Source organism: Kiloniella laminariae DSM 19542, assembly GCF_000374005.1.
Classification (GTDB): Bacteria; Pseudomonadota; Alphaproteobacteria; order Kiloniellales; family Kiloniellaceae; genus Kiloniella; species Kiloniella laminariae.
In genome coordinates this window covers 172,259-229,929 of record NZ_KB893166.1, presented here as the reverse complement: position 1 = coordinate 229,929, position 57,671 = coordinate 172,259, and the positions used below count along the sequence as shown (strand labels likewise).

Here is a 57,671-nt window from a genome sequence, read left to right as displayed (position 1 = left end):
TGACCCCGCGTCTTTCGACTATTCGCCAATCGATCTCTCAGATGGCCAGTTCTGCTCTGGATCTTCTGGTACAGTCCAAGGGGATTGGTGAAGATATCAAATACCCGGGACGCCTGATCGTTCGGGGATCTTCGGGACCTGCCCCTGTTGCTTGAGCTAGGTAAAACGAAATGATGAAAGCTTCAGTGCACGATCTGGATAAAATCCCGGGAACTTGCATGTGTAGCGATAATTCGCTCTATTGATTGTTTATGATCTATTTGACTCTCTATGTTGTTCTTTCCCTCTTTATGGGCATAGCCACGCTTGTGCCTCTGTTGCCACAGGCTCATGGGTTGGTGCGAACGTTTGATTTCCCCAGAGTGCAACTCGCAATTATGCTTTTGGGACTTTTGTTTCTGGGCCCATTTTGTTTTGGCTGGACAGTAATCCTGCTGGTCTTATATGGCCTCTTGGGATTTTGCCTGGCAATTCAGCTGGTGAAAATTGTTCGTTATACCCCGCTGGTGAAGGTTCAGGCACGAACCGCAAAACCACATACAATCGAGCGAGGTCGTGTAATCAAGTTCCTTGTTGCTAATGTACTGCAATACAACCGCCGCTATGAAGACCTCTGTGATCGTATCTCTCGGGAGAATGCAGATATCTGCGTTTTTATGGAGACAGATCAGCCATGGGTAGATGCGCTGCAAAAGAGGGCAGAGGGATATGAAAACCGTTTGGAGCGTGCACAGGATAATACCTACGGCATTATTTTATGGTCCAAATTCAAGCTTGAAGAAGCAGATATCCGTTTTTTGGTGAGAGAAGATATCCCGTCAATACATGCTACGGTATCTGTTCCGGACAGCAGCTTTAGATTTCGGCTTTATGTCGTCCATCCCGAACCTCCTGATCCTGTATCCCAAACGGTTGAGCGGGATGCCGAACTTGTTATGATCGGGATGGAGGTTGCTGATGATTCTCTTCCCTGTATTGTCACCGGAGATTTGAATGATGTTGCCTGGTCACGCACGACAGAAAGATTCCAGAAACTAAGCGGTTTGCTCGATCCTAGAATTGGACGCGGGTTATTCTCTTCCTTTCATGCAAAGTACTGGTTTGCCCGTTGGCCACTGGATCACCTGTTTCACAGTGATGATTTCAGTCTGGTGAATATCAAACGGCTTGCCTATACGGGATCAGATCATTTTCCTATGGTTTTTGAATTGATTTTCGAGCCAGAGACCAACAGCGAGAATAAACCTGTGACGGCCAATGATACTGATAAACAGGAAGTAAAAGACCTGTTACAGACTGTGAAATAGTTCGGGGACAATGTACGCAGAGTTGATGATTTTATCGAGCTGATACTTGATTCCCGGGCAGTAGGGAATTTCCTGTAAAACAGCTGGAAAATAACTTATTATAGTTGAATAAATATTCCGGAAATATCAGTCCAACAAAAAGATCCCCTGGTACTCAGGAGTGTGATTATTTGAGAGTTATTCTGCTCACTGCATTTTTATCGTTGATGCCGTTTTCTCTCCGGGCGGATCCCCTTACCTTTGCTTTTCCAGACAGTTATGCTCCTTTGGTCTGGAATGATGCCGGGCAGATAAAAGGCATCGGGGTGGATGTTTTGAACATTGCCCTGAAAGATAAACTCGATCTTGAGGTCGTTTATAAAAGCTACCCCTGGGCCCGCGCACAGGAAGAAGTTCGCAAGGGAGAGGCTGATGCCTTTGTAACTGTGCCGACTGCTGTCAGGAGCAGCTATACAACCTGTAGCAAAGAGCCTCTCCTGGTACTTGAGGTTGGTGTCTACACCTATAAAGGTCATCCTCGGCGAGATGAACTTCTCCAAATCCGGTCTTATGATGATCTTGGCGATTTTATTCTGGTGGAATACCGGGGTAATGACTGGACCAGAAGCCAAGAAAAGGATTTGAAAGTGATCTGGGCAGATTCTCTGGAACTGACCTATCGTATGCTGGCTGGGAAGCGGGGAGATCTCGTTGTGAGGAACAATTTTAACTTTGACTATTTTATGCGAAATAGCGAACTGAAAAATGAGATTGAAAAAATGCCGGGTATTCTCGCATCTTTACCTTTGCATCTTTGTATCGGTAAGGAATCGGAATATATAGGGATACTGCCAGCTTTTGATGAGACAATAAAAGGAATGAAGGCAGACGGAAGTATTGACAAAATCTTTGCTAAATATGGTAAAGAGATCCTCCCTGCAGGCTCTTAATCGAATAGCTGGGGCTTATTCTTCGAGACATTTAGAGCAAAGATTAAGGGATATAAGGTAGATCCTGACCAATCGAACTGTGTCGGCCCATGACCCCGGTTTGGCACTTTTCGCAGACAAATCCTGCTTCTGAGCCCTCGTGGGTTCCCAGGAGTTCATGCCAGATCACGAAATCGGGTAACGAGAAAAGCCGCTGGGCCATCCGGAAGGCGAAATGACAGTCGTAGTAGGCCCATTCGCCTGCCATTTTGCTCCAGGTTAATCCCTGTGAAATTTTTTTGATACCTGCGCGTTCGGTGAAGGCCATAATCGGAAGCAGGTGTTCACAGGGCATACTCTATGCTCCGACAGACAATTCCAGTTGATGATTACTTATTGTACACAGATTTTCCAGCAACATAAGTCGCTCTGACTGCGCGGTCATCGCCCAAGATCATCAGAGAGAAAAGAATGTCTTCCAGAGTTTCCGAGACTTCCTGACGGCTTTCCAGAACGGGTGTAGCTTTTGGGTCGAGAACAACGATATCGCCCCACTTCCCGACGTCAAGACTGCCGATTTCCTTGTCCATTTTCAGACGCTGGGCATTGCCCAGTGTTGCCATGTAAAAAGCATCATGAGCGGTGATCTTGCGGCCCTTGAGCATCGCTACTTTATAGGTTTCACCCAGGGTTTGGAGCATGGAATAGCTGGTTCCGCCACCAACGTCTGTGGCGACACCCACACCGACAGGTCGGCGCTTATCTCTGACATGATCGATATCGAACAGGCCGGAACCAAGGAAATTGTTGGAGGTCGGGCAGTGTACAACAGTCGAGCCAGCTTCGGCCAGGCGGGCACATTCACGCTCGGAAAGATGGATGCCGTGCGCAAAGAAAGAGTTTGGCCCAAGCAGACCAAAATGATCGTAGACATCGGTGTAGTCTTTGGACCAGGGAAACTGGGACTGCACGGTTGCAATTTCGCCGGGACTTTCAGACAGATGTGTCTGCATGATGCAGTCGGGATGGTCTCGGTAAAGTTCGCCGCTCAACTGGAGCTGGGCATCGGTAGAGGTTACAGCAAAACGGGGCGTGATGGCATATTTCAGCCGCCCCTTGTTATGCCAGCTGTCGAGCAGCTCTTTTGATTCGCGTGCGCCGGTCTCGGGGTCGTCGAGAACAGCATCCGGTGCCAGCCTGTCCATCATGGTCTTGCCTGTGAGCAGGGCCATCCCCCGTTTTTCAGCGGCAGAAAAGAGAGCCTCGGCACAGACTTTATGCACGGAACAAAAAGCAAGAGCCGAAGTGGTCCCATTGCTGAAAAGGCGGTTCAGAAAAATGTCTGCGGCATGGCTGGCATGATCCGGGGAGGAATAGCGTGACTCTTCGGGGAAGGTAAAGCGGTTGAGCCAGTCAAGCAGATCTTTGCCGGGTGCTGCGAGAATACGGTATTGAGGAAAATGAATATGGGCATCGATAAAGCCGGGCAGAATCAACTGTTCACCAAAATCGTCACAGGGAAGGGCCTTGTAGGCACTTGGCATGTCAGCAAAGTCACCTTGCCAGAGAATACGTCCGTTCTGAGCCAGGACAAGTGCACCTTTTTTGATATAAACGGTACTTTTTACATTCCCTTCTGTGCGGGGATTGGCAAGAAAGTTGACCATTGATCCCCGAAGGAGTCTGGATGGCTTCTGGTCGGTTATTGTCATGACATGACCCTATCTGTAGACGTGCTTCTTGTTTCTGGCGCGCAGGATATTCCTGCGATTGTCACCAATCACACTCTGAACCCGTTATGTTTACCTGCTTGTTCTTTTCAGTCCGGGGATTTCATGCATCACACGTCAGACTGTCTTTTCCCGATATCAGCCCCTGCACGGGCAGGGGCTGACTTCATCCGGTTATTCCGGGACTGTATCGAGCCCCGTTTTGTATTCTATTCCGGTAAGAACCGGTATTTTATTGTGGCAGCTGGTCATCAATACCCTTGACGTACCAGTTCATGCCCAGGAGTTCACCATCAGAAATGGTTTCGCCTTCTTTAGCGGCTTCTGTGCCATCCTGCTTGAAGATCGGGCCCTGGAAGGGGTGCAGTTTGCCGGTCACGATTTGTGCCGTGGTTTTTCCTGCCGCAGCTTTGATATCATCCGGCATGTTGGTGAAGGGCGCCATGCCAACCATCTTGTCGTTGATACCACCCCAGGTGTCGGTTGATTCCCAGGTGCCATCCAGTACTGCTTTGGTGCGGTTGACATAGTAGCTCGACCAGTCGTCAACGATTGCTGTCAACTGAGTGTTTGGTGCAAAAGCAACCATGTCTGAGGCCTGACCAAAACCGTAAACACCCTGTTCACCTGCAATCTGAAGCGGTGCGGTGGAATCTGTATGCTGGGTAATGATATCAGCGCCCTGACCAATCAGAACTTTGGCCGCATCAGCTTCCTTGCCTGGATCAAACCAGGAGTTTACCCAAACAATTTTCAGTTTGAAATCAGGGTTAACTGACTGAGCCCCAAGCATGAAGGAGTTGATGCCACGCACCACTTCCGGAATAGGGAAGGAGCCAATATAGCCTGCTACGCCGTTTTTGGACATTTTGGCCGCGATCTGGCCAATGATGTAACGGCCTTCATAAAAACGCGAAGAATAGGTGGAGACATTGTCTGCACGTTTGTAACCAGTGGCGTGTTCAAACTTCACGTCGGGAAAACGCTTGGCGACTTTCAAGGTAGGTTCCATGAAGCCAAAGGAAGTCGTGAAAATAAGATTGGCACCCTGACGGGCCAGACGTTCAATGGCACGCTCTGCGTCGGGGCCTTCGTCAACTTTTTCGATATAGGAGGTTTCCACCTGATCGCCAAGAGCGGCGTCAATTGCAAGACGTCCCTGTTCATGCTGGTAGGACCAGCCATGATCCCCGATAGGCCCGACGTAAATAAAACCGACTTTTAGTTTGTCTGCAGCAGACGCTGACGTTACCGCAAAAGACATTGCGACAGCAGCGGCAAATCCCAACCATTTTTTCATTGGGGCATTCCTCCCTGTTAAGCTAACACTGGGTTAGGCGAACACTCAACGGCCTGTTCATAGGTGGTTCGTCTACGCTGGCCGTTTTGCGCGAAGACGCCGAAAGAGTTTGTATTATAATCCGGTTTATCGATCAGGAACAAAGGATTGACCAATACACGCAGGGGTATTTACACGAGTGAGAGTCTTGTTTCCAGAAATAATAACCAGAGCAATGATTGTCACCAGATAGGGTAGTGACGACAGGAACTGTGATGGTATACCCAAGCCCTGCGCCTGTACATAGAGACCCATAATCCAGACGGTACCAAAAAGGTAGGCACCAATTGCCAGGCGTTTGGGAAGCCAGGTGGCGAAGACGACTAGAGCGAGCGCAATCCAGCCACGTCCTGCAGTCATATTCTCGATCCATTGTGGTGTGTAGGCCAGGGAAAGGTAAGCTCCGGACAGGCCGGCACAGGCTCCACCGAAAAGAATACAGGCGTATCTTACCATAATGACGTTATAGCCGAGGGAATGGGCAGAGTGGTGGTTGTCGCCAACCGCGCGGATGATCAAGCCGATCCGGGTTCTGAAAAGAACGTAAGTTGTTGCAACGACCAGAGCGAGAGAGGCGTAGACCAGAATATCCTGACCAAAAAGAATACGGCCAATAAAGGGGATATCGCCCAGAAGCGGAATGGAAATCGGGGTGAGTTTGACACCGGGGAGACCAACAAAGGATTCGCCAATCAACCCCGAAAGCCCTAGTCCGAGAAGGGTTAGTGCAAGGCCAGTGGCAACCTGGTTGGAAACCAGGGTCTGGGTCATAAAGGCAAAGATAAATGCCATACCCACGCCAGCCATGATTCCAGCGAAGATACCAAGGGTCGGCGATCCGGTTGTGTAGGCTGTAGCAAAGCCACAAACGGCCCCCATAACCATCATGCCTTCCACCCCAAGATTGAGGACCCCGGACCTTTCAACCACAAGCTCACCAATTGCCGCGAGAAGCAGGGGGGTCGAGGCAGTAATGATCGTCAGAATAATTGCCTGTGTACCATCCATTTGATTTACTCCGCCGCTGCTTGTTGTGGGGTAACCGAGCCAAGAAGTTTGATCCGGTAGAGAATAAGGGTGTCACAGGCGAGAATGAAAAAGAGCAGAATGCCCTGGAACACCTGGGCGGTTTTATCTGAAACCCCGAGGACTACCTGTGCGCCTTCTCCCCCGATGTAGGTGATGGCCAGCATGATGCCGGCAAAAAACACACCAATTGGGTTCAGGCGGCCAAGGAAAGCAACAATAATGGCAGTAAAACCATAACCTGGAGAAATGGAAGGTTGAAGCTGCCCGCTTGGACCGGCAACTTCACCTATGCCTGCAAGGCCTGCGAGCCCCCCAGAAAGCAGCAGGCAAAACCAGACCGTTTTCTTGCGGGAAAATCCTGAAAATCTACCTGCGCGGGGCGAATTACCAACGACCATGATTTCAAAACCCTTGAGAGTTCTGGACATCAGAATGCTCAAGATAATCACTGCAACAATGGCGAGAATAATTCCGATATGAACCCGGCCATCTCCGAGAGTCGGCAGAAGTTGCCAGTCCTCGAAAGGAATAGACTGAGGGAAATTGTAACCTTTTGGATCACGCCAGGGACCCCGGACCAGCCAATCGAGGATCAGCTGGGCAATGTAGACGAGCATCAGGCTGGTCAGAATTTCATTGGCATTAAAGCGGTTTTTAAGAAAAGCAGGGATGGCTGCAAAAGCGGCACCCCCGATCGCTCCACAAATCAGCATGGCCACAAGTGTCAGAGGAGACTGCCAGCTGGTAAAGAATATGGGTACGATCGAGCCAAAAGTTGCGCCCATGGTCAACTGGCCTTCTGCGCCAATATTCCAGACGTTAGCCATATAACAGATGGACAGTCCGACCCCGATCAGAATCAGGGGGGCGGCCTTGACTAGAACTTCCTCGATCGACCACATGCTTGTTACTGGTTCGACGAAGTAGACGTACAGCGCTTCAAGCGGATTAAGCCCCTGAAGCGCAAAAATGATAGCCCCGGTAATCACCGTCAAAAAGATAGCCAGTAAAGGCGACATCAGGGTCATGAATTCCGAATGTTCGGAACGCTTTTCCAGAATCAGTCTCATGCGCTTGCCTTTTCAGTGATGTGGCTGTCTTTTTTCTCGTGTGCGCCGGCCATCATCAGGCCAATGCTTTCAAGCGAAAGCTCGCTGGCGGGAAAGGCCTCTGACAGCTGTCCGCGAGAGATAACGGCAATGCGGTCGGCAATTTCAAAGATCTCGTCAAGATCTTGTGAAATAACCAGAACTGCAGAACCGGATAGTGCAAGATCAATCAGGGCCTGCCGGATAAGCGCAGCAGCACCCGCATCAACACCCCAAGTCGGTTGGTTGATCACCAACACCTTTGGTTTGCGATCAAGTTCACGGCCAACAACAAATTTTTGCAAGTTTCCACCGGAAAGTGCCCGGGCTTCCGGGTCCGGTTTTCCTTTGCGGACATCATAGTCCTTGGTGATCCGTTCATTGATCGCAATGGCCTTGGCCCGGTCGAGAAATCCCGACCTGGAAAGGCCGTCATCGTCAGAATGGCGGGTCAGGATGATGTTTTCGGAAAGAGTGAAACCGGGAACAGCCCCATGGCCCAGGCGTTCTTCCGGCACAAATCCGGATGAATGGCGACGGCGTAAGGTGATGTTGTCCAGACCACAGTTCCGATCGTTGATGCAGATACTTTCAGCTGTGCTTGAAAGACGTTCGCCGGAAATGGCATCAAAAAGTTCAGACTGTCCGTTCCCGGCAACGCCTGCAATGGCGACGACTTCGCCAGCTCTTACATCCAGTTCAATATTCCGCAAGGCAACACCAAAGGGGCCATCGGCTTTTTGGTTGAGGTCGTTCAGTTTCAGCAGACTTGCTCCAGGAGAGGATACCCGGTTGCTGTTAATGGCATGGACATCAGCACCAACCATCAGACGCGCAAGGCTGGCGGCGGTTTCCTTTTGCGGGTTGACCGTGCCGACGACCTTGCCGTGACGCAGGATGGTCGAATCATGGCAGAGCCTTTTGACTTCATCCAGACGGTGGGAGATGTAAAGAACAGCACAGCCTTCGCTGGCGAGCCGTTCAAGCGTGAGAAACAGCTGGTCGGCTTCTTGAGGCGTGAGAACCGCTGTAGGCTCATCCATGATCAGCAGACGGGGTTCCTGGAGCAGGCAGCGTACAATTTCGATACGCTGGCGTTCGCCGACGGAAAGATCTGCAACCAGCGCAGTTGGTTCCAGAGGCAGGCCATACTCGCTTGAAACCTGGCTGATTTTTTTGGAAAGTTCGTCAAGATCAATGTCGCCGGGCAACGCAAGAGCAATATTTTCCGCGACGCTCAGGGCTTCAAACAGCGAGAAATGCTGAAAAACCATGCCAATCCCGAGTTTCCTTGCGGCAGCAGGGTTGGCAATGTTGACTGTTTCCCCCAACCAGCTGAGTTCGCCGACTGTGGGTTGCAGCGCACCATAAATAATTTTGACCAGCGTTGATTTCCCGGCGCCGTTTTCGCCAAGCAGTGCGTGGATTTCTCCGGGGGCTATTTTCAGGGTTACATTACTGTTGGCTGCAAGGTCACCGAACATTTTGGTGATGTTGCGTGCTTCCAGTAGATACTCTGCTCTAGCCGCAGTTCCACCTTTTACGGACATTTTCTCCGTCACATGCCGGCCCTCCCGTTGCCGTGATTATTTCCTGGTCTTAGGCTTTTTAGCCTTCTTCGGCGATTCTGAACACCGATTGTTGTTTACCAAGAATTTCTTCATCCCGCACGAGCAGTTCCGCCGTTACGGATGCCGCGATTGCAGCGGGATGTTTTGAATTGATGCCCGCAATACCGATGGGGCAGATTAGTTTGTCTAGCGTTTCTGTTTCAAGTCCTGCTGTACGTAACCTGTTGCGGAAGCGTGCTTTTTTTGTTTCTGAACCGATAACACCAACATAAGCAAATCGCTTTGCCGCAAGGGCAGCATGAACAAGATCAAGATCCAGTGCGTGGCTGTGGGTCATGATGACCACAAAGCTCTCGTCCGGTGCCGTATCCAGAGCCGCAACGGGATTGTGTGTGAAACACTTTTCAACATTGGCAGGCACCAGAGCAGGAAAAGATTCTGCTCTTGAATCAATCCACTGCAAGTCGAATTGCAAAGCCGCCATATTGAGCATCAGGGCGCGGCCGATATGACCTGCGCCAAAAAGGTAGACCTTGCGCCGGTCTTCGCCGAAACGCTCCTGCAGGTTGCCTTTCCTGTCGAAAGAAATGGCGATTGGCTGATGTGCAGGACTGGTCGTAATTTCTCTGCGGATTGAAGATTGTTGTGCCGTCCCTGTTGTAAAAAAGGGTCCGTTGTTTTCCTGTTCAGCCAGAGAACGCACTTCGGGGAGCTGCTCTCTGGAGAATACCTCGATCAGCAGGCGGACCACGCCGCCACAGCACTGGCCCAGTTGCGGTCCGAGCGCATGCTTGCTCCAGTGAACCTGGGCGTGGGCAGACTTCATATGTTTCTGGGCGTCAGCCAGAACCCGCCATTCCAGTGTTCCACCGCCAATGGTGCCGTGAAAGCCTCCATCCGGGCGGATAACCATTCTGGTTCCGGCTTCACGCGGGGCTGACCCCTGAACCTCGACCATGGTCACAAGGGCACAACAGCTGTTCTGTTCCAGTTGTTTTGCAAGAAGTGACCAGACCTTCATTTCAGTCTCCGCTTTTCATCAGCTTGACTGCTGCCAGAATATTTTCCGGTGTGGCAGGAGCGCTGATTTGGGGCAGAACGCCGGGCTTCAGAGACGCGATGGCATTGGTTATGGCCGAGAAAACGGCTGTTGCCAGCATGACTGGAGGCTCACCCACTGCTTTGGAGCGATAAATTGTATCTTCCCGGTTGCCCGGTGAATCCCAGAGTTTGACCCGGAAATCATCCGGTAAATCCGATGCTGTCGGGATTTTATAGGTTGAGGGGGCGTGAGTACGCAGACGACCCTGGTCGTCGTAAACCAGTTCTTCTGTCGTCAGCCAGCCCATACCCTGGACAAAGCCACCTTCAATCTGACCGATGTCCAGCGCAGGGTTCAGGGATTTGCCCACGTCGTGCAGAATATCAACCCGGTCGATCACCATTTCCCCGGTCAGGGTGTCGATTGTAACCTCGGCACAGGCAGCACCATAGGCAAAATAGAGAAACGGTCGTCCGCTTTTGCTGTCGCGATCCCAGGTAATGTTGGGTGTGGCATAGTATCCGGTCGAGGAAAGCGACACTCTTTGCAGAAAGGCCTGTTGGGTCAATTCGGCAAAGGGGATTTTTTGTTGCCCGATCTGTACATGATTATTGGCAAAGGAAATTGCTGATTTTTCTATCTGGTAAAGCTTGGCCGCGAGATCAATCAGGCGGGATTTAATGGTTTCCGCGGCCAGCTTGGCAGCCATTCCATTCAGATCCGTACCGGAAGAAGCTGCCGTCGGGGCCGTATTGGGAACCTTGTCCGTTGTGGTCGCGGTGATTTGCACATTCTCGAGGTCGATGCCAAATTCCTCGGCGACAACCTGGGCGACTTTGGTATAGAGGCCCTGACCCATTTCCGTTCCGCCGTGGTTCACCTGAACTGAACCGTCGGTGTAGACGTGCACCAATGCTCCGGCCTGATTGAGATGTTTCAGGGTAAAGGAGATACCAAATTTCAGCGGGTTCAGCGCCAGCCCTTTTTTAAGGAAGGGACTTCGGGTGTTAAAGGCCTGAATTTCCTGACGACGCTTGCGATAGTCACTGGTCTGTTCCAGTTCACCCACCAGCTCTTCCAGAATGTTGTCTTCGACCTTCATGCCGAAAGGCGTGATATCCCGGCCTGAATCGCCGTAAAAATTGGTTTTGCGCACATCCAGCGGGTCGAGGCCCAACTTGATTGCGATGGCATCCATCATCCGTTCAGAGAAAACCATGCCCTGGGGGCCGCCAAAACCGCGAAAGGCAGTGTTGGAAACGGTGTTGGTTTTGATCCGGTGTGACGTGATCCGGTTTTCGGGGTAGTAATAGGAGTTGTCCGCATGAAACATGGTGCGGTCATTGACGCCGAGAGACAGATCTGCAGAACAGCCACAGCGAGCCAGAAAATCAACTTCAACCGCAGAAATTTTTCCCGTCTCGTCAAAGCCTGCCTGCCAGTCACAGCGGAAATCATGACGTTTCCCGGTCATGATCATGTCATCGTCACGGTCGAGGCGCATCTTGGCCGGGCGCCCGGTTACATGGGAAGCCAGCGCGGCGAGACAGGCCCACTGGGCCGCCTGTGATTCCTTGCCACCAAAAGCGCCACCCATTCGACGGCATTCACAGACAACGGCAGCGTCTCTGATCTTGAGCATCTTGGCGATGAGGTGCTGGATTTCTGTTGGGTGCTGGGTCGAGGTGTGAACCAGAATTTCTCCCTGATCCTGCGGGATCGCCAGGGAGACCTGGCCTTCGAGATAAAAGTGTTCCTGTCCGCCAATACGAAAAGAGTCCGAAAGCGCAAGTGGAGAAGCTTTGATCGTTGCTTCAGGGCTACCCCGACTGAATTCGTAGGTCGGGAGAACCGAGGCTTCCCGGGCCAGGCCATCTTCGGCAGTGACCATGGGCGTTTCTGCTATGACTTCTATATGAGCCAGCTTTGCAGCTTTTCTTGCTTCAAGATGACTGCGGGCAACGACCGCAAAGACCACCTGTCCATGGAACTCGATCCGCCCGTCAGCGAGAATCGGGTCACCGCCAAAGGAAGGGCTGCAGTCATTCAGGCCGGGTATATCCGAGGCGGTGAGCACAGCCACGACGCCGGGGGCAGAACGAACCGCATCGAGATCAAGCGATTTGATTTTCCCGCAGGATTCCCTGGCATAACCGGGGGCGAGATGGAGGGTGCCGCGGGGTTCGCGAATATCGTCGATATAAAGCGCATTGCCGCGAACATGACGGTCAGCACTGTCGTGTTTGGTTGCTTTGCCAACGTTAAGAGCAGGAGCGGGAGAGGGGATTTTTTTCAACATAGCTTAAACCGCCTCTCTCAAACTGTTATTTCTCTGTCCGATTACCCGGGTTTCTGGGCTGGCTGTGTCTGAAACGGCGTGAGATATTTCATGAAGAGCCTTGAGCAAGAGCCCTTTGGCGACATCATTCCGGTACTCCTTGCTCGCCCGCATGTCTGAAATGGGCTGGTAATCCTGTTCCAGAGTTTCGGCTGCTTTGGTCCAGCCGCTTTGATCGGCAAGATCCAGTCCAACCAGAATTTTTTCGGTTTTAGCCGCCCGCTTGGGTGTGGCAGCCATACCCCCGAACGCGATGCGAGCTTCGGTTATTCTGTTGTGCTCAACTGTCAGGCGAAAGGCGGCCAGCAGCGCCGAGATATCCTGATCAAACCGTTTGGAAATTTTGTAACTGCGCAGAAACTGGTTCTTGGCAAGTTTGGGGACTTTAACATAGCTGACAAACTCACCCGGTTGGCGATCCTGTTTGCCGTAGTCGATGAAGAAGTCTTCCAGTCTGATTTCCCGTTTGCTGTCCGCTTTTTCAAGGCCAAGTCTGGCATCAAGTGCGATCAGGAGGGGCGGACTGTCGCCAATGGGAGAGCCGTTGGCGATGTTGCCCCCGATGGTGCCTGAAGCACGCACCTGGCTGGAGCCGATGCGCCGGACGACCTCGGCAATATCCGGATCAATTGTTGCAAGTGCATCCTCTGCCTGGGCATAGGTTGCGCCAGCGCCAATGAGAAGTTCAGCCCCGTTATCTTCGACCCTGTCGAGGCCTTCTACCCGGCCAAGGTGAATGATTTTGGGCAGGTCCCGCAGCTGCTTGGTTATCCAGAGGCCGACATCGGTTGCACCTGCAACAACAATGGCATCGGGATGCTGACTGTAGAGTTTGGCCAGAGAGGCTATCGAGGCCGGGGCGGCAAAAAACCGTTCGGGAGTACCAAGAAAAACATCTTGTCCGTCATCAAGTTTGTTCAAAGTCTCGGTTGTTGCTGCATAGGCCTGAACAAAACGATCATCAAGCGAACCGTTACAGCTTTCAAGGGCAGCATCAATGATTGGCCGGTATCCGGTACAGCGACAGAGGTTACCTGCGAGCTGGTTGTTGATTGCCTGCCGATCAGCCTTAATCCCCTTGTGATAGAGGGTAAAGAGCGACATGACGATGCCGGGGGTACAAAAGCCGCATTGTGAGCCGTGATGACGTACCATGGCGTCTTGTACGGGATGCAGAGCCTCCTGTCCGCGAGACAGGTCATCAACGGTTATGATTTCCTTGCCGTCAAGCATGCCGAGCAGCTGGATACAGCTGTTCACTGCCTGATATTCCAGCTGACCGTTTTTATTGATCGCGCCAACAGCAACGCTACAGGCGCCACAGTCCCCTTCGGCACAGCCTTCTTTGGTGCCGCGGGATTCCTCTGTCAGTCGCAGATAATCAAGCAGGGTATCATTCGGTCCGATGTCCGTCAGTTCAACCGCTTTTCCGTCTCTGACAAACCTGATGCTCTGACGCATTGTCATCTTAACTCCCGCGGTAGGTCGAATAGCCATAAGGCGAAATCAACAGAGGCACATGATAGTGGGAGGTGGTATCCGCAATCCCGAAACGAATGGGAATAATATCCAGAAAAAGTGGATCCGGCAGGGCCTTGCTTTCAGCACGAAGATAATCGCCAGCCATAAAGCGCAACTCATATTGCCCGCGTTCAAGCTGGCTGTTTTCGAGCAAGGGGCCATCAACCCGTCCATCATCGTTGGTGATGACAGACTTTATCAATGAGAAGCTGCCGTCCTTTACCCGCCAGAGTTCAATGGCCAAGCCTTTGGCAGGGACACCTTTGGCGGTATTCAGGACATGTGTTGTAAGTCGCCCCATGCGACCAGTACTCCCCTAGACAGGACTGTTCTCCTGTGAACGAAGACAGTCCTAATTGTTTATTTTGAAAATAGTATGACAGGCATCTATGGCTCTAAAAAGAACAAAGTTTAGATATCAGAGGTCTAAAAAAAGCATCAATTAAGTGGATGAGTCTTCAGGTGTTCAACCACATGTTTTTCAAAAATCTGGGTTGCGGGTGAAGGCGCACGGGTGGATTGTCTGACCAACATCAGGCGATCCCTCGGCAAGTTGGTGTCAGACAGAGGGAGAAAAACCAGTGTTCCTGCCTTGAGGTGCTGTTCAATGCCGACACGGGTCTGAAAGGCAATGCAGCGTCCTTCCCGTGCCATGGCCGCCATAACCCGCAGAGAATTGGCTTCAAGCACAGGTTTTCTGGGGCTGGGCAGATCAGACATTGTGGCATCCAGAGCCAGGCGAAGGCTCAGCCCGCGTGCCGGATAGGCGTAAGGATGTGCGATACAATCGCGTAATGTAACTTTGTCCTGTTTGATCAAGGGGTGGTCGGGTGAAACAATCGCGCCGACTTCCAGGCTTTCTTCATAGGCGACATCAAGGCCGTCCAGGGCGGAAGGATTATAGGTAAAACCAAGGTCGGCTTCGCGGGAGCGCACCATTTCGGTCACGGCATCGGCCACAGTGACGGTGAGAAAGATTTCTATCGAGGGATACCTTTCGGAGAAATCAGCCAAAATTTCCGGGAGAAGGCTGACCGAGACGGATTCTGCGGTGGCGATTCTGACCCGACCACGCTGCAGGCCGCGCAGTTCATTGATGATACCCAGGGCATCTTCATAGTCACGTAGAGTAGTCTTGGTTTGTTTGAGCAGAACAGTACCAGCTTCGGTGAGCAGCATTGCTCGCCCCGTGCGTTCAAACAGCGGCATTCCCAAAGCTTCTTCCAACATCAAAATTTGGCGGTTTACTGCCGAAGAGGCAATATTCAGCTCTCGTGATGCCGCCCGGATGGAACCGGCTTCAGCCGTGGCGGCGAAGTAGCGGAAAGCCGTTGAGACAAAGGCATCGTCTATGCGCATAAACGGGTTCCTGTTCGTTCTGATGGCGTCATAATCTGGCTCAGTTTTTTGCCATGATTTTTTATCGGGTCTTCTGCTTGAGGCTTTCGCATCTTAGGCTATAAGAAAAGGTACTCTTTTCAAGCCCCTCTGTTTTAATGAATAAGTCGGGCGACGTTTTCTGAGGTGTCTCCCCTATGAAAATCGAACGCGCGCATACTCTTTATTCTCCGGCTTTGCGATACTTTGTAGCCGTTGCAGAATATGGATCCATTCGCGAGGCGGCCCGCCAACTGAATATTGCTTCTTCGGCAGTAAACCGCCAAATCTTGGGTCTTGAAGAAGAATTTGGACTGCAGTTCTTTGAGCGGGTGGGGCGTCGGCTTCGCCTGTCAGAGGCAGGTGAGTTGTTGTTGCGTCACGCCCGTTCGGTTCTGACGGATTTTGATGTATTGTCGGAACAGATTGGTGATCTGCGTGGCCTAAAGCAAGGGGTGGTACGGGTGGCCTCGGTAGAATCTGTTGCCGATGCGATCTTGCCCCAGCTTACCCACAGTTTTCAGAAGCTTTATCCTGGAATTACGCTTGAGGTGACCATTACCAGCTCACTCAAGGTGGCCCGCCTGATTTCGACGGCAAAGGCGCATATCGGTTTTACCTTTAACCCGCCAGACCATGAAGCGCTCAAGGAAATTGCAAGCTGGGAGCTGAAAGTAGGGGCTGTCGTTGCACCTGATCACCCACTGACCCGCTCAAAAAGCTGTTCCTTTGCCGACTGTCTTGACTATCCGCTGGCTCTTCCGGCCGGAAATCTCTCGCTTGCGCGGATTCTGGAAGTGCCTCTGACGCGGTTAAAATGCAAACCGGCGGCTTTTATCAAGGCCAATTCCCTGCGGTTTATGCGCAATCTGGCACGCAAGGGACACCATGTGACCTTCCAAACAATTCTGGGCATCGAGCAGGAGCGACAAGCCGGGCTTCTAGCCTATGTAAACCTGTCAGATGCTGATATTCCAAGGGACAGGCTGGTGGTTTTGACGAATGACACTCACGAGCTCTCTCTGGCTCCCTCAACCTTTGCCAGCCATGCAAACAAGGCCCTTACAGCATATTTGGCGAACAATTGATCTCTATTTGGCATCATGGTGATCTAAAATCACTTCTTTTGTGATCAATCTGACTGCGACATACTGCCTCACATAAAAATAATAAAAGGCAGGATGAGGCTTATGGGGTGTCTGACGACGCATGTACTGGATACGGCTAGGGGAATAGCCGCATCCGGTCTGAAAATAGAACTGTTTCGTGTCGGAGAAACAGCCCCCTTGCGGGAAATTATTACAAATGAAGACGGACGGGCGGACGGCCCCCTTCTGGACCAGGGCAGTTTTGTTCCCGGGGTCTATGAACTTCATTTTCATGCTGGTGATTATCTGAGAGAAGGCGGCACTGTGCTCAGTGATCCTGCTTTTCTTGACCTGATAACCATTCGGTTCGGTATTTCAGATGCCGAACAGCATTATCATGTTCCCCTGCTTCTCTCGCCCTTTGGCTATTCTACCTACCGGGGGAGCTGATCTATCGGTCAGTTTCCTAAAACGGTCTAGAAAGGCCTGCCATAGAAGAAAACCGGAAAAACCCGGTGTGATAAATGAACGGGGAGAAAACAGAGTATGACTGAGATAGCAAAATCGGCAGCAACTGCCGAGCAGCTGAGAGACCCAAACTATTGCCCGCCAATGAAAGAAGCTATTCCGCTGGGGATACAGCACGTTCTGGCGATGTTTGCCGGGAACGTCACCGTTCCCATTATTATCGCGGGGGTAGCCGGTCTGTCAGGGGGCGACAAGATCTTCCTGATCCAGACAGCCATGTTCGTTGCGGGTATTGCGACCTTGTTACAGACAATCGGCATTGGTCCGGTTGGCGCCCGTCTGCCGATTGTGCAGGGAACCAGTTTCGCTTTTATTCCGATCATGATCCCGATTGTTAAAACGGCGGGGATGGGAGCCCTTTTTGCTTCTGCTGCCATCGGCGGGGTGTTCCATTTTATTCTTGGGACCTTTATCGGACGTTTGCGTGGGATACTACCGCCGCTGGTGACAGGGATTGTGGTTCTGTCCATCGGTTTGGCCCTGATCCCGGTGGGTATACAGTATGCGGCTGGTGGAGCAGGCAAGGTTGAGGATTTTGGGGCTCTGCACCATATCTCTCTGGCTATACTGGTGATGGTGGTCACGCTGGCGGTCAAGTTCCTGACCAAGGGATTTCTCTCTGCTTCGGCTATTCTGATTGGATTGATTGTCGGTTATCTGGTTGCTATTCCCATGGGAATGGTGGATTTCGGACGGGTTGCTTCTGCGGGCTGGTTTGCCCTGCCTTCGCTCTTTTCCTATGGCTTCGAGATCAACACGGCAGCAGTTATCGGGATGTTGCTGATGTCTGTGGTCAGCGCGATCGAGACTGTCGGGGATATTTCGGGAATTACCACAGGCGGCGCGGGTCGCGAAGCCACCGATCGCGAGATTTCAGGCGGAACCATGGCTGATGGTCTGGGGACAGCACTGGGAGCGCTTTTCGGGGCGATGCCGAATACTTCCTATAGCCAAAACGTCGGGCTGGTTGCACTTACAGGTGTGATGAGCCGACATGTGGTAACCTGTGGTGCTGTGTTCCTGATTATTGCGGGTCTGTTTCCCAAACTGGGCGCGGTTATCTCTGTCATGCCAAACGCGGTTCTGGGCGGGGCGGCCATCATTATGTTCGGCATGATTGCCGGGGCAGGCATGAAGCTTCTGGCCATGACCAAACTGTCACGTCGGGATCTGGTGATTATTGCTGTGTCTCTGGGGATTGGTCTTGGGCTCAAGTCTGTGCCGGAAGCCGTGGCAACTTTACCAGCAACGGCCAAGATACTTTTAACCTCGGGTCTGGCTCCCTCTGCCTTTCTCGCAATTCTGCTTAACCTGATCCTTCCAAGAGAAGCTGATCTCTAGAAAGTAAAAGAGCTGAAGAACGATATGAAAACGCTGTTGATCAAAAACGCCCGTGTCCTGGTAACGATGGATCAGGACAGGCGAGAGCTGAAAGAGGGTGCTCTTTATGCTGTGGATGGCGTCATCAAGGCTGTGGGTAGTTCAGATGATCTGCCGCAGGATGCTGATACAGTCCTGGATCTGAGTGGCCATATCGTTCTTCCCGGTCTGGTGAATACGCATCACCATCTCTACCAGACGCTGACCCGGACCTTTGCCCAGGATGAGCCGCTGTTTCCCTGGTTGCAGTCGCTCTATCCCGTCTGGTCGCATCTGACACCAGAAGCAATCAAGGTCTCTGCCCAGGTCGGTATCGCCGAGTTGTTATTGTCGGGCTGTACCACCACCAGCGATCATCTCTACCTGTTCCCAAATGGCAGCCGACTGGATGATTCCATTGAGGGGGCGATGGAGATGGGTATCCGGTTCCACGCGACCCGGGGTTCCATGTCGATTGGCGAAAGTGATGGTGGCCTTCCACCAGACAGTCTGGTGGAAAATGAAGAAGCGATTTTGAAAGACAGCCAGCGGTTGATTGAAAGCTATCATGATGCTTCTGATGGATCGCGGATCCGGATTGCCCTGGCGCCCTGTTCGCCTTTTTCTGTCTCCCGGGATCTGATGCGGGAATCAGCCTTGCTCGCACGTTCATATGGCGTGGGATTGCACACACATCTGGCCGAAAACGTCGAGGATATCCTCTACAGTCAGGAAAAATTTGGTCTGCGTCCGGGCGATTATGCTGAAGAGTTGGGGTGGGTTGGCAATGATGTCTGGCATGCCCATTGTGTTCAATTGAACCCCGATGAAATTTCGCTGTTTGCCCGTACCGGAACCGGGGTAGCCCATTGCCCTTGTTCCAATATGCGACTGGGGTCGGGCATTGCGCCAGTGCGGGAAATGTATGATGCCGGGGTCAAGGTTGGACTGGGGGTAGACGGATCTGCATCGAATGATTCCAGCCACCTTCTGGCTGAAGCCCGTCAGTCGATGCTGTTGCAGCGGGTCAAACATGGCGCGCGGGGACTGAAGGTTCGGGAAGCCATCGAAATTGCGACACTGGGCGGGGCAAAGGTTCTTAATCGGAGTGATATCGGCATATTGGCTCCGGGCTATCAGGCGGATTTTGCCGCTTTCAAGCTCGATGAACTCTATCATTCCGGGGCTGAACTGGACCCCGTTGCTGGTTTGCTACTCTGCCATCCGGTCAAGGCAAACTATACCGCCGTGGGCGGAGAACTGCTGGTCAGTGAAGGTCGGATTACCCGTCTGGATCTGCAGCCGCTGCTGCAGCGGCACCGGAACATCGCCATCGATCTGGCGAACAAGGCACAATAGCTGTCTTTCAGAGGCAGACAAGACGAACAGATAAAAGACAAAGAACCACCCGAGGGTGGCAAGATGCATCAGGAAGGATGACGTAACATGGAATCATTTGCGGTAGACTGGCTTAACTTGATTTTCCGCTGGGCTCATCTTATTGCAGGTGTGGGCTGGATTGGTACCTCCTTCTATTTCATTGGCCTTGATCTGTCCCTGCGCAAGCGCGAGGGGCTGGACAAGGACGTCTTCGGATCTTCCTGGCAGGTGCATGGCGGGGGATTTTACAATGTTGAAAAGTATCTGGTCGCCCCCAAGAAACTGCCGGATGATCTGGTCTGGTTCAAATGGGAAGCCTATCTGACCTGGGTTACCGGTTTTGCCCTTCTGGTGGTTCAGTATTATTACAACGCCAGCAGCTATCTGATTGATCCGAGCGTTATGGTGCTGGAACCTTGGCAGGCGATTGCTATTTCGGTTGCAAGCCTTGTTGGTGGCTGGCTGATTTATGACGGGATCTGCCGTTCGCCGCTGGGGAAAAACACTGCTGTTCTGGCGCTTTGTGTCTTTATCCTCATTGTTGGTGCGAGTTGGCTGTTCTCTCAGGTGTTTTCCGGACGCGGGGCCCTGATCCATGTTGGTGCTTTTGTCGGCACCATGATGGCGGTAAACGTTTTTGGCATTATTATCCCCAACCAGAAAAAGGTTGCGGCTGCACTGATGCGCGGGGAAGAGCCTGATGCCAAGTATGGCAAGATCGGCAAACAGCGCTCGGTGCATAACAACTATCTGACCCTGCCGGTTCTGTTGATGATGGTAAGCAATCACTATCCCATGTTGACCGGGCATCCGCACAGCTGGCTTCTGGTTGCGCTGATTATTGTTATCGGTGGTTCTGCCCGCCACCTGCTCAACCGTCATGAAGCCGGGGATGTCTTTAAACAGTACGCCTGGACACTTCCGGTTGCGGCTTTGGGTTTGCTTGCTGCTATTATTCTTACAGCACCGCAAACGCGGAATTACGGCAGCGACAAAGTGACAGACACGGCTGTCCTTGAGGTGCTTCAAACGCATTGCGCCAGCTGTCATGCTGTGACACCAACCAGCGAGGTCTTTGATGAAGCACCTCAGGACATTCATCTTGAAACCATCGAAGACCTCACGCGTTATCTGGACCGGGTTAAGGCACAGGCGGTTGATTCTGATGCGATGCCTCTTGGCAATGAAACGGGGATGACAGATGCTGAACGGACAACTCTTGGTGCCTGGATTGCCCAGCAGTAACCCGATGTGCAGAAGCGGAGAAACAGTTGAATGAGTAAGTGTTATTCTCTTGAGGCAGTGAATGCTATGGATGCTCCTGATTTTGCCGGGGCATTCGGCGATATTGCCGAACATTCCCCCTGGGTCGCCGAACTGGCGGGAAAAGAACGTCCCTTTGCCAGCCGGGATGCCATGATCGGGGCTTTTGCCCAGGTGATGTTTGCGGCAGAACCTGATGCCCAGCTGGCGCTGATCAGGGCGCATCCTGATCTGGCAGGCAAGGCGGCACTGGCGGGTGAGTTGACCGAAGATTCAAAAAAAGAACAGGCCGGAGTTGGTCTGGACCAGTTGACAGCTGAGGAATTCGAACGCTTTACAGCTTCAAATGACCGCTATCGCGAGAAGTTCGGCTTTCCTTTTATCTTTGCCGTCAAGGGCGCGACCAAATTTATGATCATGGATGCTTTTGAAGCCAGACTGGAAAACGGCACAGCAGAAGAGTTCCGCACCGCTCTGGAACAGATTGCCCGCATTATCCGCTTTCGACTTGAGGACCGGGTTCAATGAGTGAAGTAGAAAAGGATTATCCTCGGGATTTGGTTGGTTACGGTCCGCAGCCCGCAAAGGCGAACTGGCCTGAAGGCGCCCGTGTGGCGGTCCAGTTTGTCCTGAACTATGAAGAGGGCGGCGAAAACTGCGTACTGCACGGGGATCCGGCCTCGGAAGTGTTCCTGTCCGAAATCATTGGCGCGGCAGCTTTTGACAAGGCCCGGCACATGTCGATGGAATCAATCTATGAGTATGGTTCCCGGGCTGGTGTCTGGCGCATCCTCAAGCTGTTCCGCGAACGGCAGATCCCGATCACGCTTTTTGCTGTGGCCATGGCGATGGAACGCCATCCGGCAGTGATCGAAGCTGCCCTGAAAGACGGGCACGAGATCTGCTCACATGGTTATCGCTGGATCAATTACCACGGTATGTCCAGGGAGCAGGAGCGCGAGCATATGATCCGCGCGATCGAGATTCAGAAAAAGATCACCGGTGAGAGACCGCTGGGCTGGTACACCGGGCGTACATCAGAGAATACCCGCCAGCTGGTCGCTGAAGAGGGGGGCTTTGTCTATGATGCGGATGACTATTCCGATGATTTGCCCTTCTGGTCGCAGCTGGTTGACCGTCCGCATTTGGTGGTGCCCTACACGCTTGATACCAATGATATGCGTTTCGCCACGGCACAGGGCTTTAATACCGGGGATCATTTTTTCCACTATCTGAAGGATGCCTTTGACATCCTTTATGCAGAGGGCGATGAGGCCCCGAAGATGATGTCTATCGGCCTGCACTGTCGTCTGATTGGCCGCCCCGGCCGCTTCGCCGGATTGAAAAAATTTGTCGACTATATCCAGTCATACGACAGGGTCTGGTATGCGCGGCGGATTGATATCGCTCAGCATTGGATCAAACAGCACCCCTATGAGGGAGCATGACCATGCCGGACCCCTTTGTTCTTCGTCCTGTGCCGCTCACGGTTGAGGCCTTCGCGCCCTTCGGGCAGGTGATCGAGACGGACTATGAAAAAAGTTATCTGATCAATGAGGGCACCACGCGACGATTTCACGATCTGGCACAAGTTGATGTTACGGGAGACGGGGCCGAGGTTATCCTGTCGATTTTCAGGGGAACACCGCGCGCCCTGCCCATAACAATTTCGATGCTGGAGCGCCACCCGCTGGGCAGCCAGGCCTTCATTCCCATGCGCCCGGATCCCTGGTTGATTGTCGTTGCACAGGGAGAGAGCCCGACGGCAGAAAACTGTCGGGCTTTTTATGCATCAGGTCAGCAGGGTGTCCAGTATGCCCGGAATATCTGGCACCATCCCCTGCTGGTTCTGGCTCCGACACAGGAGTTTTTGATCGTTGATCGCAAGGGGGAGGGTAACAATCTCGAAGAACGCTGGTTTACGGATCAAACAACGGTTGTGCAAATCCCGTAAATTACCCCTACCGTAAAGCCTGTCTTTTGCTGTATTGATAAAAGAACATATTCATAAAATACGATAAAAAGGGCTGCCAAAAAGCCCGATAACAAGACCCAGACGAAAGAAAGTTTATCAATGACTGATCGGATTAAGATCGGCGCGCTCCATATTAAAAAAATTCTGCATGATTTCCTGATTGAAGAAGCGCTGCCCGGTACTGGCATCAAACCTGCTGACTTCTGGCAAGGTTTCGAGAAAATGTTGATCGAACTGATGCCAGAGAACAGGGCGCTTCTGGAAAAAAGGGATCAGTTGCAGCAGAAGCTGGATCACTGGCACAGGAGCCATCCCGGCCCGATTACAGATCACAAAACCTATAAAAGCTTCCTTGAGGAAATCGGGTACATCGTACCTGTGAGCGCTGACTTTTTCATAGAGACCAGCAAGGTCGACAGCGAAATCACAACGGTCGCCGGACCACAGCTGGTCGTGCCTGTGCGCAATGCACGTTATGCTCTCAATGCGGCCAATGCCCGTTGGGGCAGTCTCTATGATGCGCTCTATGGAACCGATGCGATTGCGGAAACCGCGGGGGCTGAAAAGGGCAGTTCGTTTAATCCAAAGCGCGGGGAAAAGGTCATAGCCTGGGCCCGGTCCTTTCTGGATCAGGCGGCGAAGCTGGAACGGGGATCACACAGGGACGCTGTCTGTTATAACATTCGTGATGGCAAATTACAGATAACCCTTGAAGACGGAACCCGAACCGGGTTGGCAACAGGAACAGAGTTTCTGGGCTATAGCGGTGATCCGAAAGGGGCCTATAGTCTTTTACTCCGGCACCATAACCTGCATTTTGAGATTGTTGTGGATCGCAGCAAAGGTATTGGCCGCAATGATCCGGCAGGGGTACTGGATGTTATTCTGGAATCTGCGCTTTCAACCATTATGGATTGCGAGGATTCCGTTGCCGCGGTTGATGCCGAAGAAAAGGTCGAGGTCTATCGCAACTGGCTTGGGCTGATGAAGGGCAATCTTTCTGTCAGCTTCGCCAAGAGAGAAAAGACCATTACCCGCAGCCTTGATCCGGATCGCTCCTATACCTCGCCCGAAGGGACGGCGTTTGACCTGCAGGGGCGCAGCCTGATGCTGGTGCGTAATGTCGGTCATTTGATGACCAACCCGGCCATTTTGGTTGGCTCGGAGAAGCGGGAGGTTCCTGAAGGCCTGATGGATGGTCTGGTTACAGCCACGATCGCCCTGCACGATTTGAAAAAAGACAAGGGGCTACGCAACAGTCGCAGCGGATCGGTCTATATCGTGAAGCCGAAAATGCACGGCCCGGAAGAAGTCGCTTTTGCCGACAGGATTTTCAGCCGGGTCGAGGATATTCTTGGGCTGGAACGCCATACGTTGAAAATCGGCATTATGGACGAGGAGCGTCGGACCACGCTGAATTTGAAAGAAGCCATCCGGGCAGCAAAAAACCGGGTGTTTTTCATCAACACCGGTTTCCTTGATCGTACCGGAGATGAAATTCACAGCGCCATGGAAGCCGGGCCGATGGTCACCAAGGCGGAGATGAAAAACACCCGCTGGATCAAGGCCTATGAAGACTGGAATGTCGATACGGGCCTGGCCTGTGGTCTCAGGGGCAAAGCCCAGATCGGCAAGGGCATGTGGGCCATGCCGGATCTGATGGCGGATATGCTGGATCAGAAGATTGGTCATCCCAAAGCTGGAGCATCCACAGCCTGGGTGCCTTCACCAACCGCCGCGACCCTGCATGCCACGCACTATCACCGGGTACTGGTTCAGGATCGACAGTGCGAACTTGCCGGGCAGTGCCGGGCGTCACTGGATGATCTGATCTCGGTACCGGTCGCTGAAAACACCAACTGGTCACCGGATGAAATTCAGCGGGAGCTGGACAACAACGTTCAGGGACTGCTGGGCTATGTTGTGCGCTGGATTGATCAGGGTGTTGGCTGTTCCAAGGTGCCGGATATCAATAACGTCGGCCTGATGGAAGACCGCGCCACCTTGCGGATTTCCAGTCAGCATATCGCCAACTGGCTCTATCACGGGATCTGTACAGAAGAGCAGGTTCGGGCAACGTTGGGGCGTATGGCAGAGGTGGTGGATCAGCAAAATGAAGATGATCCAGACTATCGACCCATGGCAGTTGATTTTGAAAATAACATCGCCTTTCAGGCCGCCTGTGATCTGATTTTCAAAGGCAGAGAACAGCCCTCCGGCTATACTGAGCCGATCCTGCATGCCAGGCGGTTGGAACTGAAACAAAATTCCTAGAAAGCAAAAAGCTTCAGACAGTATCAAAACCGTCTGAAGCTTTTTTCATATTCCAGATGTAATCAACCTTAACTCAACTGGTAACCCGGGGTTGAACGGGACAGGGCGATTTCTTCTTCGTCCATGTCTTCGGCGATGCTGTCAAACAGAGGCGTTGTCATGTAGCGCTCGCCGGTATCGGGCAGCATGCAGAGAATCACAGATCCAGGGGCGGCTTTTTCGGCGACTTTCATGGCAACGGCAAAGGTGGCGCCGCCGGAAATTCCGGTCAGGATGCCTTCCTTGCTCGCAAGCTTTTGCGCCCAGTTGACCGCTTCGCCGCCGGGAATGGGCAGCAGTTCGTCATAGCTTTTGCTATCCAGAAGTTCCTGCAAAACCTGCGGGATAAAATCAGGGGTCCAGCCCTGAATCGGGTGGGGTTCAAACGCGGTATGTCCGACAGATGCTGTGCCGTCTTCGTTGCGCTCCTGCGGTTTTCCACTGCCGACCAGCTGTGCATTGGCAGGTTCAGTCAGAATAATTTTTGTTTCCGGGCGCTCTTTGCGAAGCACACGGGAGACCCCGGTGATGGTGCCGCCCGTACCATAACCGCTGACAAAATAATCGAGGCGCTGTCCAGCAAAGTCAGCCATGATTTCGCGCGCTGTTGTCATCTCGTGGATATCAGCATTGGCGGCGGTTTCAAACTGGCTGGCCAGGAACCAGCCATTTGCCTTGGCCAGTTCTGCGGCCTTTTGGTACATACCAAAGCCTTTCTGGGCCCTGGGCGTCAGAACGACTTTTGCACCAAGAATGCGCATCAGCTTGCGCCGCTCGACTGAAAAGCTGTCGGCCATGGTGACGACCAAGGGATAGCCTTTCTGGGCGCAGACCATGGCAAGACCGATACCAGTGTTACCGCTTGTCGCTTCGACAACGGTCTGGCCGGGCTTAAGGGTGCCATTACGTTCCGCTGCTTCGATAATGTTGAGGGCGAGGCGGTCCTTGACGGAACTCAACGGATTGAAGAACTCGGCCTTGACGTAAAGAGACACGCCTGCGGGGGCAAGGTTGTTGATCCGGATAGAAGGTGTATCACCAACTGTCTCAAGTATGGAGTTGAACAGCCTGCCCCGGCCCTTGGTGGTTCTTGTTTTGTTGTCCGCCATTGTATTTCCCCGTTTTAAAAACACGATATCTCTATAGATGGTATCGAAAATGCGTTGTTGAAGGTGTACACCCAAGCTGGATTTAAGGGAAGAGCCAAGAGCCTGCCCAGAAGAGGGAAGTTGGGTCTTGTTGCTTCAGATATATTTGCGAATGGCCCGGTCGCTGACCCGGGTGAAAAGCTCGTAGGCGGAAGTTCCGGCCATGGCAGCGGCGTCCTCAACCAGACTGTTGGGGCCAAAAATCTCGACCATGTCGCCCGTTTTGCAGGCGCCTTCCGGCAAACCGGTCAGATCAATCGTGATCATATCCATGGAGACCCGCCCAATAATAGGAGCTTTGTGTCCGTTCACGGTGACTTGATGGCTCTCGCCGCTGAGCGGTTTGAACAAGGCGCGCATCATGCCGTCAGCATAGCCGCAGAGGATGACACCAAGACGGGTTTTTTTTGCGACAGGTGTCGCTCCATAGCCGACGGCTTCTCCGGCCTCGACCTGTTTGATTTGCATCAGGGGCGCAAGGAAACTGACCACGGTCTTCAGGCGGGACTGGCCCTTTTCAAAGTAATGCGGGTCGTGACCATAGAGACCGATCCCGGGGCGAACGAGATCAAAATGGTACTTTGACCCAAGCAGGGTTCCTGCGGTGTTGGCGAGACTTGCCGGGACGCCAGGGAAGGTTTTCACGATGCGGCGAAAGACGGCAAGCTGACGGGAGTTTTCAGCCGAGGCCAGGCGATCAGCACAGGAGAGGTGGCTCATGACGAGCCGCAGGTCCAGTTTGGCCAAATCTCTTTTGTCGTTCAGCAAAAAGGAGAGTTCTTTTTCCTGAATGCCAAGCCGGTTGATCCCGGTTTCAAAGTGCAGGGCAGCGGGTGCAGCTTTGTCATGGAGGCTGGACCAGTTGCGGATACCTTCGATATCGTAAAGACAGGGGATAAGGCTGTTTTCCTGAAGCAGGCTGCCGTCAATGGTGATGAAGGGAGAAAGGACAAAGATCCGGGCTGCGGGGAACTGGCTGCGCAGTTCAATGCCTTCCCGGGTCAGGGCGACAAAAAAGGTTCTGCAGCCCTCGTCATAGAGTGCCTGTGCGATCTTTTCACTGCCGAGCCCATAGGCATTGGCCTTGAGAACCGCAGCGCAGTCACCGAGCGCAGTTGCTTTCAGGGTTCTGTAGTTGCCTATTACGGCTTCCAGATCGACGATCAGTTCCGGACAGGTGCCTTGAATACTTTCCATATGCCAGTTCAGTTTAATGCCCAGTTTCATGCCCGGTTTAATACCCGGCTTGATGCTTGGTGTAACTTCAGTCTCTTACTCCGGGTCATCGCTTATAATATGAGGGTGGTCCGGAATAAGATCAACGTAACAGCTTCAGCTTTTTAAGGCCTGTTCGATATAAAGCTGGCGCAGGCGTGTTGCCAGCGGGCCCGGTTTCCCAGACCCGATCTGCTTGCCATCAAGGGAAACAACCGCCGTAACAAAGGTCGTGGCAGAGGTGACAAAAGCTTCGGCAGCATCTGCTGCCTCTTCAAGAGTGAAGGGGCGTTCCTCTATCTTGATGTTGCTTTCAGCAGCTAGGGCAAGTACAGACCGCCGGGTAATGCCATGCAGGATCTCGTTGCCAAGTTGTCGGGTTACAATGCTTCCGGCTTTGGTGATGATGTAGGCATTGTTTGAGCTGCCTTCGGTGACAAAACCGTCTTCATACATCCAGGCGTCATCCGCACCCGCTGCGACCGCAGCCTGTTTGGCCAGTGCCGGAGCGAGCAGGCCGACAGATTTGATATCGCGGCGCTGCCAGCGGATATCGGGGACAGAGATCACCCTGAGGCCCTTTTCAGCAACAGGACTGTTGATCAGGTTCTTTACCTGGGTGAACATCACAAGCGAAGGTTTGGTGTCTTTGGGAAAGCCAAATTCACGATCAGCTGCGCCCCGGGTTACCTGAAGATAAAGTCCGCCTTCAACCAGATTATTCTGTTTGATCAGCTCTTTTTGTAGCCTCACCAATTCGTCCATGGTTACCGGGCAGCCCATTTGCAGCTCATCAAGCGAACGCTGGAGGCGGGTCAGGTGGGCCTCGTTATCGATCAGGCGTCCCTCGAGAACAGTAGAGACTTCATAGACCCCATCGGCGAAGAGAAATCCCCGATCAAAGACAGAGATTTTGGCGTCTTCCTCGGGCAGGAACGAGCCGTTTACATAAACTGTTCTACTCATTTATCTTCTTCCTTAACCCCAAAGCTCTTTTTCAGGCGGGGCAATTTCTACTCCAGTGAAAACCAGGCCGGGTTCACAGTCCTTTGACAGCAGCAGCGGCGCATCAAGATCCACCAGCTTGCTGCCTTGGGCCACGACCATGGCCGGGGCCATGGCAAGGGACGAGCCGAGCATACAGCCCGTCATGATTTCGAAGCCAAGGGCTTCTGCTTCTTTTTTCATGGCAAGGGCTTCGGTCAGGCCACCGGTCTTGTCGAGCTTGATATTGATCATGTCGTACTTGCCAACGAGGCCCGGCAGGGACTTGCGGTCGTGACAGGATTCATCGGCACAGATGGTAATTGGACGATCAAGCTCCCGCAGGGCTTCGTCATCCGCCGCCGGGAAGGGCTGTTCGATCATCTCTACGCCCAGTTTAACCAGTTCGGGCACCAGCTCCAGATAAAGATCCCGGCTCCAGGCTTCGTTGGCATCAACCACGATCCTTGCCGTGGGATGGCCTTTGCGTACGGCGGCTACGCGTGCCAGATCACCCTGTCCGCCAAGCTTGAGTTTCAGGACTGGTTTGTCCTGGTTGTCCCGGGCATCCTGTTCCATTTTTTCTGGCTCAGCGAGAGACAGCGTATAAACCGTGGTGGCAGGCACCATGGAAACCCCGGCAATTTCCCAGGCCCGTTTCCCGGTTTTTTTGGCTTCGAGATCCCAAAGCGCGGCATCAACAGCAAAGCGGGCTGCGCCAGGGGCAATGGCATCCTGAAGCTCAAGGCGGGTCATGCCGCTTTCCAGAGCAGGGAGGATTGCCTCGATCTGTTGGGTGACCGAAGCAACACTCTCGCCGTATCTGGGGTAGGGCACGGACTCTCCCTGGGCCCGGATACCGTCTTCTTCAATGTAGACATTGAGGACAACGGCCTCGGTCTTGGAACCGCGAGAGATGGTAAAAGCCCCACGGATCGGCCAGGGAGTTGAGGAAATTGTGATTTTCCGGCTCATGCGAAGTTGTCCACAATCTTGGCAACACCAGTTCGCACAGGATCAACCGCGGGCAAGCCGAACTGGGCTTCGATTTTTGTAAGGTAAGCTGTCGCTTCCGCGTCGCTTAGCTTGGCGGTGTTGATCGAGATACCGACAAATTTGGCATTCTTGTTGGTCAGATAAGCTGCCCGAAGATTGGCCTCCATGCAGTCTTCAAGGGACGGCAGGGTAAAGTCTGGCAAGCCGCGCATGTGGGTTCTGGTCGGTTCGTGGCAAAGCACAAGAGCGTCCGGCTGTGAACCGTGGATCAGGCCAAGGGAAACCCCGGCAAAGGAGGCGTGATAGAGGGAGCCTTGACCTTCGATAATATCCCAGTGGTTCTCATCGTTGGCGGGCGAATGTACTTCGACAGAGCCGGAGATAAAGTCAGAAGCCACAGCATCAATGGAGACACCATCCCCGGTGATCAGGATACCGGTCTGGCCTGTTGCGCGAAAATCAGCGGGAATACCACGATCGCGCAGTTCCTTTTCTATGGCGAGCGTGGTGTACATTTTCCCACAGGAACAGTCTGTGCCGACAGCAAGAAGACGTTTGCCGGAGCGGGGTGAGCCTGCAGCAACAGGGTACTGTTTGGTTGGATGGCGTACATCGTGGATCTTGCGCCCGAGGCGTTTTGCAGCTGCTGCAACTTCGGGAACATCGGCAAGTTTATTGTGCAGGCCTGCGGCCAGATCCAGTCCGGATTCAAGGGCCTGAACCAGGACTGTTACCCAACTGGCATCGATTACGCCGCCGCGGTTGGCCACACCGACAACCATGGTTTTTGCCCCTTCGGCAACAGCCTGTTCCGGCGACATGTCTGTCAGGCCAAGGTCGGCGTTGCAGCCGTCAAGGCGAAGCTGACCGACGCAGTTTTCCGGACGCCAGTCCCGGATACCCTGGGCAACCTTGGCTGCAAGCGGATCGGCAGCGTTTCCGAGGAAGAGGAGATACGGTGTTCTGATGCTCATGTAATTACTCCCAGAATTGCGCGATCCAATCACGCAGGATTGTAAGGTTTGCCGGATGTGTCGTGGGTTGCCTGCTCCGTGATCTCTTGGGTCAGATTCTCGGGAACTTTCTTCCGGGTGTAGAAGAAGGGGCGCAAGAAGCATAACCAGAACCGGGAAGGGTTCAACCGTTCGTTATCAAAGCAGAAACCTCAGTTGAGAGGATATTGTCAAACATTTGTTTGAAATGGATCTTGAATTTCGTAGGGTGTGACGAGATTATTGGAATAATATTCGATTTTATTGATAAAAATGAGGATTATTTATTGTGGATAGAATTGATGTTAAAATTTTGTCATACCTGCAAGAAGATTGTCGCATGCCAATTTCGACTCTGGCGGATAAAGTCGGGCTTTCAACTTCGGCCTGTCACAGACGGATCAAGTTGCTCGAAAGTGGTGGACAAATTTCGGGATATGTCGCGCGGCTTGATGCAAAGGCGTTGGGGTATTCTATCGAGATTTTTGTGGAAATAACTCTGCATTCTCAAAGTGAAGACACGCTGGAACAGTTCGAGATAGCGGTGCAGAAAGCACCAGAGATTTCCGAATGTCACCTTATGGCGGGACAGGCGGATTATTTGCTCAGGGTTGTTGCCCAAAATGTTGCTGACTACGAACAGATCCACCGCAATGCTTTGTCGCGCTTGCCTGGGGTGGCTCATATGCAATCAAGTTTTTCCCTGCGTACTGTCCGTCCCTGGGCAGGTGTTCCTGTCATCCAAAGGTAACCCGGAGCTGGCCAAGCTCTGGGTATTTGGGCTACTGGTATTTTGCCAAAATGGTTTCGATGGTTCCGTCCTGATGCATTTCCCTGATAATCTGACCGAGTTCGCTGGTCCTTGACTGGTAGGTTGAGGCGCGGGAGAAGGCGAAGTAGACAGGAACCTCAACACCGGGGTTAAAGGGCGCTTTTACCAGCTTGTCTTTGTAGCCGAGTGTTAAAATCTCATAGGACGCATTTGGATCAGTCCCGACATAGGTATCAATCCGACCTGTATTGAGCATGGGAAGCAGTTTTTGTTCTTTGGCGACTTCGGCCTTGGCAATTTTTTGATCAGTGTTGAACGGCTCAAAATAATGAGAAGAAACCACTGCCCCTGTTCTCAGATTATAGAGATCATGGTACTGTGTTAGTCGATCCTGCTCTCCGGCCCTGACGAAAAAAACCACGGATACAGCATGATAAGGCGTGTCAGCATAGTTCATATAAACTGCACGCTCGTCATTTCGGGCAATGCCTGACATCAGGTCCAGGTCGCCCCGTTCCATTTCTACCAGACAGCGTTTAAACGGGCAGGCCCGTACTTCAAAGGGAATACTTATACGTCGGGATATTTCCATAGCGACATCATAGTCAATCCCGGCGGGTTGTGGCTGTTCTGTTAAGGCGAAAGGAGGCCAGTGTGAGAGGCCATAGCGGATTTTGTCCTCGGCCTTTGCCGTCGAAAACAAAGCCGTCGAAAACATCGTCAGAGAGCAAAAAAACAGACGGACAATATCGCTGCGGGATCGCAGGTGACGGTCTGACAAAAGGGCAGTTTTATCAGGAGAAGGCATGGGACAAGAGCCCATAGCGCGCGTGAAAAGCATGATCAAAGAAAACATTCTGGCGTATCCCGGCTTTGTTCTGTCGCGAGCCTAGGGAGTATATCATGGGGTAATTAAAGGTGGGATATATAATTATACGCGATTTGTTTCAAAGGGTTGAGTTTGTCTTTGTCGAAGTTACAGTTTAAGAGGCGGTAAAAAAATTTATCAAATGATAAAAAAATTGACTGTATGATAAATTTATACTTATCATACGGGGAACAACAGGGATGACACCGCGCCAAAAAAGAGAGCGGGTCGTGTGCCGAAAATAAAATCAAATTACAAAATAATAAAAACTAACGTCACAAAAATATCCGTCAGGGAGTATAGGGATGAGTATAAAAACCGGTGAAGGGCCGGATATCCGATCCAGTCGTCTTGCTCAGGAAGACTACAGCAAGAATTTTGGCGATATCCATCCACCACTTGCCAGCCACGAAGCCTATGTAGAAGCAGACCGTTGTTACTTCTGTTATGACGCACCCTGTACCGTGGCTTGCCCGACATCAATTGATATTCCCATGTTTATTCGCCAGATTTCTGCGGATAACGTGAAGGGCGCTGCAAAAACAATCTTTGAAGAGAATATCCTCGGGGGCATGTGTGCCCGTGTTTGCCCGACAGAAACATTGTGTGAGCAGGCCTGTGTTCGTCAGGAAGCGGAAGGCAAACCGGTCAAGATCGGTCTGCTACAGCGTTATGCAACGGATCATCTGCTTGAAGAGGGTGACAAGGTTTTTGAACGCGCTGCTTTGACCGGGCGAAAAGTTGCGGTGGTTGGTGCTGGCCCTGCCGGACTTGCCTGCGCACATCGCCTCGCCATGCACGGACATGATGTCACGGTCTATGATGCGCGCAAAAAGGCTGGTGGCCTGAATGAATATGGAATCGCAGCCTACAAGTCGGTTGACGGTTTTGCCCAGCGCGAAGTTGAATTCTTGCTGTCTATCGGCGGAATTACACTTGATCTTGGCAAGAGCCTTGGAAAGGAACTCTCTCTGTCGGATCTGCGTCAGAAGTACGACGCGGTGTTTCTGGGGATGGGCCTGGCGGGTGTAAATTCCCTGCGTGCCGAGGGAGAAGAGCTTGACGGTGTTGTTGATGCTGTCTCCTATATTTCAGACCTGCGCCAGAGTACGGATCTTTCCCGATTGCCGGTTGGTCGCAAGGTAGTGGTGATCGGCGGTGGCATGACAGCCGTTGATGCGGCCGTACAGTCAAAGCTGCTTGGGGCAGAAGAGGTGACAATCCTATACCGCCGCGGCAAAGAACAGATGAATGCCAGTGACTATGAGCAGGATCTGGCGCAAACCAAAGGGGTCACTATTCGCCATTGGGTCAAGCCAAACCGTCTGATCGGAGTAAATGGCAAAGTCAGTGCCATCGAATGTGAATATACCGAAGAAAAAGCTGGTTCACTTAAGGGAACCGGTGAGACCTTTACTTTGAACGCAGATATGGTTTTCAAGGCGATTGGTCAGAACTTTGTTGCTGCTCCTCTGAACGGATCAGCGGAGGTTGTTGAACTTGAGAGTGGACGAATTCGGGTGGGTGAAGACCGCCGAACCAGTCTGGGGGACGTCTGGGCCGGAGGTGATTGTATCGCTGGCGGTGAGGACCTGACAGTTGCTGCGGTAGAGGATGGCAAGGTTGCAGCTGAAGCAATCAATGCTTTCCTGAGCCGATAGGTAACGACTGAAACCCTCTCCGGTAAAATCCGGACTATCACAAGGAATATGAACATGGCTGATATCAGTAGCAATTTTCTGGGTATTAAATCTCCCAACCCGTTTTGGCTCGCCTCTGCTCCGCCGACGGATAAAGAATATAACGTTGTCCGGGCTTTTGAGGCTGGCTGGGGCGGTGTTGTTTGGAAAACCCTGGGTGAAAACCCGCATGTGGTCAACGTCAATGGCCCAAGATATGGAGCGATCCACGGGAACGACCGCCGTTTGCTGGGGTTAAACAATATCGAGTTGATCACTGATCGTTCGCTTGAAATCAATCTGGAAGAGATCACCCGGGTCAAAAAGAACTGGCCAGACCGGGCCTTGATTGTCTCGCTGATGGTTCCCTGCGAGGAGCAGAACTGGATCGACATTCTCAAGCGGGTTGAAGATACCGGTTGTGACGGGATCGAGCTGAATTTCGGTTGCCCGCATGGTATGTCGGAACGTGGCATGGGCGCGGCTGTTGGTCAGGTGCCAGAGTACGTCGAGATGGTGACCCGCTGGTGTAAAACTCATTCGGATCTGCCAGTGATCGTCAAGCTGACTCCCAACATTTCCGATGTTCGCCAATCTGCTAGGGCTGCGCATCGCGGTGGTGCAGATGCTGTTTCCCTGATCAACACAATCAATTCGATTGTCGGAGTTGATCTGGATCTTATGGCGCCAACCCCAACTGTGGATGGCAAGGGGACACACGGCGGCTATTGTGGCCCTGCAGTGAAGCCGATTGCTCTGAATATGGTTGCGGAAATTGCCCGTGATCCGGAAACACAAGGCCTGCCTATTTCCGGCATTGGCGGGATCACTACCTGGAAAGATGCCGCCGAGTTTATGGTTCTGGGATCGGGTAACGTTCAGGTCTGTACTGCGGCTATGACCTATGGCTTCAAGATTGTCACTGAACTGGCTGAAGGCCTTTCTAACTGGATGGATGAAAAGGGATACAGCTCGCTTGATGATTTTGTCGGTCAGGCCGTTCCCAACGTCACGGACTGGAAGTATCTCAATCTGAACTATATTGCCAAGGCATCGATTGATCAGGATCTCTGTATCAAGTGTGGGCGTTGCCATATTGCCTGTGAAGATACGTCACATCAGGCGATTACTGCCACGGTTGATGGAGTTCGCAAGTTTGAGGTGATTGATGACGAGTGCGTCGGTTGTAATCTCTGTGTCAGTGTCTGCCCGGTGGAAGACTGCATTTCCATGGTGCAGATGACCGAAGGGACAGATCCGCGTACCAACAAACCGATTGATCCGGGCTATGCCAACTGGACAACCCATCCTAATAACCCGAGTGCGGTAAAAGCTGCTGAATAAACTGGTGTTTTCTGACTGAGTGGATAGTCTGGCCGACCATCCCCTGCTAAGACGAAGGTTGGTACCGTGTCCCTCAGTACAGAAACTGCACCTTTACAGGCTCAGGAAGAGAAAAAAGCACATCGTGCGATGCTGCTTTTTATCTTTCTGGTCAGTACTTCCTTTCCGGTTGGCGCCGCCATTACTCATGAGCTTGACCCGACCGCTTTGACCTTCTTNCGTTTCTGTATTGCTTCCACGGCTTTTGGTATCCTGTTGGCTTTTAAACGGGAGTGGCACTGGCCGGGGCCTTTGCTCTGCTTCAGGTATCTTTGTCTGGGGGCATTGCTTGTTGTCTTCTTCGTTACAATGTTTGAAGGCCTGCGTCTGGGCAGTGCTGTCAGCCTTGGCGCGGTCTTTACCCTGATCCCGATGATGACGGCGGTCATCGCCTATTTCCTTGTCGGGCAAAAAACCAGCCGAAGGCTTTGGGGCGGATTGTTGATTGCTGCTGCGGGTGCAGTCTGGGTTGTTTTCGGCGGGAGCGTCGAAGCTCTTCTCGAGTTTTCCTTGGGGCGTGGAGAGTTGATTTTCTGGGTTGGCTGTTTGTCTTATGCTGCCTATTCCCCCTGTGTTCGGCGCTTCCATCAAGGGGAAAATCTGCTGGTGCTGACCTTCTGGACACTTATCGCCGGGACCGTGATTTTGGCTGGTTATGGCTGGCAGGAAATTATTGATACCCCTTGGGCAAAGTTACCTTTTTCTGTATATGGAGCAATTACTTATCTGGCTGTTTGTAACACGGCGATCAGCTTTTTTCTGCTCAAGTATGCCAGTTTTAAACTGCCTGCAGCAAAGGTTATGGCCTATACCTTCCTGACCCCGGCAATCGTTCTGGCCATTGAAGGGATAGTCTCTCGCCAGATACCGGATATGTCACTTGTGCTCGGTGTGCTTGTTACCGCAATGGCAATGATTTTCCTACAGAGAACCGTTAGCGATTAGTGCCAAAGATTGTGAGGTTTTTCAGCCTCTTGGTTTCAGCCCTTCCAGGAAAATCGCGCTGATGGTTGTACCAGCCTGTTCATAATAGTCAGGCGCGTCGACGGTTTCGCCCAGTATCGCGCGCATCTGGACTTTGAAGTCGGCATAGTGCTGGGTCGTGGCCCAGATCATGAAAATCAGGTGATAAGGATCGACCTGGGCCAATTTCCCCTCTCTGACCCAATTGCGGATCACAGCAGCCTTTTCATCAACCAGCTGTTTGAGGGATCCTTTGAGTACATCTTCGATCATCGGAGCGCCGTGCAAAATTTCGTTAGCAAAAAGACGGGAAGCTGTCGGATTTTTACGTGACATCTCCAGCTTGAGAGCTGTGTACTTGCTGATTTCTTCCAGAGGATCACCCTTGGGGTTAAGCGCGGTGAGGGGCGTTAGCCACTCTTCCAGAGTACGCCGTAAAACCGAGATGTAGATATCTTCCTTGCGTCTGAAATAATACAGAAGGTTCGGTTTAGACATCTCGGCCTTCTGGGCGATCTGATCAATGGTCGTGCCCCGGAAGCCAAAAGTGGCAAAAATCTCCAGGGCTGCCTCGACAATTTTCTCTTCATTGATGGCCTGGATGCGGGTACGTTTTTTGGTCTGTCCGGCTCTTGGACTCATGCCTTGTCACCCTTTTCTTGCTGATCTTTTGGACTGTTATCCTGAAGCAGGTTGCTGCGGCGGCGTTGGACAGCGCCGATGCCGGTGAGAATGATCTCGATGACATTGTCCTTGGCAACCCGGTATTGGGCATCACTGAGGGGCGTGCCGCCATTGAGGGTTTCAATCTGATGGTTGAAATCGGCGTAGTGCTGGGTGGTCGACCAGATCATATAGAGCAGGTATTGCGGATCAACCGGGTTGATCTTGCCTTGGGCAATCCATCTGCGAATGATCACGGCACGGGATTCTGTCCAGTCTTTCAGTGTGGTTTCAAGGTAGTCCTGGATCACGGGCGCGCGCTGGATAATCTCGTTGGCCCAGACTTTGGACCCCATGGGATTGTCCCTGGAGATATCCATTTTTTTCTCAATGTAGCGACTGAGAGCCTCAACCGGGTCATCGCAGTCGTCAAAGGAGTCTGCTGCCTGGAGCCAGATGTTGAAAATGTTGTCCACAACCTGCCGATACAGTGCCTCTTTGGTCGGGAAGTAGTAGTGCAGGTTGGCTTTCGGGATGTTTGCCTGCTCGGCAATCATGCTGGTGGTCGCCCCGCGGAAACCGTATTCGGCAAAAACACTTTCGGCAGCTTTGAGGATTATCTTTTCATTTTCCTGTCTTATTCCAGCTTTGGCAGTGGTTTTTTTGACTCTTTCCGATTTTTTCATCCGTGTTTCCGGCTTATTTTTATTATTGACCAGATGGTCAAGGTTTAGTAGCGTAACTTGACCAAATGGTCAGGAAATAAAATTTGACCACCAGGTAAATAAATCTTCAAGGCAGGTTAAACAACTGCCAATATAAAAACAAGGCCCCGGAATTGTTCGAGCCGGGTCTACAGGGAGAACAGGTACGTGCACGGAAAAGGTGGTAGCGTCTGAATAATCCAAGATTTCGCCGATAAGTCATAAAAGCAATAAAACAGCCCTACGGCGTAACTTGCAGAGTTTAAAGATAGAGCAATGAACCAGCTGTCCTGTCAGGAAAGCCTTTGTTGCTCCTGCTTTCTGTTTCCAGGATTTACTACCTGTCTGATCAGGCGTCATCGTCTATCTCTGTAACCTGTTTGTCTATCAATTCTGTGGTCCAGGAGTGATGCGATTCATTTGTATCATTCAAGATAGAACAACAAGTGATTTCCGGGAGCGACCTGATGAGTAAACCAGCTGATAACATGCATATTAATTCCCCCAGGCTTTGGGAATCCCTGATGGAAATGGCCAAGATCGGCCCCGGAGTGCGCGGCGGTAATAACCGTCAGACCCTGACAGACGAAGATGCGGAAGGACGCCACCTTTTTGCGCGCTGGTGTGAAGAGGCTGGTATGACGGTCGGGATTGACAGCATGGGCAACATGTTCGCCCGTCATGAAGGGACAGATCCAAGTCTTCTGCCAGTGATGGTTGGCTCCCATCTGGATACACAGCCAACTGGCGGCAAGTATGATGGTGTTCTGGGCGTTTTGGCGGGGCTTGAGATTGTTCGCAGCCTGAATGACATGGGGATCAAGACCAAACGCGCCATTGAAGTGGTCAACTGGACCAACGAAGAGGGCACCCGCTTTGCGCCCGCAATGCTTGCCTCAGGGGTTTTTGCTGGCGTTCATACTCAGGACTGGGCCTATTCCCGGGAAGATGCCGAAGGTAAAAAATTTGGCGATGAACTGAAGCGGATTGGTTTTATTGGTGATGAACCGGTGGGGCAGCGTAAGCTTCACGCCATGTTTGAGCTGCATATCGAGCAGGGTCCAATACTGGAAGACGAAAAAGTTGATATCGGTGTTGTGACCCACGGTCAGGGGCTGAATTGGCTGCAGGTAACCCTGACAGGAAAAGAAAGCCATACCGGTTCCACACCCATGCCCAAGCGGGTCAATGCAGGTCTTGGAGCCGCCAGGATTACGGAGCTGGTCAATGATATCGCCTGGCGTTTTGCCCCCCATGCGGTTGGGGCAGTCGGCCATATGGATATCTATCCTAATTCGCGTAACATCATCCCAGGAAAAGCGGTTTTCACTATCGATTTCCGTCACCCGGAAAAGGATGTGATTACGGCAATGGAGCAGGCGCTTCGCTATGAAGGGCTGGAGCTGATTGAGGAGCTAGGGCTGACGATGGAGATCGAGCAGGTCGGAGCTTTTGATCCGGTCAAGTTTGATGAAACCTGCGTTGCTGCCGTTCGCAATGCAGCGATCCGTCTGGGGTATAGCCACCGTGATATTGTCTCTGGCGCCGGGCATGATGCCTGCTGGGTAAACCGGGTTGCGCCAACAGCTATGGTAATGTGTCCCTGTGTAGATGGCCTGAGCCATAATGAGGATGAAGATATCTCACCTGAATGGGCAGCAGCTGGTACAGACGTTCTGTTCCATGCCGTTGTTGAAACTGCCGAAATCGTCAAATAAGGAAAGGACAAGTCATGAGTAAAGTCATTAAAGGCGGAACCGTTGTTACAGCTGATCTTTCCTATAAGGCCGATGTAAAGGTTGAGGGCGGCAAGATTGTTGAAATTGGCCAGAACCTTTCAGCCAATGAGACGCTGGATGCGACGGGCTGTTATATCATGCCGGGCGGGATTGACCCGCACGTGCACCTTGAAATGCCGTTTATGGGCACGCACTCTGCCGATAATTTTGAAAGTGGAACCCGGGCCGGACTTGCTGGCGGAACGACGATGGTGGTGGATTTCTGCCTGCCGTCTCCGGGGCAGTCCCTGATGGAAGCCTTGGCGATCTGGCAACAGAAGTCGGGTTCTGCCTGTGCTGATTATTCCTATCATATGGCTGTGACCTGGTGGGGCGAAAAGGTTTTTGATGAGATGGAAGAAGTGGTTGGTCGCGGGATCAACACCTTCAAGCATTTTATGGCCTATAAAGGCGCCTTGATGGTTGATGATGACGAGATGTTTGCCTCGTTCCAGCGCTGTTCAGCTTTGGGCGCGATGCCGCTGGTTCATGCCGAGAATGGGGATGTTGTTGCCACCTTGCAGCAAAAACTTCTTGCGGAAGGCAACAATGGTCCCGAGGCCCACGCCTATTCCCGTCCTCCAGAAGTCGAAGGCGAAGCTGCCAACCGGGCGATCATGATTGCTGATATGGCCGGTGTTCCCTTGTATATCGTTCATACATCCTGCGAGCAGGCGCATGAAGCGATCCGCCGGGCACGGCAGAAGGGCATGCGGGTATTCGGGGAGCCCCTGATCCAGCATCTGACACTGGACGAGAGTGAATACGCCAACCCGGATTGGGATCATTCTGCCCGGCGTGTCATGTCTCCGCCCTTCCGAAACAAACTGCATCAAGATAGCCTTTGGGCCGGTCTTCAGTCGGGATCGCTACAGGTTGTCGCAACGGATCACTGTGCCTTTACAGCAGAGCAGAAGCGTTTTGGTGTTGGCGACTTTACCAAGATTCCTAACGGAACCGGAGGACTGGAAGATCGCATGCCGATGCTTTGGACGCATGGGGTTGCGACGGGCCGTTTGACCATGAACGAATTCGTTGCTGTAACGTCGACCAACATTGCCAAAATTCTGAACATGTATCCGAAAAAAGGTGCTGTTATGGTCGGTGCCGATGCTGATCTGGTTGTCTGGGATCCAAATCGTTCCAAGACCATTACGGCAAAATCACAGCAATCCGTTATTGAGTACAACGTCTTTGAAGGTAAAAAGGTCACCGGACTGCCACGTTTTACGCTGACCCGCGGCAAGGTTGCAATCGAGGAGAGCACGGTCAAGGTTGAACCGGGTCACGGTGAATTTGTTGCACGCGAGCCCTATCCGGCTGTGAACAAGGCACTTTCAAAGTGGAAAGAAATCACGGCACCGCGTAAAGTTGAGCGCAAACCTGAAAATATGCCGGCCGGAGTGTAACTGGATAATACGATAAGGAGAGGGGAGAAAACTTCCCTCTCGTCAGAACGATAACTGCCGCTTAACGGCAGAGTTCAACGAACAGGGAGTTAAACCATGCTGCAGGTTTCGCAAGCGGACGCAAAGAGCGGCGTTCAAAACAGCGACTTTAGCCAGCTTGACAAGATGGGTATGGAACAAAATTCAATGGCAACAGACAAGGCAGTATCCCCGGTAGTCGAGATCAAAAATCTCTCCCTAAGCTTCGAGACCAATGACGGTCCCGTTCATGCCTTGTCAGAAATTGATCTTTCTATCGGGCGGGGAGAGTTTGTTTCCTTTATTGGTCCTTCCGGCTGTGGCAAGACCACATTGCTGCGGGCGGTTGCAGATCTTGAGCAGCCAACAGGCGGTAGTTTGCTGGTTAACGGCGTGTCAGCGGAAGAAGCCCGGCTAAACCGGGATTACGGCTATGTCTTTCAGGCTGCGGCTCTTTACCCCTGGCGAACAATTGCCGGGAATATTGGCTTGCCTCTGGAAATCATGGGTTACCCAAAGGCCGAAAGGCAGCAGAGAATTGCCAAAAATATGGAGCTGGTCAATCTGGCCGGCTTTGACAAGAAATTCCCCTGGCAGCTTTCTGGTGGCATGCAGCAGCGGGCCTCTATTGCCAGAGCGCTGTCTTTCGATCCGGAACTGCTGTTGATGGATGAGCCCTTTGGTGCACTGGATGAAATTGTCCGGGATCATCTGAACGAGCAGCTTTTACGGCTGTGGGACAAGACCAACAAGACAGTATTGTTTGTAACTCATTCTATCCCGGAAGCCGTGTTCCTCTCATCGAAGATTGTGGTCATGTCACCACGTCCCGGACGCATCTACGATGTCATCGACTGTAACCTTCCCCGTGATCGGTCTCTTGATATCCGGGAGAGCCCGGAGTTTCTGGCCATTGCCCACCGGGTACGCGAAGGATTGCGGGAAGGACACAGCTATGACGACTGACGCTCTGCTGTCTTCGGGACACTCGAGACGCGAGAGCCTCTGGAGTATTCTTATGTCGGGCAAGACCGGTCCTGTGATCGTGGTTGTCTGTGCGATTATCGCCATCTGGTATGGCTCGGCTGTGCTGTTGAACACTGCTTTTCAAAAAGATATCTACGCCCGGGGAAATGTTGATTGGACCACCAGTCAGCTGATTACAGATACTCTGGCACAGGAAAGACCAGTCTTGCCTGCTCCGCACCAGGTGGCGGTTGAACTATACAAGACGACGATACTTACAAACATTACATCAAAGCGCAGTCTGGTCTATCATGCCTGGATCACCTTGTCTTCGACCCTGATGGGTTTTGGTATCGGTTCGGTTCTGGGTATTCTTCTGGCTGTGGGGATTGTGCATAACCGGAGCCTGGACAAGAGCCTGATGCCCTGGATTATTTCTTCCCAGACTATTCCCATTCTGGCAATTGCTCCGATGATTATCGTGGTACTCAATGCTATTGGTATCCAGGGTCTTTTGCCCAAGGCTTTTATCTCGACCTATCTGAGTTTCTTCCCGGTTACAGTTGGAATGGTCAAGGGATTGCGCTCACCTGAAACAATCCACCTTGATCTGATGCGGACCTATAACGCATCGAACTGGGATCTGTTCTGGAAACTGCGCTGGCCTTCTTCTGTGCCTTTCCTTTTTACCGGCATGAAGGTGGCGATTGCAACCAGCCTTGTTGGAGCCATCGTTGGGGAATTGCCAACGGGGGCGGTCGAGGGACTGGGAGCACGGCTACTGGCAGGTTCCTATTATGGACAGACCGTGCAGATCTGGTCGGCGCTGATTGCAGCGGCACTGCTTGCGGCGGTTCTGGTTTCTCTGGTTGGCGTTGCCAATAAGGTGGTTCTCAAGCGGATGGGGATGGCGCAATGATGACTTTTCGCAATGTTCTTGCCCTGATTGCAGCCGCCCTGTGCCTGCTCGCGCTTGCTTCGCCTTTGGGGAGCGTCGCAGGGGTATCGCTTTCCCTGTGGGATGACGTCGGGTTGCTGGTTTTTGCCCTGGCTCTGATCGCGGCAGTTCTTGGGATTGTTAGCCGAAAGCTGACAGGTGGAGCCGCTGATATCGTGATGCTGGTATTGCCCCATTCAGGGGCCTGGTATCTCATTGCCCGTTTGGGAATTGCTGATCAGGATCTGCAGGCAGGTTATTGGTGTCTGGTTATCGCGTCCTGGCTTGCGGCCTGGATCTTTGTTGACCAGCTGTCGGCGAAGAAACCCAAATCTCCTTCCTTGCAAAGGTTTTATGGCGTTGTCGTACCTGTACTTTTTGGAGTATGGCTGTTGATTTTATGGGAAACGCTCGTCCGGGGATTTCAGGTGCCAACTGTGCTGTTGCCGCCACCCAGTATGATTGGAGCTCGTTTTGCTGCCTCAACGGCCATCCTCTGGGCCGATTTCCAGCAAACTTTTCTCAAGGCGGTCCTGATTGGTTATGCTCTGGGCTGTGGCAGTGCTTTTCTTACGGCGATCCTGATTGACAGGGTGCCTTTTTTACAGCGCGGCTTGTTGCCGATTGGCAATCTGGTTAGTGCCCTGCCGATTATCGGCGTTGCGCCGATCATGGTGATGTGGTTCGGTTTTGACTGGCAATCAAAAGCTGCTGTTGTGATTATCATGACTTTTTTCCCAATGCTGGTGAACACCGTCGCCGGGCTTTCCATTTCATCCCAAATGGAAAAGGACATGATGAAAACCTATGCGGCTGGCTATTGGCAAAGCCTGATCAAACTGCGGTTGCCCTCAGCTTTGCCGTTTATTTTTAACGCTTTGAAAATCAATTCTACCCTGGCCATGATTGGTGCTATCGTTGCGGAGTTCTTCGGGACACCCATCGTTGGAATGGGGTTCCGTATTTCAACCGAGGTAGGCCGTATGAATGTTGATATGGTCTGGGCTGAAATTGCAGTGGCTGCTCTGGCAGGAACTGCGTTCTATGGTGTCATGAACGTAATCGAGCGGGCATGCACATTCTGGCATCCATCTTTCCGTAACGGATGAACCCAGCAATTTTTAACGCGGGTTCATTCCATGGAATGGCTGGAACCAACAACAGGGAGAGTATAATGAAAAAACTGTTACTAGGTGCGGTTGCTTTGGCGGTTGGGGTTGCCGGAGGATCCGCATTGGCGGCTGATACAGTAAACCTGCAGCTCAAGTGGGTTACACAGGCTCAATTTGCCGGCTATTATGTGGCGGCTGATAAAGGTTTCTATGAGGCCGCAGATCTGGATGTGAACATCAAGCCAGGCGGGCCTGATATTGCCCCTCCACAGGTGATCGCCGGTGGTGGTGCCGATGTGATCGTTGACTGGATGCCTTCTGCTTTGGCATCCCGTGAAAAAGGTGTTCCTCTGGTCAATATTGCCCAGCCATTCAAAACATCCGGCATGATGCTCACCTGCCGCAAGGAAACCGGTATTACTGGTCCGGATGATTTCAAAGGCAAGACACTGGGGGTTTGGTTCTTCGGGAACGAGTATCCGTTCCTGAGCTGGATGTCGAAACTTGATATTCCAACCAATGGCGGTGCAGATGGTGTTTCCGTTCTCAAGCAGGGTTTCAATGTTGATCCGCTTCTGCAGAAGCAGGCTGATTGTGTTTCTACGATGACTTATAACGAATACTGGCAGGTCATCGATGCAGGAGTTCCGGAAGATGAACTCGTTGTCTTCAAATATGAGGAGCAGGGTGTTGCTACGTTGGAAGACGGGCTGTACGTGCTTGAGGATAATCTGAAAGATCCGGCCTTTGTTGACAAAATGGCACGCTTTGTTTCTGCCAGCATGAAAGGCTGGGAGTGGGCGCGTGAACATCCAGAAGAAGCGGCGATGATCGTTCTCGAAAATGACGGCACAGGTGCCCAGACAGAAAAACACCAGGTTCGCATGATGGGTGAAATCAACAAGCTGACAGCTGGTTCTGACGGCAAACTTGATCCTGCAGATTACGAACGGACAGTTGCTACCCTGCTGGGTGGGGGGTCTGATCCTGTGATCACGAAACAACCGGAAGGTGCCTGGAGCCATGCTGTTGTCGATATGATCAAATAAGATCTGTCATATCTGTTGTATCGATCCCTTGTTTCGGGGCAGGCTTTTTAAAACTGGTCTGCCCCGGATACGTTGTACCTCTCTGCGGTTTGTATCCGGTTTCAGAGGGCAGATTTTCTCGAATGATTTTAGATCAGGGGATGGACGTAAGCGGCAAAGGTGCCTAGTCTTTCTCTCTTAAAACAAGAATAACTTTCTTTGGGAGTCTCTCATGAAAAAGCATCTTGCCGGTGTTGCCAGCCTTGCTGCCGGTCTTTGTCTTTTTGCTGTTTCAGCACAGGCTGATTACTCTTTAAGCATTCTCCACATCAACGATTTGCATTCCCGTATTCTGCCAGTCAACAAGTATGATTCAACCTGTGGTGCAGAAGATCTGACCGAAGGTAAATGCTTTGGCGGTTTCGCGCGTGTTGCCCAAACGATTAATGATCGCCGTTCTGCCCTCAAGGCAGCGGGTAAAAATGTCCTGGTTCTTGATGCCGGGGATCAGTTTCAGGGATCACTGTTCTATACCAAATATAAAGGTCAGGCGGCAGTCGAGCTGATGAACATGACCGGTTTTGATGCCATGACCATCGGGAACCACGAGTTTGATGATGGCCCGGGAACTTTTCTGGAATTCCTGAATAAGGCCAAGTTTCCTGTGATTAGTGCAAACACGATTGCTTCACAGAAATCAGAACTCCGCGGCAAGTTCCCGACCTCGATCGTTCTTGATCGTGCCGGGGAGAAAATCGGCATTATCGGCGCCCTTGCTGAAGATACCGACGAGACCTCCAGCCCGGGAAGTGAAATCAGCTTCTTTGATACGGCAAGAGCCGTCCAGCCGATTGTTGATCAGATGGAAGCCCAGGGGGTGAACAAGATTATCCTGCTGAGTCATCTGGGCGTACCAAGGGACAAGGTTGTTGCCAGCCAGCTGACCGGTGTTGATGTCATTGTGGGTGGCCACAGCCACACCTTGTTATCAAATTCCGATGAAAAAGCAGAAGGTCCCTATCCGGTTGTTGTAAATGCGCCTGATGGAAAAGCGGTTCCGATTGTTCAAGCCTATGCCTATTCTAAATTTATGGGGGAACTGGAGCTGACATTCGATGATGCAGGCAACGTGACCGGCTGGTCTGGTGATTCTGTGTTGCTGGACAGCTCTTTCCCGGAAGATGCTGTCATGAAAGCACGGATTGCCGAGTTGAACGAGCCGCTGGCTGAAATTCAGAAACGTGAAGTGGGGGTTGCTTCCAAGGTCATTGACGGAGATCGGAACTCCTGCCGTTCCGGCGAATGCGAGATGGCAAACCTTGTTGCCGATGCCATGCTTGCCCGGGTTAGAGAAAAAGATGCAACAGTCGAGATTGCTCTGCAAAATGGGGGCGGTGTTCGTGCCTCGATCGATGAAGGCCCGGTAACGATGGGTGAAGTTCTTAGCGTCCTGCCGTTCCAGAACACCATTGCGACTTTCAAGCTTACCGGTGAGGATTTTATCACGGCGCTGGAAAACGGACTGTCAAAAGTCGATGAGGGTGCGGGGCGCTTCCCGCAGCTTGCAGGTGCCCGCTATACTTGGGATCCAAAAGCAGAAGCTGGTGCCCGAGTTGTTTCTGTTGAAGTTGGCAACGATGCCGATGGCTTTGTTCCGCTTGATCCGGGTAAAGTCTACAGCATGGTTACAAACAACTATGTTCGTAACGGTGGTGACGGATACGATGTACTGGCTGAAAAAGCGATAGACGCGTACGATTTTGGGCCAAATCTGGAAGATGCGCTGGCCGATTATATCACAGCTAACAGCCCGGTTAAGGCAAGTGTTGGCGGCCGTATTATGACGGTTGAATAGGCTAAAAAGCTGATCTGTCGATACTGTTAAAAGGAAAAGGCCCTGATAATTCGGGGCCTTTTCTGTTTCTGGATGCTGGCTGTTTTATGATTACGAGCAGAAGAGTCTTTCTTCAATCTGGATCAATGCTGGTTTCCCTGAAGCGGCAAGACGTTTGAGGGTTGTTGGAAAATCCTCTGCTGAGCTGAGATGTTCTGCCTGCAGGCCATAGGCTCTGGCGATGGCAGGAAAATCAGGTGTCGTCAGATCGACCCCTTCGGGCACGATGGCATTGTCTTCCATGTAACTCTTGATTTCCTGGTAGCCATCGTTATTCCATACCAGAATGATTACGGAGGTATTTGCATCTATGGCAGAGCCCAATTCTGCTAGCGTAAACTGCAAACCGCCATCCCCGGTCAGGCACACGACCGGTCGTTCCGGACAGGCCAGTTTTGCCCCGATTGAAGCAGGCAGAGCATAACCCAGCGTACCGAACCCGGTGGCAGAGTTGAACCAGCCCTGTGTCTGGTCGGGGGAGAAACAGAGGTTACCGGCATAGACCGCTTGAGTAGAATCCCCGACAATCACGGCACCGGGCAGGGCGGCGGTAATCTGGTGCAGGAAACCGATTTGCCGATTCATCTCAGGGGATAATTCTGTAGCTACTTCTGCACGAGCTTTTGCTGCTCTGCTTGCTCCGGAGTATTCTTTGCGGGCTATCGCACTTTTATCAAGACAGGCAAGTATATCGGTTGTTGCGTGAACTGCATCGCCGGTCAGGGCCAGATCAGGGGTGACATTTCGTTGGAGCTGGACAGGATCAATATCAACCCGGACAAGAGTACCGGGGATCGAGAAATTTCCGTCAACGTACATATCGAAATCTGTGGGGCCAACTTCGCTGCCCAGAACAACAACCAGATCTGCGTTTTTTATCAGCTCCCGGACGGCTTTCAAAGAGGGACTTGCTGGTACGGCGAGAGGATGATCTCCCGACAGGATACCCCGGGCATTGATGGTCATGATCACCGGGCTGTCTAAAGTTTGCGCAAGTTCCTGTACCACCGAAACATCGCCTTTGACGCCACCGCCAACAATCAGAAGGGGAGCTTTGGCCGCGGCGCAGAGCCTTGCCGCCTGTTCGATTCCGGTTGCTGAAGGACGAGGACGCCTGAAGCCTGCAGGGCGAGATGGCAGGGGAAGGTCGTCTGCAGCAGCAGACATCAGATCAACCGGTATTTCGATATGTACCGGACGAGGACGTTCTCCCTCAAACAAGGCAAAGGCTCGCGCCATAGCCTGGGGCAGGTCCGAAGGCGTTGTGATACTGTAACTGAAGGCAGAAACCTGACTTGCAAAGGCAGACTGGTTCGGGAGTTCGTGGAGGTTGCCGTTGCCGTGCCCCAGATCCTTGAGCCTGTTAACACCGGAAATAACCAGCAGGGGGATGGAATCAGCATAGGCCTGTCCCATTGCCGTGGCGATGTTGGTCAAACCTGGGCCTGTAATGGTGAAACATACACCGGGCTTGCCGCTCATCCGGGCATAACCATCGGCCATAAAGCCTGCGCCCTGTTCGTGACGGGGAGTGTGATGGCGAATGCGGGAATTTGCCAGGCCGCGATAAAGTTCAACAGTATGAACGCCGGGGATGCCAAAAACACGTTCAACATCATAGGTTTCCAGCAATTTAATCAGGTATTCACCAAGAGTGGTCATTTAGCGTTTCTCCGGCATGGTCAGGCTGCAGCCTGCTGTGCATTAGCAAAGTCGGCAATACGACGGCAGCCTTCGGCGATCTGTTCCTCTCCGAGGGTAAAGGACAGTCTTATATGTCCCGCAGCACTGGAACCAAAAGGTGAAGCGTCGAGAACACAGACATTCTGTTCTTTATAAAGCCGTTGGGCAAAGTCGTTACTCTCCATCCCTGTCGATCTGATATCAACCAGCAGGAACATGCCTGCTTCAGGGCAGTGGCTGACAAGGCCAGGGGCAGCTTTGAGACATTCCAGCGCAAGGTCACGGCGGCGCTGGTAAATGGCTTTCATACGGGCAGGTTCATCTGCCATATCTGTCAGAGCAACAAAGGCAGCCTGCTGGGAAAAGCCGGGCAGACCATAGAGCATGCAAAGGGCCACCTTTTCCATTGCCAGGATAAGCTCAAGCGGGCCGATGGCCCAGCCAACCCGCCAGCCAGTCATGGCATGAGACTTTGACAGGCTGCTGATGGTGACTGTGCGCTCTGCCATACCGGGCAAGGAGGCAATCGAGAGGTGTTGGCCCGAAAAAATAAGATCTGCATAAACCTCATCAGAAATCACCCAGAGATCATGTTTCTTGGCAAGGTCTGCAATGGCTTCAAGCTCATGTCGCTTGAGGACAACCCCGGTGGGATTATTGGGGGTTGTCAAGAAAATGGCTTTGGTTTTTGGGGTGATTGCGGCTTCTATGGCTGGAATATCTGGCCGGAATCCCTGCTCGGCTTTTTGGCCAACGGGAACAAGCGTTGCTCCTGTGACCCTGATGCTGGCTTCATAGGTGATGTACATCGGTTCCAGAGCGATGACTTCGTCACCTGTTGTTGCAAGGCAGAGAGAAGCAGTGAAAAGACCACATTGAGCACCAGCGAGAACAATCACATTGTCAGCAGTGACAGACTGTCCTGATTGTTGTTGATGCTTACGGGCAATGATTTCCCGTAATGGCGCGCGACCAACGATTTCACTGTAATGGGTGTCGCCGGATTTGAGGGCATTGCAGGCTGCGTCAGAAATCTGGTCCGGTGTTGCAAAGTCCGGGTCTCCAACACTCATGATGATGACATCTTTTCCAGCGGCCTGTTCGCGCAGAGCCTTGCTATGGAGGTCCCAGGCAGAGGCTCCTGAACCTGTAACCCGGTCAGTCAGGGGGGAAAGACGCATATCTAAAATCCTTTATAACAATCCTTAGGCTTTAAGGCGGTGTGTTCCGGACCATTTTTAAACACATTGGTCATTGGGGAGCAGATGAAAATACCATAATTGAACAAATGTTCAACAGTAGAATTTCCCCGCAGTTGTAAATTCCTTGTCATCAAGTCTTTCTTTTTCCGGGGGATGATGAATACACTGGCGGCAATTGAGATTAAATTTTCTGGACAGCATGACTGATACCCCCAAATTTCGCCGTCAAATTCCTGAAGAACGAAAAAAAGAGATGGTAGAAGCGACTTTGCGCTGCCTGGGACAGAAGGGAAGTGAAGGGCTCTCGGTCAGGAATATCAGTGCGGAGGCCGGAATATCGATTGGCTTGATCAATCATCACTATCCTAGCAAGGATGATCTGGTTGCTGCAGCTTATGAAAAGCTGGCCACTGACCTACTTCACTATGTTGTGCAACTGGTTGAACAAAGTGGCGGAACGCCCCGCGAACGGATGAGTGCTTTTTTCAGAGGATATTTTTCGTCGGAAATTCTGGACCAGAAAATCCTGAGAGTCTGGGTGGTTTTCTGGAATATGTCGGAAAAATCCGAGAAGGTCCGACAATCGCATGATCGTACCTATGCCGGTTTCCGCGCCCAGTTGGAGCAGATGCTGTGTGATCTGGTTAATCATCCCGGTATTCCTGATTTTAATCATCGTTTGGCAGCAATCGGCTTGTCGGCGATGCTGGATGGTTTATGGCTGGAGTGGTGTTTGAACCCGGCGACCTTTGCCCCTGAAGAAGGGTTGCGTATCTGTGAGGCCTGGGTGGATGGTCTGGTTTCCGGAGCTTTTGATCTTTGAATATGAGCAAATATTAAACCATCAAAAAATTATTAGTTGAACATGCGTTCAGCTATGCTATCGTTTGTCAGGCTGAACAACAAAGTTTTGGCCGATAACATGCGAGAGGGCTGAGGACGAAAGAGCGGGAAAACCCGTCTGTCCCGGAAATCCACAGGGAGGAAATGGAATGAAACTTTTCAAATATGCGCTGTTGGCTGGTGCTGTTGCACTCGGTGCGACCTCTGCTTTTGCCGGAGAGTCACTGGACCGGGTGATGGGTAATAACAAACTGGTTATTGCCACCGATGCGGAATATCCCCCGCAGTCATCCATCGATGCAGACAATAATCTGGTTGGTTTCGATGTTGATGTTGGCCGGGCAATTGCCGAGCGCATGGGCGTAGAAGCTGAATTTGTAACACCGGGATGGGATGTCATTACTGCTGGCCGCTGGGCTGGCCGCTGGGATATGTCTGTTGGCTCAATGACACCAACCAAAGAGCGCGCTCAGGCCCTGGATTTTCCGGTTGTATACTATTTTACACCGGCAGCTCTGGTTGTGCATGAGAAGAATGAGACCATTCTTCAGTCAAGCGATGCTTCAGGCAAAAAGATCGGCGTCGGGGTTTCAACGACCTATGAAAGCTATCTGAAAAAAGACCTGGTTATTGATGCCGAAGATGTTCCGGAATTCTCCTATATCATTGATGATGCAGACATTCGCACTTATGATTCCGACGTTCTGGCGCTGGATGATCTGCGCTTGGGAGATGGCGTGCGTCTTGATGCGGCTTTTACTGCGTTGCCAACAATTCTTGAAGCCCAGAAAAATGGCTATCCGATCAAGATTATCGGTCCGGAAGCTCTGTTCATGGAGCCACTTGCTATCGCCACAGACAAGGGTGATGTTGAACTTAACGCCAAGATTAAAGAAGCGGTTTCTTCCCTGCATGCGGACGGCACGCTTTCGAAAATTTCCGAGAAGTGGTACGGCGGCGACCTGACACAGTGAGAACCGGGCTTTGAATTATATCCTTATGGAAATACTGGAACGACCGTCGATAAGACGGTCGTTTTTGTTCGCGATGGCTTATCTGGTTCTACTGAGCTTTGATTTTGCAGGGCTGTTTAAAGATACCGAGATTGCCCTTGGGCCAGATATGATGGGCGGCCTGCTGCGTGTGGCCATTGCGGCCGCTGTCGTCGGCAACTTCATCATCGTAAACAAATTCCCTCACCGTACCCAGTTGATTGTGACCTGGGTACAGTTGTTCGGTTTGTTTATGTACTTCTTTTACAGCTTTGATCTGTCTTACGAGTATATCTGGGAACGTTTGCCGCATCTGCTCGGTCTGGGGCTGAAAAGCGATTTTCTGATGGGCGCAGCTTTGACTGTGTTTATCTGTGCTGTTGCGATTGCCGCTTCGACAATCCTCGCTTTACTCGCGGCTCTGGCGCGTTTGTCCAGCAGCGGTATGGCTCTGGGGATTTCGACCTTTTATATTTCGTTTTTCCGCGGTACGCCGCTGCTCCTGCAGATTCTGCTGATCTATCTTGGGCTGCCCCAGATAGGGGTTATTATCAATCCGATCCCGGCTGCGATTATCGCTCTGTCACTTTGTTACGGGGCTTACATGGCCGAAATTTTCAGAGCTGGTATCCAGGCCATTCCGGCAGGTCAACGTGAAGCGGCCAAGGCTCTTGGACTTAAGGACGGACAGGTGATGCGTCTGGTGGTTTTGCCACAGGCGATCAGGCTGATTATTCCGCCAACCGGGAATCAGTTTATTGCCATGCTCAAGGACAGTTCGCTGGTGTCAGTTCTGGGGGCATGGGAGCTGATGTATATGGCCCGTACCCATGGACGGGCGGAGTTCAAGTACATGGAGATGCTGATTTCGGCTGCGCTGATTTACTGGGCCTTGTCTGTGACTTTCGAGATTGTTCAGTCCAGGATCGAAAAGCGCTATGGCAAAGGGATTGATATCAGTCGCGTATGATCGGGAGAAAACTCTAATGCTCTCCTTCGGGTTTCTCTGGTGAGGTCTGTTTCTTTAACAGCCTCGCCAGAAAAATCGGGACGATAAAGACAATCACCAGAAGCCTGAGAGCATGGTGGGTTGTGACAAAAGCCGGATCAATTCCCATTGAAAGAGCAGCAAGTGTCATCTCGGCAAAGCCACCAGGTGATAGTGCCAGGATGAGGGCTTCAAAACTGGCGTCGGTTATTTGTGACAAGAGAGCGGATACCAGCAACGTAACGGCCATCATAACAAAAGCCATTCCGACAGCCAGGAGCATGATCCGTCCGATCTGTCTGAAAGAGTAACCAGCAAAGCGTGCCCCAAGAGCACTGCCAAGGGTCAACTGCAGAATTATTTTGACCAGGTCAAACGGTTCGTGATCAATCAGACCAGCAGTATGGACGATTGCACTGATTAAGAGGGGGCCTGTCAGGTGGTGGGCAGGGAAACCCAAGATTTTACCCAAGCCCAGACCGACGATGGCTGTGATGATCAAAAACACAATATCCTGCAGGTTCCAAAAAGGACCGGATTGCAGGGGAGCCACTGTCTCAAGACCAGCCCAGTAAGTCAGAAACAAAGGGATGGCGAGGAGGATAGTTGCGACACGGCAGGCATGGGTGAGTGTCAAAGCCTGTACATCGGCTCCGGCCTCTTCCCCCAGCAGGGTCATCTCGGAAAGACCTCCGGGAAAGCCTGAAAAAATGGCCGTGATCCGGTCCATTCCCAAAACTTTGCGGCAATAGGTCTGGGCCACGAAGGTAATTAGGCCCAGATAAACCACGGCGGCAATCAGGGTTGGAACCCATTCACCGATATGGGCCAGAACGTCTGGCGAGAAAGCACCGCCCAGCATAACACCCAGAATGACCATAATATAGAGACGGATTGGTTTGGTTACTCCCACAGGTGCTCCGGCAAGAGAAGCCAGAGCACTGGCTGACAGGGCACCGAGTAACCAGGGAAGGGGGAGACCTGCAAACTTGAACAGCAGGCTCCCCGCCAGCCCGACCAGCAGGGTCAGGAAGAAGCGGAGCGTTGCTCCATATTTTTTCATCTCTTAACTTTCACCGTCATTTGCGGCAAGGGCGCGTTGCTTGCGAATATCCATAATATTCTTGGTTAGAGGAGCAAGCAGGATGATCACGGTGATTGCCAGAATAGCTGCTGTAATTGGACGTTCCCAGAGAAAGGAAATGCTGCCATCGTTGATGTTCAGGGCACGCCTCAGGTTTTCTTCCATCATACCGCCCAAGATGAATCCCAGGAGCATCGGTGCAAGCGGGAAGTCAATCAGGCGGAAGAAAATCGCGATAACTGCAACAAAAACCATGATGTGGATGTCAAAGGTATTGTTGGAGACAAGATAGACACCAACGAGAGAGAAAAACAGGATCAACGGCGTTAACAACTGTTTGGGCAGGGCCAGAAGTCTTGCAATGTATGGGATCAGGGGCAGGTTCAGTACCAAGAGGATGATGTTGCCAATATACATGGAAATAATCACCGACCAGAAAACCGCAGGGTTTTCGACAAATAGGCGCGGACCAGGTTGAACCCCATAGGAAATCAGTGCACCGAGCATGACAGCAGTGGTTCCTGATCCGGGTATTCCAAGCGTCAGAAGAGGAACAAAGGAACCAGAACAGGCTGCATTGTTCGCTGTCTCCGGTGCTGCCAGTCCGCGTAGACTGCCTTTCCCAAATTTGAGTTTTTCCTTGGCACTGGCAAAGTTACGTTCCATGCCATAGGCGAGGAAGGAGGCAATTGTGGCCCCTGCGCCAGGGAGTACGCCGATAAAGAAACCGAGCACGGAGCTTCGGGCTATCACCGGGGCAATCTCCTTAACCTCTTCCTTGCTCACCTTCATGCTGCCGAGATTCCCCCGGGTGGCTTCTTCTGCTTCTTTTGAGCGGGCTGCGGGTTTGAGGATAACCATAAGGGCTTCGGACAGGGCAAAGGTTGCCATGGCAAGCAACAGGAAGCTGATTCCATCCATCAGATCCAGAGAACCGAAGGTAAAACGCTGAAGTCCTGCTGTCTCATCAATACCGATTGTGGAGAGCATCAAACCCAACAGGGTCATGAGGACAGCAATAAGAAACTTTCCTTTCCCGGCAAAGGCAGAGACTGCGGTAAGACCAAGAACCATCAGGGCGAAATAGTCGGCTGATTGAAAACTCAGTGAAACAGAGGCGAGGGCCGGGGCGGCAATAAGAAGAAAGATTGCGGCAATGGTTCCACCACTGAAAGAGCTGTAGGCAGCAATGGCCAAAGCTTTGCCCGCGTGCCCCTGTTTGGCGAGAGGATAGCCATCGAATGAAGTGGCAACCGTTCCGGCAACACCGGGAGCATTGATCAGGATAGATGAGGTCGAACCGCCAAAGATGGCACCATAATAAACCCCGGCCATCAGGATCATGCCGGTTGAAGGATCAAAGCCATAGGTAATGGGGATCATCAGGGCAATCGCCGAAATCGGACCCAATCCGGGGAGCATGCCAATAAAGGTTCCGGCAAAGCAGCCCACAAAAACCATCAGAAGATTGACGGGGGAAACCGCTGTGCTCAATCCTTGTAGAATACCGTCCAGCATGATTATGCCCCTAAGTTAAGTGCAAGGAATATCTCACCTGGAGCGAGATAGACATTGAGGAGTTTTACGAGAATGAACCAGAAGCCGACGGCAGAAGGAACAGCGGTAAGCAGGATAATCTTCCAGCGTCTTTCACCGAGCGTATAAATTCCGGCGATAAGGAACAGGACTGTGGACAGCAGGAACCCCAGCGGGGTGAGGGCCAGCCCATAGAGAACCATCAATACCATCATCAGGATCGTGGGTGGCCAGTTCAGGCCTTGAAAAACCCTGGTAAAGGTCTCGCCTGATCCTTTTTGAGGAAGGACCAGGACGAGAAAGGAGACAAGACCTGTCAGCCAGGCCAGGGCATAGGGCATTGTTCTGGCGGTGAAGGCTTCAAACTGATCACCGGGCAACAACCGGATTTGCTGAGCTTCAAAGCCATAGGCAATTGCCAGGATAAAAAAGCACAATGCACCGAGCTTTTCTTTACTGAGAGTCATGTCTCCATTCCTTCCGTTCGACTTTTAAACCGGTGAGGGCTTAAAGGAAGCCGAGCTCTTTCATGAGATCGCCGATAATACCTTCCTGCTCTTCAAGGAAAGTGGTGAACTCTTCGCCCGGACGATAGAACTCGACCCAGCCATTGCGGGAACGAACAGTTTCCCAGTCAGCTGTTTCGTACATTTTCTCGAGCATATCGGTGTAGATCTTTACCTTTTCGGGAGAAGTGCCGGGGGCAGCAAAGAAACCACGCCAGTTAACGAATACAGCATCAATACCCTGTTCTGTAAGCGTTGGTACATCTGGAGCATCGCTGATCCGGTTTTGTCCGGTCATCCCGAGGATACGGATCTGGCCGCTTCTTTCCAGTTCGAGGGCTTCGGAAAGACCGGTCGAGAGGATCTGGGTTTCGCCAGACAGCAGGCCAGCCATCGCCTTGCCGCCAGCATCATAGGCGATGTACTTTACGGCATTTGGGTCACCACCAGCCGCTTTGAAAGCCTGGGCCGCAACGAGGTGATCCATACTGCCACGGGTAGAGCCGCCGCCAATTTTGACAGAGTTGGGGTCGGCTTTGAAATCAGCGATAACTTCGGTAAAAGAAGTGTATTTCGAATCAGCAGCTACGGCAAAAGCAGCATAATCACCGATCACACCCGCAACGGATGTCAAATCACGGAAAGACTGTGGAAAAACCTTGGTCAAGGAGCGGATAACGATGGGTGTCGAGTTGACCATCAGGGTATCACCCTGACGCTCTGCTGTCTCGATCAGGTGCGCAATGGCTTTCCCGCCACCGCCACCGGACAGGTTCTCATAGGATGCTGTGCCCAGAAGACCTGACTTTGTCAGAGCTTCTCCAATACCTCTTGCTGTTCCGTCCCAGCCACCACCTGCACCACCAGGAATGATGAAGTGGATCTGTTCAACCTCTGCTGCAGAAAGAGTTGAAACGGGCAGGGCGGCCCCAAGGCTGATAACTGCTGCGGCAGCAGAAAGCATAAAGCGTCGTGAAATTTTTGAATTCTTGCCAAACATAAAAGGCCTCCGGTTCTGTTTGTTCTGTTTGATGAACGTCAGACCGCCGGAATATGATTCCAGCCGTAGAGGCAGTTGTTACCGGGGAGTTCCCTTCCCGGTCTATGTGCATTCCTCCCGGACCGCTTTATTGTTTTTTTAAGCGCGGCCTGCAATCCATTACGATTATATTACAGTTGGAAGCTGTCACCTTCCTGTCGTGGTTAGAATTCTTTTTCATGAAGGGTGATTTGGGGGGGGGGAATCGGGATAATATGTTGTTTGGTAATGCTATTATTTTTGAGGGAAATTAATTCCCTCGTAATGTACTGTTCCACTTTCTGATAATGCGCCCCCGTTTGGCCTGGTCGAGATACACCAGTAATCCGGGGCCGACCTTGATCGGAATCATATTGTTGCGCGAGGTATCACTGAGGCTCATCTGCCCGAGAGGGAGGTTAATATCCGGGTGAATTGCGTTGAGTTTTGCAGTTTCCACCATCACTGACTGACCATGTTCAGAGAGGAGATAATCAAGAAAAACCACCCCGAGTGCAGGAGCTCTGGCTGTCTTGGGGACAAGGGCAATGCGCGAGAAAACCACGGTATAGTCTTCTGGCAGGAGAATGCCGAGCTCTGGTGAACTTTCCATCCGCGAGAGAGCATAGGAGCCCAGAACGTTATAGCCGAGGACAAATTTTCCGCTGCTGACGTTTTCGATAATTGCAGAACTGCTGCTATAGAGCTTCACTCCATTGAGCCCCATGGCTCTGACCAGATCCCAGGTTGCACTATATTTTTCTGCGTCTACAGCCAAAAAAAGATACCCCAGACCACTGCGCTCAATGTCATAGGTGGCGATACGGCCAAAGATGTCAGCAGGGCGTTTCTCAAGAAAATTCAATAACTCGGTCCGGTTTTTCGGCAGAGGGTGCTGGTTGAAATATTGCTTGTTGTAGATGATAACCGAGGGCTCAAAGGTGACACCAAAAGCCTCGTTCCGCCAGACGGACCAGGTGGGCATGTTCTGGGCTGAAGAAAGTTCGACGGGCTGGGCAAAGCCGTCGTTGGCCAGTTTCATTTGCAAGTCCATTGCTGAAGATATGGCCAGGTCCGCGGTTTGTTGTCCGCTGCTGCTCTCGTCCTGTATGCGTTCATAAAGTTCCAGTGACTGGAGTTCATGATAGATGACC

Annotated in this window: 52 protein-coding genes (2 of these 52 running past the window's edge); 26 read left to right on the top strand and 26 right to left on the bottom strand. The window is 52.0% G+C overall.

Going from position 1 to position 57,671, the window contains the following annotated elements:
- The 3 genes from B152_RS0116090 to B152_RS0116080 form a co-directional block, all read left to right on the top strand.
- Positions 1-155, top strand: the end of a protein-coding gene (locus tag B152_RS0116090; RefSeq protein WP_020593460.1) for a LacI family DNA-binding transcriptional regulator. 841 nt of this gene lie to the left of the window's left edge; only the last 155 of its 996 coding nucleotides appear in the window; its start codon lies beyond the left edge, outside the window; its stop codon occupies positions 153-155.
- 96 nt (positions 156-251) lie between these two features.
- Positions 252-1,307 carry an endonuclease/exonuclease/phosphatase family protein gene (locus B152_RS0116085; RefSeq protein WP_026261637.1) on the top strand — a complete coding sequence of 352 codons (1,056 nt, stop codon included), beginning with the start codon at positions 252-254 and terminating at the stop codon, positions 1,305-1,307.
- 170 nt (positions 1,308-1,477) lie between these two features.
- Positions 1,478-2,236 carry a substrate-binding periplasmic protein gene (locus tag B152_RS0116080; RefSeq protein WP_020593458.1) on the top strand — a complete coding sequence of 253 codons (759 nt, stop codon included), beginning with the start codon at positions 1,478-1,480 and terminating at the stop codon, positions 2,234-2,236.
- Positions 2,237-2,279: 43 nt separating this feature from the next.
- On the opposite strand, the gene B152_RS0116075 is transcribed toward B152_RS0116080, so the two are convergent.
- From B152_RS0116075 to B152_RS0116025, 11 genes are all read right to left on the bottom strand, one after another.
- On the bottom strand, positions 2,280-2,570 hold the full coding sequence (locus tag B152_RS0116075; RefSeq protein WP_020593457.1) for a hypothetical protein: 291 nt from the start codon (positions 2,568-2,570) through the stop codon (positions 2,280-2,282).
- Between the two features lie 34 nt (positions 2,571-2,604).
- Complete coding sequence (guaD, locus tag B152_RS0116070; RefSeq protein WP_033406682.1) at positions 2,605-3,927, bottom strand: guanine deaminase; 1,323 nt, start codon at positions 3,925-3,927, stop codon at positions 2,605-2,607.
- A gap of 250 nt (positions 3,928-4,177) precedes the next feature.
- Positions 4,178-5,245, bottom strand: coding sequence for a BMP family ABC transporter substrate-binding protein (locus tag B152_RS0116065; protein ID WP_020593455.1), 1,068 nt, complete (start codon positions 5,243-5,245; stop codon positions 4,178-4,180).
- A 126-nt stretch (positions 5,246-5,371) separates the two neighbouring features.
- Complete coding sequence (locus B152_RS0116060) at positions 5,372-6,292, bottom strand: ABC transporter permease (protein ID WP_020593454.1); 921 nt, start codon at positions 6,290-6,292, stop codon at positions 5,372-5,374.
- Between the two features lie 5 nt (positions 6,293-6,297).
- Complete coding sequence (locus B152_RS0116055; RefSeq protein WP_020593453.1) at positions 6,298-7,383, bottom strand: ABC transporter permease; 1,086 nt, start codon at positions 7,381-7,383, stop codon at positions 6,298-6,300.
- Positions 7,380-8,963 (bottom strand): ABC transporter ATP-binding protein, encoded by a 1,584-nt coding sequence (locus tag B152_RS0116050; protein WP_211212226.1) that lies wholly within the window; start codon positions 8,961-8,963, stop codon positions 7,380-7,382. The genes B152_RS0116055 and B152_RS0116050 overlap by 4 nt, the downstream gene beginning before the upstream one ends.
- A 46-nt stretch (positions 8,964-9,009) precedes the next feature.
- Complete coding sequence (gene xdhC / locus B152_RS0116045; protein ID WP_020593451.1) at positions 9,010-9,993, bottom strand: xanthine dehydrogenase accessory protein XdhC; 984 nt, start codon at positions 9,991-9,993, stop codon at positions 9,010-9,012.
- A gap of 1 nt (position 9,994) precedes the next feature.
- Positions 9,995-12,313, bottom strand: coding sequence for a xanthine dehydrogenase molybdopterin binding subunit (gene xdhB, locus B152_RS0116040; RefSeq protein ID WP_020593450.1), 2,319 nt, complete (start codon positions 12,311-12,313; stop codon positions 9,995-9,997).
- Positions 12,314-12,316: 3 nt separating this feature from the next.
- The gene (xdhA, locus tag B152_RS0116035; RefSeq protein ID WP_020593449.1) at positions 12,317-13,819 is read right to left on the bottom strand and encodes a xanthine dehydrogenase small subunit; all 1,503 of its coding nucleotides are present in this window, start codon (positions 13,817-13,819) and stop codon (positions 12,317-12,319) included.
- Position 13,820: 1 nt separating this feature from the next.
- The gene (gene uraH / locus B152_RS0116030; RefSeq protein ID WP_020593448.1) at positions 13,821-14,174 is read right to left on the bottom strand and encodes a hydroxyisourate hydrolase; all 354 of its coding nucleotides are present in this window, start codon (positions 14,172-14,174) and stop codon (positions 13,821-13,823) included.
- A 137-nt stretch (positions 14,175-14,311) separates the two neighbouring features.
- Positions 14,312-15,232 carry a LysR family transcriptional regulator gene (locus B152_RS0116025; RefSeq protein WP_020593447.1) on the bottom strand — a complete coding sequence of 307 codons (921 nt, stop codon included), beginning with the start codon at positions 15,230-15,232 and terminating at the stop codon, positions 14,312-14,314.
- A 176-nt stretch (positions 15,233-15,408) separates the two neighbouring features.
- On the opposite strand from B152_RS0116025, the gene B152_RS0116020 reads away from it, so the two are divergent.
- The 9 genes from B152_RS0116020 to B152_RS0115980 all read left to right on the top strand — a co-directional run bounded on the left by B152_RS0116020 (position 15,409) and on the right by B152_RS0115980 (position 25,117).
- Positions 15,409-16,338, top strand: coding sequence for a LysR family transcriptional regulator (locus B152_RS0116020; RefSeq protein WP_020593446.1), 930 nt, complete (start codon positions 15,409-15,411; stop codon positions 16,336-16,338).
- 102 nt (positions 16,339-16,440) lie between these two features.
- The gene (uraH, locus tag B152_RS0116015; RefSeq protein WP_020593445.1) at positions 16,441-16,788 is read left to right on the top strand and encodes a hydroxyisourate hydrolase; all 348 of its coding nucleotides are present in this window, start codon (positions 16,441-16,443) and stop codon (positions 16,786-16,788) included.
- A 96-nt stretch (positions 16,789-16,884) separates the two neighbouring features.
- Entirely contained in the window at positions 16,885-18,207 is a 1,323-nt protein-coding gene (locus B152_RS0116010; RefSeq protein ID WP_020593444.1) for a uracil-xanthine permease family protein, read from the top strand.
- 24 nt (positions 18,208-18,231) lie between these two features.
- Complete coding sequence (locus tag B152_RS0116005) at positions 18,232-19,584, top strand: 8-oxoguanine deaminase (RefSeq protein ID WP_020593443.1); 1,353 nt, start codon at positions 18,232-18,234, stop codon at positions 19,582-19,584.
- A gap of 87 nt (positions 19,585-19,671) precedes the next feature.
- On the top strand, positions 19,672-20,850 hold the full coding sequence (locus tag B152_RS0116000) for a urate hydroxylase PuuD (RefSeq protein WP_020593442.1): 1,179 nt from the start codon (positions 19,672-19,674) through the stop codon (positions 20,848-20,850).
- A gap of 30 nt (positions 20,851-20,880) precedes the next feature.
- On the top strand, positions 20,881-21,396 hold the full coding sequence (uraD, locus tag B152_RS0115995; RefSeq protein WP_033406677.1) for a 2-oxo-4-hydroxy-4-carboxy-5-ureidoimidazoline decarboxylase: 516 nt from the start codon (positions 20,881-20,883) through the stop codon (positions 21,394-21,396).
- Positions 21,393-22,316, top strand: coding sequence for an allantoinase PuuE (gene puuE / locus B152_RS0115990; RefSeq protein ID WP_020593440.1), 924 nt, complete (start codon positions 21,393-21,395; stop codon positions 22,314-22,316). Before uraD ends, puuE begins: the two co-directional genes overlap by 4 nt.
- Before the next feature lie 2 nt (positions 22,317-22,318).
- The gene (locus tag B152_RS0115985; RefSeq protein ID WP_026261631.1) at positions 22,319-22,822 is read left to right on the top strand and encodes an ureidoglycolate lyase; all 504 of its coding nucleotides are present in this window, start codon (positions 22,319-22,321) and stop codon (positions 22,820-22,822) included.
- Between the two features lie 120 nt (positions 22,823-22,942).
- Positions 22,943-25,117, top strand: a complete 2,175-nt coding sequence (locus B152_RS0115980) for a malate synthase G (RefSeq protein WP_020593438.1) — start codon at positions 22,943-22,945, stop codon at positions 25,115-25,117.
- Positions 25,118-25,185: 68 nt separating this feature from the next.
- Here B152_RS0115980 and B152_RS0115975 read toward each other — a convergent pair whose 3' ends face one another.
- From B152_RS0115975 to dgcN, 5 genes are all read right to left on the bottom strand, one after another.
- A complete protein-coding gene (locus B152_RS0115975; protein ID WP_020593437.1) occupies positions 25,186-26,265 on the bottom strand; it encodes a PLP-dependent cysteine synthase family protein in 1,080 nt (359 codons plus the stop codon).
- Positions 26,266-26,400: 135 nt separating this feature from the next.
- Positions 26,401-27,531, bottom strand: coding sequence for an alanine racemase (gene alr, locus B152_RS0115970; protein WP_020593436.1), 1,131 nt, complete (start codon positions 27,529-27,531; stop codon positions 26,401-26,403).
- A 105-nt stretch (positions 27,532-27,636) separates the two neighbouring features.
- A complete protein-coding gene (locus tag B152_RS0115965) occupies positions 27,637-28,485 on the bottom strand; it encodes a D-amino-acid transaminase (protein WP_020593435.1) in 849 nt (282 codons plus the stop codon).
- Between the two features lie 12 nt (positions 28,486-28,497).
- A complete protein-coding gene (dgcA, locus tag B152_RS0115960) occupies positions 28,498-29,478 on the bottom strand; it encodes an N-acetyl-D-Glu racemase DgcA (protein ID WP_020593434.1) in 981 nt (326 codons plus the stop codon).
- Positions 29,475-30,473, bottom strand: a complete 999-nt coding sequence (gene dgcN, locus B152_RS0115955) for an N-acetyltransferase DgcN (protein WP_020593433.1) — start codon at positions 30,471-30,473, stop codon at positions 29,475-29,477. Before dgcN ends, dgcA begins: the two co-directional genes overlap by 4 nt.
- 307 nt (positions 30,474-30,780) lie before the next feature.
- Here dgcN and B152_RS0115950 point away from each other — a divergent pair, with 307 nt between their 5' ends.
- The gene (locus tag B152_RS0115950) at positions 30,781-31,242 is read left to right on the top strand and encodes an Lrp/AsnC ligand binding domain-containing protein (protein ID WP_026261629.1); all 462 of its coding nucleotides are present in this window, start codon (positions 30,781-30,783) and stop codon (positions 31,240-31,242) included.
- A 31-nt stretch (positions 31,243-31,273) separates the two neighbouring features.
- Here B152_RS0115950 and B152_RS25525 read toward each other — a convergent pair whose 3' ends face one another.
- Positions 31,274-32,119: a substrate-binding periplasmic protein gene (locus B152_RS25525; RefSeq protein ID WP_020593431.1), complete on the bottom strand. Its 846-nt coding sequence runs from the start codon at positions 32,117-32,119 to the stop codon at positions 31,274-31,276.
- 317 nt (positions 32,120-32,436) lie between these two features.
- Between B152_RS25525 and B152_RS0115940 the strand changes: the two genes are divergently transcribed.
- The 3 genes from B152_RS0115940 to B152_RS0115930 all read left to right on the top strand — a co-directional run bounded on the left by B152_RS0115940 (position 32,437) and on the right by B152_RS0115930 (position 36,138).
- Positions 32,437-33,792, top strand: a complete 1,356-nt coding sequence (locus tag B152_RS0115940) for an NAD(P)-dependent oxidoreductase (protein WP_020593430.1) — start codon at positions 32,437-32,439, stop codon at positions 33,790-33,792.
- Positions 33,793-33,846: 54 nt separating this feature from the next.
- Positions 33,847-35,154 (top strand): NAD-dependent dihydropyrimidine dehydrogenase subunit PreA, encoded by a 1,308-nt coding sequence (gene preA / locus B152_RS0115935; protein WP_020593429.1) that lies wholly within the window; start codon positions 33,847-33,849, stop codon positions 35,152-35,154.
- Positions 35,155-35,283: 129 nt separating this feature from the next.
- Complete coding sequence (locus tag B152_RS0115930) at positions 35,284-36,138, top strand: DMT family transporter (RefSeq protein ID WP_020593428.1); 855 nt, start codon at positions 35,284-35,286, stop codon at positions 36,136-36,138.
- Positions 36,139-36,159: 21 nt separating this feature from the next.
- Here the strand turns inward: B152_RS0115930 and rutR are convergent, their stop codons facing one another.
- Positions 36,160-36,798: an HTH-type transcriptional regulator RutR gene (rutR, locus tag B152_RS0115925; RefSeq protein ID WP_020593427.1), complete on the bottom strand. Its 639-nt coding sequence runs from the start codon at positions 36,796-36,798 to the stop codon at positions 36,160-36,162.
- Positions 36,795-37,505: a TetR/AcrR family transcriptional regulator gene (locus B152_RS0115920; protein WP_020593426.1), complete on the bottom strand. Its 711-nt coding sequence runs from the start codon at positions 37,503-37,505 to the stop codon at positions 36,795-36,797. Before B152_RS0115920 ends, rutR begins: the two co-directional genes overlap by 4 nt.
- A 485-nt stretch (positions 37,506-37,990) precedes the next feature.
- Between B152_RS0115920 and B152_RS0115915 the strand changes: the two genes are divergently transcribed.
- The 7 genes from B152_RS0115915 to B152_RS0115885 all read left to right on the top strand — a co-directional run bounded on the left by B152_RS0115915 (position 37,991) and on the right by B152_RS0115885 (position 46,626).
- The gene (locus B152_RS0115915) at positions 37,991-39,241 is read left to right on the top strand and encodes a Zn-dependent hydrolase (RefSeq protein WP_020593425.1); all 1,251 of its coding nucleotides are present in this window, start codon (positions 37,991-37,993) and stop codon (positions 39,239-39,241) included.
- A 14-nt stretch (positions 39,242-39,255) separates the two neighbouring features.
- Positions 39,256-40,710, top strand: a complete 1,455-nt coding sequence (hydA, locus tag B152_RS0115910; protein ID WP_020593424.1) for a dihydropyrimidinase — start codon at positions 39,256-39,258, stop codon at positions 40,708-40,710.
- A 96-nt stretch (positions 40,711-40,806) separates the two neighbouring features.
- Positions 40,807-41,694 (top strand): ABC transporter ATP-binding protein, encoded by an 888-nt coding sequence (locus B152_RS0115905; protein ID WP_020593423.1) that lies wholly within the window; start codon positions 40,807-40,809, stop codon positions 41,692-41,694.
- Between the two features lie 52 nt (positions 41,695-41,746).
- Complete coding sequence (locus B152_RS0115900; RefSeq protein ID WP_020593422.1) at positions 41,747-42,613, top strand: ABC transporter permease; 867 nt, start codon at positions 41,747-41,749, stop codon at positions 42,611-42,613.
- Positions 42,610-43,740, top strand: a complete 1,131-nt coding sequence (locus B152_RS0115895) for an ABC transporter permease subunit (RefSeq protein ID WP_020593421.1) — start codon at positions 42,610-42,612, stop codon at positions 43,738-43,740. Before B152_RS0115900 ends, B152_RS0115895 begins: the two co-directional genes overlap by 4 nt.
- Positions 43,741-43,805: 65 nt before the next feature.
- On the top strand, positions 43,806-44,792 hold the full coding sequence (locus B152_RS0115890; RefSeq protein WP_020593420.1) for an ABC transporter substrate-binding protein: 987 nt from the start codon (positions 43,806-43,808) through the stop codon (positions 44,790-44,792).
- 211 nt (positions 44,793-45,003) lie between these two features.
- Entirely contained in the window at positions 45,004-46,626 is a 1,623-nt protein-coding gene (locus B152_RS0115885) for a bifunctional metallophosphatase/5'-nucleotidase (RefSeq protein WP_020593419.1), read from the top strand.
- 90 nt (positions 46,627-46,716) lie between these two features.
- On the opposite strand, the gene B152_RS0115880 is transcribed toward B152_RS0115885, so the two are convergent.
- Positions 46,717-48,327 (bottom strand): 5-guanidino-2-oxopentanoate decarboxylase, encoded by a 1,611-nt coding sequence (locus tag B152_RS0115880; RefSeq protein ID WP_020593418.1) that lies wholly within the window; start codon positions 48,325-48,327, stop codon positions 46,717-46,719.
- A 20-nt stretch (positions 48,328-48,347) separates the two neighbouring features.
- Positions 48,348-49,529, bottom strand: a complete 1,182-nt coding sequence (locus B152_RS0115875; protein ID WP_020593417.1) for a pyridoxal phosphate-dependent aminotransferase — start codon at positions 49,527-49,529, stop codon at positions 48,348-48,350.
- Positions 49,530-49,749: 220 nt separating this feature from the next.
- On the opposite strand from B152_RS0115875, the gene B152_RS0115865 reads away from it, so the two are divergent.
- From B152_RS0115865 to B152_RS0115855, 3 genes are all read left to right on the top strand, one after another.
- Positions 49,750-50,373 carry a TetR/AcrR family transcriptional regulator gene (locus B152_RS0115865; protein WP_020593415.1) on the top strand — a complete coding sequence of 208 codons (624 nt, stop codon included), beginning with the start codon at positions 49,750-49,752 and terminating at the stop codon, positions 50,371-50,373.
- A gap of 169 nt (positions 50,374-50,542) precedes the next feature.
- Positions 50,543-51,367, top strand: a complete 825-nt coding sequence (locus B152_RS0115860; RefSeq protein WP_020593414.1) for a transporter substrate-binding domain-containing protein — start codon at positions 50,543-50,545, stop codon at positions 51,365-51,367.
- Positions 51,368-51,440: 73 nt separating this feature from the next.
- Positions 51,441-52,355 (top strand): amino acid ABC transporter permease, encoded by a 915-nt coding sequence (locus B152_RS0115855; protein ID WP_020593413.1) that lies wholly within the window; start codon positions 51,441-51,443, stop codon positions 52,353-52,355.
- Positions 52,356-52,368: 13 nt separating this feature from the next.
- On the opposite strand, the gene B152_RS24080 is transcribed toward B152_RS0115855, so the two are convergent.
- The 5 genes from B152_RS24080 to B152_RS0115825 form a co-directional block, all read right to left on the bottom strand.
- Positions 52,369-53,436 carry an AbrB family transcriptional regulator gene (locus B152_RS24080; protein ID WP_020593412.1) on the bottom strand — a complete coding sequence of 356 codons (1,068 nt, stop codon included), beginning with the start codon at positions 53,434-53,436 and terminating at the stop codon, positions 52,369-52,371.
- A 3-nt stretch (positions 53,437-53,439) separates the two neighbouring features.
- Positions 53,440-54,975, bottom strand: coding sequence for a tripartite tricarboxylate transporter permease (locus B152_RS0115845; protein WP_020593411.1), 1,536 nt, complete (start codon positions 54,973-54,975; stop codon positions 53,440-53,442).
- Between the two features lie 2 nt (positions 54,976-54,977).
- The gene (locus tag B152_RS0115840; RefSeq protein WP_020593410.1) at positions 54,978-55,460 is read right to left on the bottom strand and encodes a tripartite tricarboxylate transporter TctB family protein; all 483 of its coding nucleotides are present in this window, start codon (positions 55,458-55,460) and stop codon (positions 54,978-54,980) included.
- Positions 55,461-55,500: 40 nt separating this feature from the next.
- Positions 55,501-56,499, bottom strand: coding sequence for a tripartite tricarboxylate transporter substrate binding protein (locus B152_RS0115835; RefSeq protein WP_020593409.1), 999 nt, complete (start codon positions 56,497-56,499; stop codon positions 55,501-55,503).
- Between the two features lie 289 nt (positions 56,500-56,788).
- On the bottom strand, positions 56,789-57,671 hold the 3' portion of the coding sequence (locus tag B152_RS0115825) for an ABC transporter substrate-binding protein (RefSeq protein ID WP_020593407.1). It continues 215 nt past the right edge of the window; 883 of the gene's 1,098 nt are visible here — the last part of the coding sequence; its start codon lies off the right edge, out of view; its stop codon occupies positions 56,789-56,791.

Excerpts from the sequence above, each read along its gene's own strand:
- B152_RS0116085 (WP_026261637.1), top strand. The coding sequence starts at position 252 with ATGATCTATTTGACTCTCTATGTTGTTCTTTCCCTCTTTATGGGCATA.
- B152_RS0116075 (WP_020593457.1), bottom strand. The coding sequence starts at position 2,570 with ATGCCCTGTGAACACCTGCTTCCGATTATGGCCTTCACCGAACGCGCA.
- guaD (WP_033406682.1), bottom strand. The coding sequence starts at position 3,927 with ATGACAATAACCGACCAGAAGCCATCCAGACTCCTTCGGGGATCAATG.
- B152_RS0116065 (WP_020593455.1), bottom strand. The coding sequence starts at position 5,245 with ATGAAAAAATGGTTGGGATTTGCCGCTGCTGTCGCAATGTCTTTTGCG.
- B152_RS0116060 (WP_020593454.1), bottom strand. The coding sequence starts at position 6,292 with ATGGATGGTACACAGGCAATTATTCTGACGATCATTACTGCCTCGACC.
- B152_RS0116055 (WP_020593453.1), bottom strand. The coding sequence starts at position 7,383 with ATGAGACTGATTCTGGAAAAGCGTTCCGAACATTCGGAATTCATGACC.
- xdhC (WP_020593451.1), bottom strand. The coding sequence starts at position 9,993 with ATGAAGGTCTGGTCACTTCTTGCAAAACAACTGGAACAGAACAGCTGT.
- xdhB (WP_020593450.1), bottom strand. The coding sequence starts at position 12,313 with ATGTTGAAAAAAATCCCCTCTCCCGCTCCTGCTCTTAACGTTGGCAAA.
- xdhA (WP_020593449.1), bottom strand. The coding sequence starts at position 13,819 with ATGACAATGCGTCAGAGCATCAGGTTTGTCAGAGACGGAAAAGCGGTT.
- uraH (WP_020593448.1), bottom strand. The coding sequence starts at position 14,174 with ATGGGGCGACTTACAACACATGTCCTGAATACCGCCAAAGGTGTCCCT.
- B152_RS0116025 (WP_020593447.1), bottom strand. The coding sequence starts at position 15,232 with ATGCGCATAGACGATGCCTTTGTCTCAACGGCTTTCCGCTACTTCGCC.
- B152_RS0116020 (WP_020593446.1), top strand. The coding sequence starts at position 15,409 with ATGAAAATCGAACGCGCGCATACTCTTTATTCTCCGGCTTTGCGATAC.
- uraH (WP_020593445.1), top strand. The coding sequence starts at position 16,441 with ATGGGGTGTCTGACGACGCATGTACTGGATACGGCTAGGGGAATAGCC.
- B152_RS0116010 (WP_020593444.1), top strand. The coding sequence starts at position 16,885 with ATGACTGAGATAGCAAAATCGGCAGCAACTGCCGAGCAGCTGAGAGAC.
- B152_RS0116005 (WP_020593443.1), top strand. The coding sequence starts at position 18,232 with ATGAAAACGCTGTTGATCAAAAACGCCCGTGTCCTGGTAACGATGGAT.
- B152_RS0116000 (WP_020593442.1), top strand. The coding sequence starts at position 19,672 with ATGGAATCATTTGCGGTAGACTGGCTTAACTTGATTTTCCGCTGGGCT.
- uraD (WP_033406677.1), top strand. The coding sequence starts at position 20,881 with ATGAGTAAGTGTTATTCTCTTGAGGCAGTGAATGCTATGGATGCTCCT.
- puuE (WP_020593440.1), top strand. The coding sequence starts at position 21,393 with ATGAGTGAAGTAGAAAAGGATTATCCTCGGGATTTGGTTGGTTACGGT.
- B152_RS0115985 (WP_026261631.1), top strand. The coding sequence starts at position 22,319 with ATGCCGGACCCCTTTGTTCTTCGTCCTGTGCCGCTCACGGTTGAGGCC.
- B152_RS0115980 (WP_020593438.1), top strand. The coding sequence starts at position 22,943 with ATGACTGATCGGATTAAGATCGGCGCGCTCCATATTAAAAAAATTCTG.
- B152_RS0115975 (WP_020593437.1), bottom strand. The coding sequence starts at position 26,265 with ATGGCGGACAACAAAACAAGAACCACCAAGGGCCGGGGCAGGCTGTTC.
- alr (WP_020593436.1), bottom strand. The coding sequence starts at position 27,531 with ATGAAACTGGGCATTAAACTGAACTGGCATATGGAAAGTATTCAAGGC.
- B152_RS0115965 (WP_020593435.1), bottom strand. The coding sequence starts at position 28,485 with ATGAGTAGAACAGTTTATGTAAACGGCTCGTTCCTGCCCGAGGAAGAC.
- dgcA (WP_020593434.1), bottom strand. The coding sequence starts at position 29,478 with ATGAGCCGGAAAATCACAATTTCCTCAACTCCCTGGCCGATCCGTGGG.
- dgcN (WP_020593433.1), bottom strand. The coding sequence starts at position 30,473 with ATGAGCATCAGAACACCGTATCTCCTCTTCCTCGGAAACGCTGCCGAT.
- B152_RS25525 (WP_020593431.1), bottom strand. The coding sequence starts at position 32,119 with ATGTTTTCTTTGATCATGCTTTTCACGCGCGCTATGGGCTCTTGTCCC.
- B152_RS0115940 (WP_020593430.1), top strand. The coding sequence starts at position 32,437 with ATGAGTATAAAAACCGGTGAAGGGCCGGATATCCGATCCAGTCGTCTT.
- preA (WP_020593429.1), top strand. The coding sequence starts at position 33,847 with ATGGCTGATATCAGTAGCAATTTTCTGGGTATTAAATCTCCCAACCCG.
- rutR (WP_020593427.1), bottom strand. The coding sequence starts at position 36,798 with ATGAGTCCAAGAGCCGGACAGACCAAAAAACGTACCCGCATCCAGGCC.
- B152_RS0115920 (WP_020593426.1), bottom strand. The coding sequence starts at position 37,505 with ATGAAAAAATCGGAAAGAGTCAAAAAAACCACTGCCAAAGCTGGAATA.
- B152_RS0115915 (WP_020593425.1), top strand. The coding sequence starts at position 37,991 with ATGAGTAAACCAGCTGATAACATGCATATTAATTCCCCCAGGCTTTGG.
- hydA (WP_020593424.1), top strand. The coding sequence starts at position 39,256 with ATGAGTAAAGTCATTAAAGGCGGAACCGTTGTTACAGCTGATCTTTCC.
- B152_RS0115905 (WP_020593423.1), top strand. The coding sequence starts at position 40,807 with ATGCTGCAGGTTTCGCAAGCGGACGCAAAGAGCGGCGTTCAAAACAGC.
- B152_RS0115900 (WP_020593422.1), top strand. The coding sequence starts at position 41,747 with ATGTCGGGCAAGACCGGTCCTGTGATCGTGGTTGTCTGTGCGATTATC.
- B152_RS0115895 (WP_020593421.1), top strand. The coding sequence starts at position 42,610 with ATGATGACTTTTCGCAATGTTCTTGCCCTGATTGCAGCCGCCCTGTGC.
- B152_RS0115890 (WP_020593420.1), top strand. The coding sequence starts at position 43,806 with ATGAAAAAACTGTTACTAGGTGCGGTTGCTTTGGCGGTTGGGGTTGCC.
- B152_RS0115885 (WP_020593419.1), top strand. The coding sequence starts at position 45,004 with ATGAAAAAGCATCTTGCCGGTGTTGCCAGCCTTGCTGCCGGTCTTTGT.
- B152_RS0115880 (WP_020593418.1), bottom strand. The coding sequence starts at position 48,327 with ATGACCACTCTTGGTGAATACCTGATTAAATTGCTGGAAACCTATGAT.
- B152_RS0115875 (WP_020593417.1), bottom strand. The coding sequence starts at position 49,529 with ATGCGTCTTTCCCCCCTGACTGACCGGGTTACAGGTTCAGGAGCCTCT.
- B152_RS0115865 (WP_020593415.1), top strand. The coding sequence starts at position 49,750 with ATGACTGATACCCCCAAATTTCGCCGTCAAATTCCTGAAGAACGAAAA.
- B152_RS0115860 (WP_020593414.1), top strand. The coding sequence starts at position 50,543 with ATGAAACTTTTCAAATATGCGCTGTTGGCTGGTGCTGTTGCACTCGGT.
- B152_RS0115855 (WP_020593413.1), top strand. The coding sequence starts at position 51,441 with ATGGCTTATCTGGTTCTACTGAGCTTTGATTTTGCAGGGCTGTTTAAA.
- B152_RS24080 (WP_020593412.1), bottom strand. The coding sequence starts at position 53,436 with ATGAAAAAATATGGAGCAACGCTCCGCTTCTTCCTGACCCTGCTGGTC.
- B152_RS0115845 (WP_020593411.1), bottom strand. The coding sequence starts at position 54,975 with ATGCTGGACGGTATTCTACAAGGATTGAGCACAGCGGTTTCCCCCGTC.
- B152_RS0115840 (WP_020593410.1), bottom strand. The coding sequence starts at position 55,460 with ATGACTCTCAGTAAAGAAAAGCTCGGTGCATTGTGCTTTTTTATCCTG.
- B152_RS0115835 (WP_020593409.1), bottom strand. The coding sequence starts at position 56,499 with ATGTTTGGCAAGAATTCAAAAATTTCACGACGCTTTATGCTTTCTGCT.